We start from the raw sequence: 55761 nt of genomic DNA on the forward strand, positions 1-55761 counted from the left end.
CTGACCAGCTGCGGAGCTCACCCGCGCGCAGAGATCGAAGAGATAAAGCGCAAAGCCTTCCTCAGCTCTCCGAACGCGGGGCGCATTTGGGACGTCAGGCGATGTGCTGTCATTTCGTCAGGATCAACTTGCCCGCGCGGGTGATGCGCAGGGTGTAAAGCTGGCCGTCCAGATTGATCTGGCGCGTGCTGCCATCGGCAATCAGGCTACGGGCATCGACGGGGGGAAGTTGACCGGCATCTGCGGTCATCGAAGTTACATGTGCGTTCATATCGGAGGCCTTTAAGGTCTTGTCGTTTTCATCGGTCATATTGACCCGCCTGCCTTGCGGGTGGGCGGTGCGTTTATCGCGCGGTTAAAATCACCAAGACTGGCTGGACGTTTTTCGTCTCTGCTTGCCTAGGATGTCGCGCTGTCCACGCGACTCGCCGAAGTGCTTCGGTCCTGTTGACTGGATATTAAACCTTAGTTTTTCTGTCAACTTTATCTGGACATGAAATTTTAAAAGATGTCGTGGAACGTTGCGTTCACAATGGGACATGCGGCAAATTTTAATATTGACGAAGTTGTCATTTCTAATGTTTGAAGAAAGAGCGCCGAGGTGCATATGAGGGTGGCAGCCATGTTTTGTGCCGTAACGATTTCAGGAGAAGCACCGAAATGACACCGCGAAAAACAGTCGGAACACCGCTCGGATGGCTCGTCATGGCGTTGTTTCCCATGACACTTTGGGCAGAAACGCCCATGGCCGTCGAGGTGATCAAGGCCCAATCGCATCCCATCGAACAGGAATTGCGGCTGGTCGGGTCGGTCGAGGCCTCCGACAGTTTTCCAGCGTCATTTCGGCGCGGTGGGCAGATCGACGTGTTCAACGCCGAGATCGGCATGCATTTCAACGCGGGTGACGTGATCGCCCGAATTGATCCGACAAATATTGTCGCCGAACTCGATGCGGCCAGAGCCAACCTTGACGCGGCGGAGGCGGCCTTGGTTCAGGCGGATCAGGCCCGCACGCGCGCCCAGAACCTTTTGGATCGCGGCGTCGGCACGCAGGCGCAATATGACGAAGCGCAGCAAAGCTATCTGGCCGCCAAGGCCACGCGGGATCAGGCCGTAGCGCTTTTGGAAACTGCGGAACAGGCCAATGACGACACAGTCCTGCGCGCCGCGCGCGATGTCATCGTCACGGATCGTTTCGTCGATCTGGGGGAGGTGGTCTCCGCCGGCAAAGCCGTGGTGCAACTGGCCCCGGAAGGCGAATTGCAGGCCGTCTTTCTCGCCCCCGACGCGGCGGGCCTGTCGCGTATGCGTGGGCGCGAGGTCGAGTTGGACCCGAACGGCCCGCTGCCACCGTTCAAAGCCTCGGTCACCGAGGTTCTGCCTGTTTTAACCAACACCGGGACGGTTGAAATTCGCGCGGATATTCCTGTGGATCAGACAGGTGACATTCCTATCGGCACGTCGATCTCCGGTCGTGCCGCCGTTATGACTGACACCCGGATCGTTTTGCCCTGGACTGCACTCAGTGCCAATGCCGAGGGGCCTGCCGTCTGGCTGGTCGACCCCGAGAGTTTCACAGTCTCCCTGACGTCGGTGACGATTTCGGGTTACGACGACACACATGTCGAATTGTCCGAGGGTTTGAGCGATGGCGATCTCGTCGTCGGCGCGGGGTCGCATCTTTTGTTTGACGGGCGCAAAGTCCGAGGCGTGGAGGCGACAGAATGAAACGGATCGTTTTGGGCCTTTGCCTCTGTCTGACTTCCCCGATGTTTGCTGCGGGCTCCGGTCAGACCTCCGAGATCGTGGTCGAAGGCTTGCGGCCTGTGGTCTCCGAGTTTATCTCTTCGAATCCCTCCGTCGAGCGTCAGTTCTCCGGGGTGATCTGGGGCGAGGACGTGGCGGCCTTGGCGTTTCAGACCAGCGGACGCATGGCCGCGATGAATGTCGAAGCGGGCGACCGGATCAAGGCGGGGCAGGGTCTTGCAACCCTCGATCAGATCACGCTGGCGCAGGATGTTGCCATTGCGGAGGCAGCCGTGTCTTCCGCCGAGGCGCAGGCAGAATTTGCTCAAACGCAATATGACCGTGTGGCCGCTCTCGTGGCCCGCAATGTTGCCACCACGGCCCAGATCGAGGCGGCGCGCGCCGCCAGAGATGCCGCAGTGGCTCAGGCGGACAGCGCGCGTGCCGATCTGGTTCGCGCGCGTGAGGCGGCGGGCTACGGTCAGCTGATCGCACCCCGCGATGGCATCGTGTTGAACACCTATGTCGAGCCGGGCACGATGGTGAGTCCGGGTGTGAGCGTGATGGAGATCGCCGATCCGACGGGGCGTGAGGCGATCATCGATGTGGCGGAAAGCTTTGCCTCGATCATCCCGAAGAATGCGCGTTTCACGGTCTATCACCGCGCCGAAGGTGTGGCACCGGTCGAGGCGGAGTTGAGTGTGGTCGAACCTGTTGCTGAGACCAGCCTCGACACGCGGCGGCTGCGTCTGATCCTGACCGATCCGCCGGAGGACTACCGCATCGGCACTCTGATCACCGCGAGCTACAACAGCGACAGAGCACCCGTGATGACCCTGCCGCAAACGGCGATTGGCGGAACGGCTGAGGCACCGGGCGTTTGGCGCGTAACGACAGAGGGCGACACGCGGGTCGCACATTTCACGCCTGTCACGCTGGGCGCCGAGGTCGGGGATCGCATCGTGATCGTCGAAGGCCTCGCAGAAGGCAACGAGATCATCACCCACGGGGTTCACGGATTGGAAGACGGCCAAGAGGTCGGGGAGCGTTTGCAATGAAGGGGTTCAACCTGTCCGATTGGGCGCTGGGGCATCGCTCCTTTATCTGGTTCCTGATGATCGTTGCGGTGGTGGCCGGCGCTCTGAGTTATATGCGTTTGGGGCGTGAGGAAGACCCGTCCTTTACCGTCCGCACCATGATCGTATCCGCCAGTTTTCCGGGTGCCACCGCCGAGGAAACCGTGACGCAGGTCACTGACCGGATTGAGCGCAAGCTGCAGGAGTTGCCCACGCTTGATGGCACGCGCTCCGTGACCTATCCGGGCATCGCGATGGTCTATGTCGACCTGCGCGATGATGTGCCCAACAGCGAGATTACGCCCTCCTGGACCCGTGTGCGTCAGATGATGTCGGATATTCGCGCTGAGTTTCCATCGGAATTTCAGGGCTTTTCCTTCAATGATGATTTTGGCGATGTGTTCGGCACGATCTACGCCTTCACCTCAGACGGTTTCCGCCCGGAAGAGGTGAAAGACTATGTCGAGGACATTCGCGATGTGGTGCAAAGCCTCGATGATGCGGGCAAGGTTGAACTGTTCGGCACCCGTGATCAGGTCATTCACCTCGAATTCTCCGCGCGTCGTCTGGCGGCTTTTGGCCTCGACGCGGGGGCGGTTCTGTCGTCCCTCTCGGCGCAAAACGCGATTGTGCCCTCGGGGATGATTTCCACCGAAGATGAGAACATCTTGCTACGTGTCACTGGCCAGTTCGATACGGTCGAGGCTCTGGCCCAGGCGCCTTTGCGCTCGGGCGATATTTTCTTCACGCTTTCGGATGTCGGCGAGATTTCCGAGGGCTATGACGACCCGCCGAGCGAGCTGTTCCGCTTTAATGGCCAGCCCGCCATCGGGCTCAAGATCGGCATGTTGGACGGCGGCAATATCCTCGATTTCGGCGAGGAACTTGACCGCACGATGATGGAGCAGGCTGCGCTTTTGCCGATGGGGATCGAGATGCATCACGTCGCCGATCAGCCGAAGGTGGTGGACAACTCGGTGGGCCATTTCGTCAAGGCTTTGATCGAGGCGGTGGTGATCGTTTTGGCGGTGAGTTTTGTGTCGCTGGGCATGCGCGCGGGCTTTGTCGTCAGCCTGACGATCCCGCTCGTACTGGCGCTGACTTTCGTCTTCATGGAGATGTTGGGCATCACGTTGCAGCGGATTTCCTTGGGCGCCTTGATCATCGCGCTGGGCCTTTTGGTCGATGACGCGATGATCGCGATTGAGACGATGATTTCGCGGCTCGAGCTTGGCGAGGGGCGGCGCAAGGCGGCGTCTTATGCCTGGACCTCGATTGCCTGGCCGATGCTGACCGGCACGTTGATCACCACGGCGGGGTTCATTCCCATCGGGCTCAACAGCTCTCAGGCGGGCGAATACACCCGCACGCTGTTCTATGTGATCGCGATTTCTCTGGTGCTGAGCTGGATCGTTGCGGTGCTCTTTGCGCCCGTTTTGGGCGCCACTTTCCTACCGAAGAAATGGAAACATTACGATGGCGAGGCGGGGTGGCTGCGGCGTCGGTTCCACGTCATGTTGCGGCTGGCGATGCGCTATAAATTCCTCACCGTGCTTTTGACATTCGTCGTGTTCGGCCTCTCGGTTGTGGGGATGACCAAGGTCGAACAACAGTTCTTCCCAAGCTCGGATCGCCCCGAAGTCGTGGTCGATGTGACCCTGCGCCAGAACGCAAGCATCTACGCGACAGACAGCACCATCGCCAGCTTTGAGGCGTGGCTGAAGGATCAGGACGAGGTGAGCTTTTGGACCTCCTATGCCGGAACAGGCGCGCCGCGTGTTGTGTTGACGCTCGAATCTCTCACGCCCGGTCCCAACATCGGCCAGCTTTTGATCATGACCTCCGACTTGGAGGCGCGGGATCGGTTGATCGCGAAAATCCGTGCCTATTCCGAGGCACTGCCGTCGGCGGAATTCTATCCAAAGACCTTTGAAATGGGGCCACCCGTCGGCAAGCCCGTACAGTATCGCGTCTCCGGACCTGACTATGCCGATCTGCGTGATCATGCGCGGGAATTTGCGGCGGCGATTGCGGCGGATGATCGGCTGACGGCGATTGCCCTCGATTGGAATGAACCGACGCGTGTTGTGCGGGTCGATCTTGATCAGGCGCGTCTGCGGCAGTTGGGGCTTACACAATCCGATGTGGCGGGGGTTCTCTCGTCGCTGTTCGAGGGTTCGACGGTGACCCAGATCCGTCAAAACCGCGATTTGATCGACGTTCAAATTCGCGGCGCGGAAAGTGATCGCAAGACTCTGAGCGCGCTTGAAAACCTGCAATTCGCCAATACGCAAGGCGTGGCCATTCCATTGTCCTCCATCGCGACGCTGGATTGGGTCACCGAACAGCCACTGATCCGCCAAGAAGACCGTGCGCCGGTGATCACCGTCAAGGCGGCGATTGCCAATGACGACCTGCCGGCCACGATCGTCGATGATCTCGCGCCCATCGTGGCGGCGTTCGCCGAGACATTGCCGCGCGGTTATACGGTCGAGGTTGGCGGCACCGTGGAGAGCAGCGCCGACAGTCAGGCGCCGATCATGGCGGTGATGCCGATCATGCTGCTGATCATTCTGACGCTGACGATGATTCAGGTGCAGAGCTTCCGCCTGATGTTCGTCGTCATGGCTGTCGCCCCATTGGGGCTGATTGGTGTGGTTGCCTCACTGTTGACGGCTGGGGCACCAATGGGCTTTGTGGCGCTACTCGGGGTTTTGGCCCTCTTCGGCATCCTGATCCGCAATTCGATCATTCTCATTCAGGCGATCGAAGATTTGCGGCGCGAGGGTAAATCGCGCTGGGCGGCGGTGTTTGAGGCCTCCGACAGCCGCGCACGCCCGATCCTTTTGACGGCCGCCGCGGCTTCGCTGGCGCTGATCCCGATCTCGCGTCAGGTGTTCTGGGGGCCGATGGCCTATGCCATGATGGGCGGCATCATCGCGGGGACGTTGATAACATTGCTGTTCGCGCCCGCACTTTATTGCATCGTGTTCGGCGTCAAACCTGAAGCGGAGTCCGGAGTGGAGACATGAACGATATGCCCGAGCAACAGAAAGAAGATCACCGGACGCGGGTCGGTTACGCGCGGCGGCAGAAGACGCTGGAGCGGCTGATCGAGGCGGCTATTCTGGTCTTTGCCGAGCGCGGGCTGAATGGCACGGTGATCGACCATGTGGTGAGCCGCGCGGGCGTCTCACGCGGGACGTTTTACAACTATTTCGACACGATCGAGGACGTGCTTGAGGCAGCGCGGATCGCTTTGGGGCGTGAGGTGGTGCTTTTGGTCAAGGACACTGCCGATCTGAGCCAGCCACCCGCGGAGCGTATCGCGCATGGTATCCACGTCTTTATCGAGATCGCCCGACGCAACACGCTTTTCCTCGAATTCACCGCGCGTCTGGGGCGGCGCAGTTTCAGTTTTGCCTCTGTGCTCTGCGAAACCGGACCGCGATTTATCTCTGACGGGATTGAGTGCGGTGCCTTTCAGGACGTACCGGAGAGCCTGATTTTCGACATGCTCGAAGTCGGCACCATCGCGATCCTCCGGCGGATCATGGCTGGCGATGAGGTGGATGTGGAGGCCTTCGTGGCGGCGATGCTGCGTGTTTTGGGGCTCGACTTTGAGACCTCTCTGGCGGTGGCAAACACATCGGTGCCGGACAGCCTACCAGAGATTCCTGAGGACAGTCTTTTGGCGCGGGGCAATGCGGCTTGGCTCAGCTCGCACTAAACGCTTAGTGCGCGTGCTGCTGCATCAGCCCCATCGCCTGCGCCAGTGCGGTTGCGGCGCGCACCCCGTCGATCAGCACCAGCCCGGTTTGCGCGGAGAGCACCGCGTGATGCGCCGACATGCCCGCACAGCCGAGGATGATCGCGGACGCGCCCTCTTCGGCCATGCTTCGGATGTTTTCTGCCAACCGGTCCAGCACCTCGGGGCGGCCCTCTTCGACGTCGAGCACCGGAATGCCGCTGGCTTTGACGCCGAGGCACGGCTCGCTGAAGCCTTGTTGTTGGATGTTCCCCTCGATCACCGGAACGGAGACGTCGAGCGTGGTTACCACGCCAAAGTTTTGCCCCATCAAAAGCGCCATGTGATAGGCCGACTGGCCTATCCCGATCACCGGGCAATGCGCCTCGGCGCGCATCTCACTCAGGCCAGTGTCGTCGAAACAGGCGATGACGATGACATCGACGCGCTCGGCGCGCGCTTTCGGTAAAAGCGCCATTTGCCCGGCCAGAGCCGCCGCGCCATCTTCGGGACCCTGAATGGCGGGCGGACCGTCATGGTTGGTCCAGCCGAGGATGTCCGCCTCGGGCAGGGTCGCGCGGGCCGTTGCCACGACGCTCTCGGTCATGGCCTCGGTGGAATTGGGATTGAGAAAGAGAATTTTCACGGCTTGCCTCAGACACCTTTGCCCGCATCCGACCCGAACCGGGCGCGGCGTTTACCCAAAACCCAGACGGTCAACAAGAACGCCCCGATGATCAGCAGCGAGAACAGCGTTGTCATCGTGCCCAAAGCATAGATCACGGGCGTGGTCACATTGGTCGTCATGCCGAAAATCTCCAGAGGCAGCGTGTTGTAGGAGCCTGCGGTCAACAGGGTGCGCGCGAATTCGTCATAGGACAGCGTAAAGCCAAAGAGGCCTACCCCGATGAGCGAGGGCGCGATGATCGGCAAGACCACATAACGCACGGTTTGCCAAGGGGAGGCGCCTTGGTCGCGGGCGGCTTCTTCAAAGGATTTGTCGAAGCGGTTGAACACGGCGAACATGATTAGGAGACCAAAGGGCAGGGTCCAAGTGAGTTGGGAGCCAAAACCCGAGGTGGCCCAGTGAATTTTCAAGCCGAATTGGTTGAAGATCAGGCCGACGCCCAGAGAGATCAGGATGGAGGGGATCACCAGTGAGGCGATGATCAGGTAGAACAGAATGCCCGAGCCTGCGAAGCGTTTGCGGAAGGCAAAGCCACCCATGACAGACACCACAACGGTCGTCACCATCACCATAAGGCCAAGCGCGAAGGAGCGGCGGAAACTGCCCCAGATGTCGCCCACGGCTTGCTCTTGGAACAACTCACGGAACCAGTTGAGCGAGGTGCCCTGCATCGGGAAGGTCAGGCCCCCGCCGGGGCCTTGGAAAGACAGGATGCCGATGGTCAGCGTCGGGCCGTAGAGGAACAGGATGAACAGCCCGAAGAAGGCGGTGAGCACGTAGAAGGATTTGGATTTCTTTTCCATAGCTCAAAGCTCCTTTCGGATATCGACAAAGCGCAACAGGATGCCGATCACGATCAATACGGTGATCAAAAGGATCACGGCTGTGGCGGCGGCGGAGGGGTATTGCAGCAGGGAAATGTCGTTCGAGATTAACCGCCCGACATTGGCCTTTTGCGACCCGGACATAAACCGCACGGTGATGAAATCGCCCATCACTAGGGTCAGCACAAAGATCGTGCCGATCATGATGCCGGGCTTTGTGAGGGGCAAAATTACGTGGATTAGGGTCTGAAATCCGCTGGCGCCATTGTCGCGGGCGGCTTCGATCAGAGAGTGATCAATTCGCGTCATCGTGTTGAAAATCGGCACAACCATGAAAAGCGTGTAGAGGTGCACGAAGGCGAGGATCACGGAGAAATCGGAATAGAGCAACCATTCCAAAGGCTGGTCGATCACGCCCCAGCTTTGCAGCATGGAGTTCGCGATGCCGTTGCGCCCGAGGAAGGGGATCCAGGAAATCATCCGGATGATGTTCGAGGTCCAGAACGGGATGGTGCACAAGAGAAACAGCGCGATCTGCGTTGTCTGGTTCTGGATGTGAAAGGCCAGATAATAGGCGACCGTAAAGCCGATCAGGAGCGTCAGCGCCCATGTGATCGCGGCATATTTGAAGGTCGCGAAGAACACTTTGTAGGTTACTGGAGAGCCGAAGAGGAATTCGTAATTCTCAAGCGTAAACGCCGGGATGATCGAAAACTCGGTGGCCTGCCAGAAACTCACCACGACAATGGTGATGATCGGCAGGATCAGGAACCCGATCAGGATCAGGGTCAAAGGCGAGGCCTGAAGCCAGCCCTGGATGTGACGGTTCTTGAGCATCGCTTGCTTTCTTTCGTCTTGAAATATCCCGGGGAGGAGACGTGCAGGCGTTACGCCTGCACGGTGGAGGGGGCAGCGCCCCCTCTTTGTATTAGGACGCGATGAACTCGTTCCATTTGCGAACCATGTATTGGTTCTCGTCCATGACGGCGTTCCAGCACGCCACGGAGCCCATGCGGTCGTAGAAGGAGCCGCCATCTCGGGTCTCGCCGGCTTGGGCCAGCACGTCGCCGGTCGGCGAGGTGATGACGTCGGTCGCGGGCTTGCCTTCGAACCAGTAACCCCACTCGTTCTCGGTCATGAAGTTCTTCGAGGTTTCCGGAACTGCGGAGTAGTAGCCTTGACGCATCAGGTAGCCGCCGACCCAACCGGAGAGATACCAGTTGATGTATTCGTAGGCCGCATCGAGCTCCATGCCGGAGAGCGAAGAGGACAGGCCGATGCCGCCGCCCCAGGAGCGATAGCCCTCTTTCAACGGCTGGTAGACGCACTCGATGCCGCGCGATTTCACCGCGGTGATCGCCGGCGACCACATGGATTGGATTACGACTTCGCCCGAAGCCATCAGGTTCACGGATTCATCAAAGGTCTTCCAGAAGGCGCGGAACTGGCCGTTCTTCTTGGCCTCGGTAAAGATCGCCATGGTTTTGTCGATCTCTTCGCGGGTCATGTTGCCCTTGTCGCCATATTGGATTTCGCCCATGGCTTCGCAGACCATCGCCATGTCCATGATGCCGATCGAGGAAATGTCGAGGATCGAGGCTTTGCCTTTGAACTCCGGGTTCAGAAGCTCGGCCCAGGTCTCGATCGGACGGCCGATCAGGTCGGGGCGAATGCCCAGCGTGTCGGCGTTGTAGATCGTCGGGATGAGGGTCATCCAGCCGGTTTCTTCGGTGGCGAAGGAGGTGCCGCCCGGGCCGTCGACGAAGCCCACGGAATGCGGGGCGGTGCCCTGTGCGATGGTGCTCTCGGGGGTCAGTTTGCCGTCGCGGAAAATGCCGACAATCTTGTCGTAGTTGGCGATTTTCGAGGTGTCCATGGCCTGAAGGTTGCCGGTCGGCCAGACTTTCTTACAGATCCAGTATTCGATGTCGGCGATGTCAAAGCTGTCGGGCTGGGTCGCGGCGCGCTGGGTCACGGAGTCGGAATCCAGTGCGGTCATCTCGAGCGTGAAGCCCAGATCTTCTTTTACCTTGTTGGCCACATCGTTGAGGTTCGACACGCCGGTGCCGAACTGGCGCAGTGTGATGTCCTTGATTTCCTGAGCCCAGACCATCGGCGCGGGGAGCGCAGAGGCGGCAACGGCAGCGGCACCGCCTTTGAGCACGGCACGCCGAGAGTAACGCATTTTAGACATGTAAGTTCATCCCTTGTTGGAGTGGTTTTTATCAGGCTTGGAGGCGGTGCAGCCGCCCCTCGTCCCAAGCGAGGCTCACGGCGTCGCCCGGATTCTTTGGATTGGAAAAGAAGGTGCTCTCGGGCACGAGGGCCAGAACCTCTTCGCCTGCTTCCGTCATCGAGGTCATCGCCACATGAGCGCCCTGATATTCGACGGAGGTGACGGTGGCGGGCAGACCTGTGTCGCCCAGAAGCACCTCATCGGCGCGCAGCGCGACTTTGGCGCCATCCAGAGAGATCACATTGTGACCGCCCATGAACCGCGCGACGAATTCGGTTTTCGGCGTGTTCCACACATCGCGTGCGGGACCGGCCTGTTCGATGACGGAGTTGTTCATCACCACGATCTCATCGGCGAGCGCGAGGGCTTCGTCCTGACCGTGGGTCACATGTAGGAAGGTGATGCCCAACTCGCGCTGAATGCGCTTCAGCTCCGCGCGCACTTTGATGCGCAGAAACGGATCGAGCGCCGAGAGCGGTTCATCAAGCAACAAGACGCGGGGCTTCGTCACCAGAGCGCGGGCCAGGGCCACACGCTGTTGCTGGCCGCCGGAGAGTTGCGCCGGAAGACGGTCCGCGAAATCGGTCATATGCACCAGCTCAAGCATCTCGCCCGCGGCTTTGTGGCGCTCCGTCTTGTCGACACCTTTCATGCGCAAGGAAAACGCCACGTTGTCGCGCACGTTCAGGTGCGGGAAGAGCGCATAGCTCTGAAACATCATTGCCGTGCCGCGTTTTGCGGGCGGCAGGTGCGAAATGTCGAACCCGTCTAACAGGATCGAGCCATCGGTGACGCTCTCGTGTCCTGCAATCATTCTGAGCGTCGTGGACTTGCCACAGCCCGACGGGCCCAAGAGGCACACATAGGTGCCATTCTTAAAGACGTAATTGATCGCGTCCACGGCGGTGGTGTCGCCATAGCGCTTGGTCAGTGTCACGAGTTCCAAGTCTTTGCCAGAGCGCATATCTCACCTGTTCTTGCGTTTCGATGAATTCACGCTTGTCTGGTTTTTGCCTAAGTCGAAGAGTTTTTCGCATTCGCGGCGGGTCGGGGCATAAAATGCCTGCTGTTTGTGCGCTTCGTACATAAGAGTGCATTAATTATGCGCTAAAATCGTATACAAAGTCGTGAACAATATTATTTCCGCTCCGGACTTGAGAATCGGAAGAGGGGGCGGAAACTAGGACAATATTGAGTATGAAGGATAATACGACATGCAGGGTCAGGGTCATGATCTCGGGGAGCAGCGGGAAAGCGGAAGCGCACGGGTCGCACAGAGCCTTGCCATAGCCATCCATGAACATCGCCTATCGCCGGGTATGAAGCTGAGCGAGGACGAGGTGGGCGAGATTTACGGCGTAAGTCGTACTGTCGTTCGCGCCGCGCTTCAGGAACTGGCCCACGACCGTTTGGTCGAGTTGAAACGCAATCGCGGGGCCTTCGTCGCGCAACCCTCCGTCAAAGAAGCGCGCGAAGTCTTTGAGGCGCGGTCTTTGCTGGAGCCGCGCACCGCCAAATCCGCCGCAGAACGCGCCACGCCTGAAGATATCAAGATCCTGCAAAAACATATCGACGCCGAACATGCCGCGCTGCACGCCGGCGACACGGGCCGCGCGTTGCACCTCTCAGGCAAGTTCCACGTCGAAATCGCCCGCATCGCGGATCAGTTCACGGTGGCCGAATTCATCGCCCAATTGGTGTCTCGGTCCTCTCTGATCATCGCGCTCTATTGGCAGCGGCGCACGGCGCTTTGTGAAAGCCACGCCCATGATGCGTTAATCAAGGCGCTGGCCCGTCACGATGGCGCAGCGGCTGAGGAATTGATGCAGCATCACCTCTTGGACCTTCTGACCTCGCTCGATCTGCGAGATCAGCCGTCTGTGCCGAAATCCCTGAAAGAGGCGCTCAATTGATCCTGCGCAGCGCCAGTCCCGCAGAGGTGGCCACCATGCTCGACTGGGCGGCAGAAGAGGGCTGGAACCCGGGGCTGGAGGATGCCGAAGCCTTCGCGCGCGCCGATCAGGGCGGGTTCTTCGTGGCGGAAAAGAAAAGCGGCCTGGCCGCCGCGATTTCGGTTGTGAACCATTCGCCGGGTTTTGCCTTTTTGGGGCTTTATATCTGCAAGCCGAAATATCGCGGGCGCGGCATCGGGATTAAACTCTGGAGCCACGCGCTTGAGCATGCAGGCGCGCGCACCGTGGGTCTTGATGGCGTGGCAGAGCAACAGGCGAATTATGCCAAATCCGGTTTCGAGAAGACCGGTGCCACGCTTCGCTTCGAAGGCCCTGTGCCGGATGTGACCTGCGAGGGTCTTCGCGTGCTTGGCCCGCGAGAGGCGGCCGATCTCGGTCAGCTCGATCTCTTGGCCAATGGCTTCCTGCGTCCTCGGTTCCTGTCCTCGTGGCTCTTCGACACGGAGACCCGCCGCACCGTGGTGCTGGACGGGCCCGAAGGACCGGTCGGCTTTGCCACCGCGCGACTTTGTCGTGAAGGGTGCAAGATCGGACCTTTGATTGCGCCGAATGCGGAAACGGCTCTGGCGCTCATGTCCAAAGTGGCGAGTGCTCTGGGTCAGACCCGCGCAATTCTGGATGTGCCGGGCGTTCAGGACGCATTTTGCAATCGCCTCGTGGCGCTCGGCTGGCAGACCACCTTCGAGACTGCCCGCATGTATCGCGGCGCGCCGCCGCAGCCCGGCCACCCCGAAATGCTGTTCGGCGTGGCGACGCTGGAGCTTGGCTGACGGTTTTCGCTCTGTCATAAGGCGCGGGTGAACCAGCGTCAGGGAGGGGCGATGTTCGATCTTGTCATCTTCGATTGCGACGGCGTTTTGATCGACAGCGAGGTGATTTCCGCGCGCATGCTGATCGACGAATTGGCAGGCTTTGGCGTCGATATCGACACCGCCTATGTTGCGCGACATTTTCTTGGGCGCAGCTATCCCATTGTCTTACAGCAAATTCGCGATGAATTCGGCATCACCTTGCCGGACGGATTCGAGGCCGCCTACCGAGCGCGCCTGATTGCGGCATTCCAGCAAGAGTTGCGCCCCATCGAGGGCGTGCGCGACGTCATTTCCCGGCTCTCCGTGCCCTATGCTCTGGCGACCAGCTCAAGCCCGCCGAGACTGGCGGACTCGCTGCAAATCGTGGGCTTCAGCGATCTGTTCGAGGGGCGATGCACCACAGCGTCCGAGGTCTCTCGTGGCAAACCCGCGCCCGATCTTTTCCTTTTGGCCGCTGAGAAAAACCAAGTCGCCCCAAGCCGTTGCCTTGTCGTCGAGGACTCGCTTGCGGGGGTGCAGGCGGGGCTGGCGGCGGGCATGACCGTCTGGCGGTTCACCGGAGGAAACCACCTTCGCGGGCTCGATTTGACGGGGGAAAACGGCGCTGAACCGCATCGCGTGTTTGCATCGTTCGCGGATTTCTTCCATTCTGGGACGCATCTTTGCGGGGGAGCGTCGGGGTTATGACAAAGGGAAATGTGCAAGGCTTTGTCGAGGACGGCGATGTTTCGCCGCGCGATCTGGCGGCCCGTGCGGCGTGGTTGTCTTTCGTCGGCGGCATGACGCAAGACCAGATCGCGCAGGAGTTGGGGATTTCGCGTCAGCGCGCCCAGCGGCTCGTGGCGCGCGCCTCTGCCGAGGGCCTGATCCGGGTGCGGATCGACCATCCGATTGCGCGGTGTTTGGAACTTGAACGTGATCTCAAGGAACGGTTCGGTTTGGAGGCGGCCTGGGTCTCGCCGGGCATCGGGTCAGGCGCAGATCCTTTGATCGGGCTCGCGCCTTTCGTTGCACCTGTGTTGGAGCGGTTCTTTGAAGAGAGCCAACCCAAGACCTTCGCATTGGGCACCGGGCGGACGCTCAAGACTGTGGTCGAGCATCTGCGCACGGTAGATGGCGCGCATCACAAGCTGGTGTCGCTCATCGGCAATGTCGCGCCGGACGGCTCGGCGTCGTTTTATGAAGTCATCATGCGCTTTGCAGAAAAGACTCGCGCCAAACACTATCCAATGTCGGCTCCGGTTTCGGCCCGAGACGATGCGGAGTTGGCGCTGTATCAATCTCTGCCGCATGTGAAGGCCTCGCGTGCCTTGGCGAACTCTGCCGATCTGGCGATCGTTGGCATCGGTCAGATGGGCGATGATGCGCCGCTTTATGTGGACGGGTTTTTGACCGCCGACGAACTCAACGATTTGCGCGCGGCCGGCGGTGTCGGTGAGATTTGCGGTCATATCTATGATGGCGAAGGTCGCTATCTGGACCACCCGGTGAATCACCGTATGGTCGGGGTGCAGGTGCCGGTGAATGACATGCCGGTGTATTGCGTGGCGGCTGGGGAAACCAAGCTTCCGGCACTGCGCGCGGCGCTCTCAGGCGGGCTTTTGACCGGTGTTTTCACCGATGAGCGCACCGCCAGAGATCTGATTTCTCATTAAAAATTCCGATTTGGATTTCCCGCGCACTTTGTCAGTTGAAGGTGTTTCGCAAAGCATCTTGACAGATTTGCGCGCATAGGTGAGCATTAGTTCATGATATGGGCAAATGCTCAAATCTAATGGGAGGATATCATGAACACGACTTTCCGCGCCCTCATGGGGGCGTGCGCTCTTGCTGCATTGGCGACAGGGGCCACTTCCGAGACCATCACGGTTGCCACAGTGAACAACGGCGACATGATCCGCATGCAGGGTCTGATGGATGATTTTTACGCCAAACATCCCGACATCGAGGTTGAGTGGGTCACGTTGGAGGAGAACGTGCTGCGTCAACGGGTGACACAGGACGTGGCCACAAAGGGCGGCCAGTTCGACGTCATGACCATCGGGACCTACGAGGTGCCGATTTGGGGCGAGCGTGGCTGGCTTGTGTCGTTGAACGACCTGCCGGAGAGCTATGACATCGACGATCTCTTGCCCGCGATCCGCGACGGCCTGACCGTCGAGGGCGAACTTTACGCGGCACCGTTCTATGGCGAAAGCTCGATGGTGATGTATCGCACCGACCTGATGGAAAAAGCCGGTCTCGAGATGCCGGGCGCACCGACTTGGGACTTTATCAAAGAAGCCGCTGCCGCGATGACCGATAAGGACAATGAAGTCTACGGTATCTGCCTGCGCGGCAAGGCGGGCTGGGGTGAGAACATGGCGTTCCTCACCGCAATGTCGAACTCCTTTGGCGCCAAATGGTTCGACATGGACTGGAAGCCCCAGTTCGACAGCGAGGAATGGGCGACCACGCTCAACACTTATCTCGATTTGATGAACAACTTCGGTCCTCCGGGCGCATCGGGCAACGGGTTCAACGAGAACCTCGCGCTGTTCCAGACCGGCAAATGCGGCATGTGGATCGACGCCACCGTTGCGGCCTCTTTCGTGACCAACCCGAATGACAGCCAAGTGGCCGACAGCGTCGGTTTCGCGCAGGCGCCGGACAACGGCCTTGGCCCGCGCGGCAACTGGCTTTGGGCGTGGAACCTCGGCATTCCTGCCGGCACCCAGAAAGTCGATGCGGCGAAAGCCTTTGTCGAATGGGCCACCTCGAAAGACTACACCGCGCTCGTCGCTTCGAAAGAGGGTTGGGCCAATGTACCGCCGGGCACGCGTCAGTCGCTTTATGAGAACCCGGAGTATCAGAGCGTGCCTTTCGCGAAGATGACGCTGGAGTCCATCCTGTCCGCGGACCCGAAGAATCCGACCGTGGATGAGGTGCCTTACGTTGGCGTGCAATTCGTCGCGATCCCTGAATTCCAGGGCATTGGCACCGCCGTGGGCCAGCAATTCTCTGCGGCTCTGGCCGGTCAGATGAGCGCCGAACAGGCCTTGGACAACGCCCAGAAACTCACCGAGCGTGAGATGATGAAGGCCGGATACATTAAGTAAACCGTCCTCCTCGCGGGCCGGCTCCCCCAGTTCCGGCCCGCATTTTTTCCTCAGACCGTCGAGGCACCTGTCATGGCCACGAAACATTCTCGCATGAGCGCGCGGCTCATGATCTCGCCCGCTGTTCTTTTGCTTTTGGGCTGGATGCTGATCCCGCTGTCGATGACGCTCTATTTCTCCTTCCTGCGCTACAACCTGTTGATGCCGGGGATGGAGGAATTCACCGGGCTCACCAACTACCGCTTTTTCCTCACCGACCCTGCCTTCTTTGCGGCGCTTTGGAACACGATCGCGCTGGTGGTCGGTGTCTTGGTGGTCACTGTGATCGGCGGCATCCTTTTGGCGCTTTTGCTCGATCAGCCGTTTTTCGGTCAGGGCATTGTGCGCATTCTGGTCATTGCGCCTTTCTTCGTCATGCCGACCGTGTCGGCGCTGGTGTGGAAGAACATGTTCATGAACCCGGTGAACGGTCTCTTCGCCCATGCCGCCAAGGCGCTTGGGTTGCAGCCCTTTGACTTCCTGTCCTCGGCCCCTCTGGCCTCGATCATCGGCATCGTGAGCTGGCAATGGTTGCCCTTCGCGACCCTGATCCTGTTGACCGCTTTGCAGTCGCTCGATCAGGAACAACTCGAGGCGGCCGAGATGGACGGCGCGCCGTGGATCAAACGGTTCTGGTATATCATGCTGCCGCATCTGGCCCGCGCGATCACCGTGGTGATCCTGATCCAGACGATTTTCCTCTTGTCTGTTTTCGCTGAAATCCTCGTGACCACCAATGGCGGTCCGGGCACGGCGTCCACGAACCTCACCTACCTCATCTACATGCAGTCTCTGCTGCAGTTCGATGTGGGCGGTGGCTCCGCCGGTGGCGTCGTCGCCATCATCCTCGCCAATATCGTTGCGATCTTCCTCATGCGGATGATCGGCAAGAACCTCGACGCGTAAGGAGACGAATTCATGGCACGTTCTGTTTCGACCCAACGCAAACTGATCACCACGGTCTTCGCCTGGGCCATCGGCATCGCGATCTTTTTCCCGATCCTCTGGACCATCCTGACCTCGTTCAAGACCGAGGCCGCGGCCATTGCTGATCCGCCTGTATGGTTCAATTTCGATTGGACGGTGGAGAACTACGCCACGGTGCAGGAGCGCTCGAACTATTTCCGGCACTTCATGAATTCGATGATCATCTCCGGGGGCTCGACGCTTCTGGGTCTGATCATCGCGGTGCCCGCCGCGTGGTCGATGGCCTTTGTCCCCGCCAAGCGCACCAAGGACGTTTTGATGTGGATGCTCTCGACCAAGATGCTGCCACCCGTTGGCGTGTTGGTCCCGATATACCTCTTGTTCCGCGACCTTGGTCTTTTGGACACGCGCATCGGTCTGGTGATCGTTCTGACGCTCATCAACCTGCCGATCATCGTCTGGATGCTCTACACCTATTTCAAAGAAATTCCTGGAGAAATCCTGGAGGCCGCGCGGATGGATGGCGCCAGTTTGCGCTCTGAAATCATCCATGTGCTGACGCCGATGGCGATCCCGGGCATGGCTTCGACGGTGTTGTTGAACATCATTCTCGCGTGGAACGAGGCGTTCTGGACCCTCAACCTGACCGCCGCGAAAGCAGCGCCGCTGACAGCCTTCATCGCCAGCTATTCAAGCCCCGAAGGCCTGTTCTACGCGAAGCTGTCCGCCGCCTCCACCATGGCCATCGCGCCGATCCTGATCATGGGCTGGTTCAGCCAGAAACAACTCGTCCGGGGCCTGACCTTCGGCGCTGTGAAATAAGAAAAGGACCTTCGACATGGGACGCATCACACTTGATAAAGTGCGCAAGGCCTTCGGAGATATCGAAGTCATTCCGCCGCTGGATCTGACCATTGAGGATGGCGAATTCGTTGTCTTCGTTGGCCCGTCGGGCTGTGGGAAATCCACATTGTTGCGGCTGATCGCAGGGCTCGAAGATGTCTCCGGCGGCCAGATCCGTATCGACCGCGAAGACGCCACCAACCTGCCGCCCGCGAAACGCGGTCTGGCGATGGTGTTCCAATCTTACGCGCTCTATCCCCATATGTCCGTGCGCAAGAATATCGCTTTTCCGATGAAAATGGCGGGTCTGCCGCAGGACGAACAGGAGCGCCGGATTGAGGCAGCGGCCAAGGCGCTCAATCTCACCGACTACCTCGACCGCAAGCCGGGGCAACTTTCGGGCGGTCAGCGTCAGCGGGTCGCCATCGGGCGCGCGATCGTGCGCGAACCGGCGGCGTTTCTCTTCGATGAACCGCTCTCGAACCTCGACGCGGCACTGCGTGTCGGCATGCGGTTGGAAATCTCCGAGCTGCACAAACGCCTCGCCACGACGATGATCTACGTGACCCACGATCAGGTCGAGGCCATGACCATGGCCGACAAAATCGTCGTTCTGCGTGCGGGCAATATCGAACAGGTCGGCTCGCCGCTCGAACTCTATAATCGCCCCCGCAATGTCTTCGTTGCGGGCTTCATAGGCTCGCCGAAAATGAACCTGATCACAGGTGCTGAGGCGGCCAAACATAATGCGACCACCATCGGCATCCGCCCCGAACACCTTGCGATTTCGACAGAAGGCGGCGCGTGGAAGGGCGAGATTGGCGTGTCTGAACATTTGGGCTCCGACACCTTCTTTCACGTCACGGTCGAGGGTCAGGTTGAGCCTCTGACCGTGCGGGCCTCTGGTGAAGTGTCTCTGTCCTACGGCGACACCGTTTGGTTGACGCCGAATGAGGCCAATCTGCATCGCTTTGACGCAGAGGGGCTCAGGATCGCATGACGCGGCTTGCCGGGAAACTGTCGGGGAAAACTGCCCTGATCACGGGGGCGGCGCGCGGCATTGGGCTGGCCTTTGCAAAGGCCTATGTCGCCGAAGGGGCGCGCGTGGCCATCGCCGACATCGATATCGAGCGTGCGCGTCTGGCCGCGACCGAGATCGGCGAGGCGGCCATCGCCGTGGCATTGGATGTGACGGACCAAGCCAGCATTGATCGCGCAGTGCCAGAGACGGCGGAGCGTCTCGGCGGCATCGACATCCTGATCAACAACGCCGCGATCTTTACCGCAGCACCCATCGTCGAGATCACCCGCGATGACTTTGACCGTGCCTTCGCGATCAACGTCTCCGGTTCGCTCTTCATGATGCAGGCGGTGGCGAAACACATGATCGCGCGCGGGCAGGGCGGCAAGATCATCAACATGGCGTCTCAGGCCGGGCGGCGCGGCGAGCCTCTGGTGGCGGTCTATTGCGCGACGAAAGCGGCGGTCATCAGCCTCACGCAATCGGCGGGGCTGAACCTCATCTCTCACGGCATCAACGTGAACGCCATCGCGCCCGGTGTGGTGGAGGGCGAGCATTGGGATGGGGTAGATGCGTTCTTCGCCAAATATGAACACAAGCCCTTGGGTCAAAAGAAAAAAGAAGTGGGTGAGGCCGTGCCTTTCGGGCGCATGGGCCGGGCGGAGGACCTGACCGGCATGGCCGTGTTCCTCGCTTCGCCCGAGGCCGATTACATCGTGGCGCAGACGTATAACGTCGATGGCGGCCAGTGGATGAGTTGAGCGGATGAGATGAGAAGGACAAGAAGATGAAACTCTCGAATGCCACTTTGAAAACCCTGCCTGATGCGATCAAACGCCCGGAGTATGACCGAAGCGCGCTCACTCCGGGCATCATTCATATCGGTCTCGGCAATTTCCATCGCGCGCATCAATCCTGGTATCTGCACCGTCTGATGCAGATGGGGTTGGCTCACGATTGGGCCATCGTCGGCGCCGGTGTGCGTCCCTATGACGAGGAGATGCGCCAGAAATTTGAGGCGCAGGATTACCTGACCACACTCATCGAGCTGGACCCGGCGGGGTCTTCGGCGGAGGTCGTTGGCGCGATGATCGACTATGTGCCGGTCGAAGACGGCAACGGCGCGCTGATCGAACGCATGGCGCAGCCCGACATTCGCATCGTCGCGCTCACCGTCACCGAGGGCGGGTATTATATCGATCCGGCGACCAAAGGGTTTGACGCAAGGCACCCGGATATTGTCCATGACGCCGAAAACCCGTGGCGCCCGCGCACGGCCTTTGGTGCGATTGTGGCGGCGCTAAAGCTGCGCCGGGATCGCGGGGTCGGGCCTTTCACGGGGCAGTCCTGTGACAACCTTCAGGGCAATGGCGAGGTGCTCCGTCAAACGGTGGTGTCGCTCGCCAAGCTTTCCGATCCCGAACTGGCGGAGTGGATCGAGGCCGAGTGCAGCTTCCCCAACGCAATGGTCGATTGCATTGTGCCGGCGACAGGCCCGCAGGAGTTGGAGTTGGTGCAAGGCTTCGGCATCGAGGACGCCGTGCCCGTCACGCATGAGAATTTTCGGCAATGGGTGATCGAGGATAATTTCTGCGCGGGCCGTCCCGATTGGGATAAGGCGGGCGCGGTGTTTTCCGAGGATGTGCACTCTTACGAGACGATGAAAATCCGTATTCTCAACGGCGGACATCAGGTGATTGCGGCCGTCGGCGAATTGCTATCCGTTGCGACGATTTCCGGCTGTATGACGCATCCTCTGATCGGCGCTTTGTTCGAAAAAGTCGAGCGCGAGGAAATCATGCCCCATATCGCGCCGGTGCCGGAGTTCACGCCAGAGACCTATGTCACGCTGATCAAAGAACGGTTCTCCAATCCGAAGATCATCGACACGACGCGTCGCGTCGCCTTTGACGGCTCGTCGCGGCAACCGGGCTTTCTTGTGCCGTCGATCCACGCCTGTCTCGCAGGTGGGATTGCGCCGGAGGGGCTTGCGCTCAGCTCGGCGCTTTGGGCGCGCTATTGTTTGGGGTCACGCGAAGATGGGACCGAGATTGCGCCCAATGATCCGTTCTGGTCGGATCTGACGGCGCTGGCGGCAAAGGCCAAAATCGACCCGAAAGCTTGGCTTTCCATGCGTCAAATCTATGGCGACCTGGCGGAGGAGCCGCAGTTTGCAGAGGCTTTTGAGCGCTGGCTTTTGATGATCTATCGCGAGGGGGTGGAGGCCACGCTCAACTCTTATTTGACCTGAGCGCGCAGAAGCCGCACCAAGTTGGCCGCCACGAACAACAGTGCAGCAACGCAAACGATGGTCGGGCCTGTCGGCGTGTCAAAGGTAAAGGCGCTCTGGATGCCGCCCAGGACGGAGAGCACGCCGATCACCATCGCGATGGCGGCCATGCGCTCGGGCGTGCGCGAAAAGGTGCGCGCACTTGCGGCCGGGATCAACAGCATCGCGGCAATCAACAGCGTGCCGACCACTTTGATGGCGACCGCGACGACCAGAGCGAGCGCGAGCGACAGGATCATCTGTTCGCGCTTGGGCGAGATGCCGGAGGCATAGGCCAAATCGGGGTTCAGCGTCGCGGTCAAAAGCGCCGACCAGCGCCAATACAACAGTCCGACGACCAAAGCCGCACCGAGCCAAATCACCAAAAGATCGCTGCGCCCGACGGCGAGGATGTCGCCAAAGAGATAGGCCATGAGATCGACCCGAACGCCCGGCACGAAGGACACGGCGACGAGGCCGAAGGCCAGCGAACTGTGCGCCATGACGCCAAGGATCGTGTCCATCGCAAAGCCCCGGCCCGAGAGCGCAGAGACGGTGACGGCCATGATCAGAGCAACGCTCAGGACACCGGCGAAAATCGAGATGTTGAAGGCCAGCGCCAGAGCCACACCCAACAAGGCCGCATGCGCCGTGGCGTCGCCGAAATAGGCCATGCGCCGCCAGACGACGAAACAGCCCAGAGGGGCGGCGGCCAGAACGAGGCCCAGCCCGGCCAAGACCGCGCGGACGATGAAATCATCCAAAAGGCTCATGCGCTTTCCTTATGTGCTGTGTCGTGGTGCTTATGATCAGAGGTGTGATCATGCGTGTGGTCATGATCGCAAGCATCATGATCATGGTCGTGGCGATAAAGCGCCAGCGCGCCATGGGTGCCGGTGCCAAAGAGCGCGCGGTATTCCGGCGCGGAGGCCACATGTTCCGGCGCGCCGTGGCAACAGACATGACCATTGAGACAGATCACGCGATCCGAGGCCGCCATCACGACATGCAGCTCATGCGACACCATGAGCACCGCGCAGCCCTTTTCACGGCGTAGCCGTTCAATCTGACTGTAGAAATCGGCGGAGCCGGGTTGGTCGAGGCCTTGGGTGGCTTCGTCTAGGATCAACAGATCGGGATTGGTCAAAAGCGCGCGCGCCAGAAGCACGCGTTGAAATTGCCCACCCGAGAGAGAGGTCATCTGATGATGGCAAAGATGCCCTGCGCCCGCGTCATGAAGCGCGGCATGGGCGTCATCATCGCTGACACGTTTGGGCAGCGATAGGAACCGGCGCACGGTCAGCGGCAGGGTGGGATCGATATGCAGCTTTTGCGGGACATAGCCGATTTTGAGGCTCTTTTTGCGGGTGATCTTGCCGATCTTGGGCGAAAGCGCCCCGATGATCACACGCAAGAGTGTCGATTTGCCTGAGCCGTTAGGCCCGACAATGGTGACGATCTCTCCCGGCTCAATGTCGAGAGAGACCTGATCCAAAACCTGGCGCCCACCAAGGTGCAAGCTGATCGTGTCTACGGAAACGAGGCTCATTTTTTGTCCGCTGCCCCGTCATTCGCGAGGCAATTCGGACAGGTTCCCTCTGCCTCCAACACCGCGCGACTGATGCGAAAGCCCGTGGTGTCGGCGATCTGGTTCAACAGGCTGTGCGACGGGTCAGTTTCCGCCTCGGCCACCGCATCGCAGGTGGTGCAGATCAGAAACGCCGGCGTGTGAATGTCGCCCGGATGCGCGCAGGCGATAAAGGCGTTCAGCCGTTCGATCTTATGGGCAAAGCCGTTTTTCGTCAGAAAGTCGAGGGCGCGGTAGGCCACGGGCGGTTGGCTGCCAAACCCGTCTTCCGACAGGCGAGCCAGCACGTCATAGGCGCCCAAAGCGCGGTGTTCTTCGAGCAAAATCTCCAAGGCGCGTTTGCGCACAGGCGTCAGTTGCAGCCCGGCCTTCTGACACGTCCGATCCGCCTCGGCGACGGCATCGGCGACGCAATGGCTGTGATCGTGCTTTTGAAATCCGATCGGGTTCGGGTCCATGAGGGTGTGCTCCGTGAGGGCGCGAGGCGCGGGGGGAAGGTCTTTTGGAAGACTCGTAACAGGAGGGCTTGATATGTTATTACCTGTCATATATCAAGCCCGTCACGTAATAACATAACACACCAAATCCTGAGGCCAGAATGTCCCTACGCTCCTCCCTTTTCTTTGTTCCTGTTCTCGCGGGCGCACATTTCGCACAAGTCACCGCCGCGCAGGCCGAGGTCCCCAATGTGGTGGCCGACATGGCACCGATTCACTCTCTGGTCGTGCAGGTGATGGGCGATCTCGCTGAGCCCGCTGTGCTGATGCCGCAGGGTACTTCGCCGCACGGTTATGCGCTGCGTCCCTCCGATGCGCGCGCAGTACAGCAGGCGGACATCGTGTTCTGGACCGGGCCGAAGATCGAACCCTGGCTTGATGAGGTGATCGACGAGATCGGCGATCAGACGGTCTCTGTGCCGCTCGCAACGGTTGAGGGAGTGACCGTCTTGGACGTGCGCGAAGGCGCGACCTTTGAACGTCATATGCATGACGAAGACGAGCATTCGGAGGATGCGCATGATCATGACGATGAGGAGCATGCGGAAGACGATCATGACGAACACGCACATGAGGCGGAGGATCACGAAGATCATGAGGAACACGATCACGATGCGCACGCCGAGGACGCCCATGAGGATCATGACGATCACGACCATGCGGGCGTCGACGACCACGCCTGGCTCGACCCGATGAACGGTCGCGTCTGGCTTGGTGTCATTGCGGAAGAACTGGCAAAGCTCGACGCGGTGAACGCCGAGACCTACCGCGCCAATGCCAAAGCTGCCCAAGAGGCTCTGGATGTGAAAATCGCAGAGATTCAGGCCGAACTGGCGCCGCTCTTAGACATGAACTTCATTGTCTTCCATGACGCTTATAACTATTTCGAAAACCGTTTCGGCCTGTCGGCGGCGGGCTCAATCTCGATCAGCGACGCCACCACGCCGAGCCCGGCGCGCATTCGTGAAATTCAGAACAGGGTGAAAGAGATCGGCGTTACCTGTGTGTTCTCCGAGCCTCAGTTCAATGCGGGCCTTGTTAATACTGTGCTTGACGGCACCGAGGCAAAGTCCTCCGTCATCGATCCGCTGGGTGTCGATCTGACTCCGGGGGCGGGTTTCTACGGCGAGTTGATGGACTCTCTGGCGGGGGCTTTCACTGCCTGCGCCGAAGATTGAGCAGAATTGAGTATCGAGTAAAAAAGGGCGCGGGGCGAGGTCTCGCGCCCTTGTTTGTCGGGGGGGCGCACTTTACATCCAAGGCATGACACTTCGCATCCCCTTTCGCAACGCCCCGCCGCGGGTCAATGTTGTGCGTCTGAACGGCGCGATCATGACACGTCAGGGCGGTCTGAATGACCAAAGCCTTGCGCCCGCCATCGAACGCGCCTTTCGCAAAGGTAAACCTTCTGCCGTGGCGCTGTCGATCAATTCGCCGGGTGGCTCGCCGGTACAGTCGTCCTTGATTGCGGCTCGGATTTCGCGTCTGGCGGCGGAAAAAGAACTGCCTGTCTATGCCTTTGTCGAAGATGTCGCGGCTTCGGGCGGCTATTGGCTGGCCTGTGCCGCCGACAAGATTTTCGTCGATACAAGCTCCATCGTCGGCTCCATCGGGGTGATCTCTGCGGGCTTTGGCTTTGATCAATTGATCGCCAAACATGGGATCGAACGTCGGGTCTATACCTCTGGCAAATCGAAAAGCCAGATGGACCCGTTTCGCCCGGAAAACCCCGAAGATGTGGCGCGGATCAAAGGCCTTCAGGAAGAGATCCACGAGGCCTTCATCCAGCATGTTACCTCTTCACGCGCGGAACGGCTCTCGAAAGAGGTCGAGCTTTTCGATGGCGCATTCTGGACCGGGGCGAAGGGGGTCGAACTGGGCCTTGCGGATGGTCTCGGCCATCTCGTGCCGAAGATGAAAGAGATTTACGGTGACAAGGTGCGTTTGACCGTGTTTGGGCCGAAACGCCCCCTGCTGCGCCGCTTCAGCACCGAGCTGGCCTCCGGGCTGACCGCTCAGGTCGAAGAACAGGCGCTTTGGGCCAGGTTCGGGCTTTGACGTCATGATGTTCAAGGTCATCAGCGTTTTTCTGATCTTCATGATGGTCTTGGCCATCTTCGGGCGCCTGCGCTTTCCCGGTCAGCAAAAACTCAAAGACATGAAATGCCCCCGCTGCGGGCGTTACAAAATTGGCAAGGGCGCATGCGCCTGTGAAAAAGGCAAACCCTGATGGATTTCATTTACGCGATCGCTGGTTTGGTGCTTTTGCTCGTTGCGGGCGACATGTTGGTGCGCGGTGCGGTGAACCTGTCTCTGCGTCTCGGCATCCCTGCGCTGATCGTCTCGTTGACCGTTGTGGCCTTTGGCACCTCCGCGCCAGAACTTTTGGTCTCCGTGTCGGCAATTTTGGATGGCGTGCCAGGGCTGGCGCTGGGCAATGTGATCGGCTCGAACACCGCCAATGTGTTGCTGGTGCTGGGCATCCCTGCGCTGATTTCAACGCTACATGTGATCGACAATTCCACCCGTGCCTCCTACCTCCAGATGATCGGCGCAACGGTGGTGTTCATCTTGTTGGCGATGCGCGGGCAATTCGACTGGATTGCCGGGATCGTGCTTTTGGCCGCGCTGTTCTCGATGATCGGTCATGCGATCTATCAGGCGCGCTGTCACCGCGTGGCGCAGCGCGATGTTGAGGAAGAAGAGGTCGAAGGCGCCGATCCCGATATGCCTTGGCCCAAGATCATCGGCTTTCTCATTGCGGGTCTCATCGGCCTGCCTTTGGGCGCGGATATTCTGGTCGATGCCTCGACCAACATCGCGCGGGATTTTGGAGTGTCTGAGACCGTCATCGGCTTGACGCTTGTGGCACTTGGTACCTCGCTGCCCGAACTGGCGACCACCGTGATGGCGGCGCTCCGCAAACAAGCCGATGTGGCCTTTGGCAACGTCATCGGATCGAACATGTTCAACCTTCTGGGCATCATCGGTGTGTCGAGCTTTGTCGGCACGCTTCCGGTCGATGCTGAGTTGATGGGATTCGACATCTGGGTGATGTTGGCAGCCTCGGTTTTGCTTGGCCTTTTCGTCCTCAAACGCATCGACATCACCCGTGTTTGGGGTGTCGTCCTTTCCGCCCTATATGTCCTCTACGTTTTGGCTGTGCTGAACTGAGGAGAGGATTTTGAAGGACAAAAGAGCGCTTGTGACAGGGGCGGCGCATCGGCTTGGTCGGGCTATGGTTTTGGCCTTGGCGGAGGACGGGTTCGATGTCGCGGTGCATTGCAATCGTTCGACCGAGGCGGCGGGGGATCTCGTCTCTGAACTGCGCGCGATGGGGCGCAAGGCCTCCGTGCTGAAAGCCGATCTTTTGGACGAAGCACAGGTTGAGACACTTGTGCCGCGCGCGGTTGAGGCCTTGGGTGGGCCATTGACGCTATTGGTGAACAACGCCTCGATTTTCGAGCAAGACAGCCTGTCGGATGTGACCCGCACAAGCTGGGACCGGCATATGGAAAGCAATCTGCGCGCGCCTTTCGTGTTGCTACAGGCCTTCGCGTCGCAGGCGCTCGAACCGGTTGTCGACGCGCGAGGGCGCCCTTCGGCGCAGGCCCTTGTGATCAACATGATCGACCAGCGTGTGCGCAAACTGACGCCACAGTTCATGAGTTACACTTTGGCCAAATCCGCGCTCTGGACCCTGACCCAAACGGCGGCGCAGGCACTGGCCCCGAGGGTGCGGGTCAATGGCATCGGGCCGGGGCCGACACTCAAGGGGGCACGGCAGTCGGATGAGGAGTTTGCGGCGCAGCAAAATGCGACGCTTTTGCGGCGTGGGGCCGAGCCGGAAGACGTCTGTGAAGCACTGCGCTATCTGTTGGGTGCAAGCGCTGTGACCGGGCAATTGATCTGTCCTGATAGCGGGCAACACCTCGCTTGGGAAACGCCTGATGTGGATGTCGCAGAGTGACCCTACGGCAGGGTGCTGCGAAAAGTTTTGCACTGCGGGATCATTTGTTTCAATTCCGTTACTAAAATGTAAATCATTTCAATGATTTGCGCGTGCAGCAAAAAAATTTCATTTGAAATCAAAATCTTATAAAAGTGACTGTTTTTTGGGCAAACTCACGAAAGCGCATGGAAACAAGGGAAAATCATAGTTCGCCAAAACTTATAGGCAGGTTTATCCACAGGAATCGTGGATGAGTTTCCTCTTGCCCCCAGTGCGATAAGATTGCAGCCAGAGACGGGAATCAGAGACAGGCAGATGAGCGAAGAGACGACCCCAAAAGAAAGCGCTTTGGAGAGCAAGGACATCCCGCGCGGTCACAAGGTGATCGAGGCCTATGTCAAACAGCTCGACGGCTCGCCGGGCGTGTATCGCATGCTCGATTCCGAGCATAACGTGCTCTATGTCGGCAAGGCGAAGAACCTGAAAAAACGGGTCTCGAACTATGCCCGTCCGCATGGCCATTCGGCGCGGATCGCAAAGATGATTTCCGAGACCTCGCAAATGATGTTCCTGACCACGCGGACGGAAACAGAGGCGCTTCTCTTAGAGCAAAACCTGATCAAACAGCTCAAGCCGCGCTACAACGTGCTCCTGCGCGACGACAAGTCGTTTCCGAACATCCTCGTCACTCATGATCACGAATTTCCGCAGATCACCAAACACCGCGGCGCGCGCAAGCGCAAAGGGTCCTATTACGGTCCTTTCGCCTCCGCTTCTTCGGTCAATCGCACGCTCAATCAGCTGCAAAAGGTGTTTCTTTTGCGGAACTGTTCGGATGTGGATTTCGAGAGCCGCACGCGGCCCTGTTTGCAATATCAGATCAAACGCTGCACCGGGCCCTGCGTCGGAAAAATCTCGAAAGAGGATTACGCCGAACTGGTGAATGAGGCGGAGCGGTTTTTGCAAGGGCGGCACTCTGGGCTTCAGGAAAAGCTGGCCCACGACATGCAGGAGGCCTCCGACGCCATGGAGTTCGAAAAGGCGGCGGGGCTGCGCGACCGCATCCGGGCGCTGACCAATGTGCAGACCGCCCAAGGCATCAACCCGCGCACCGTGGGAGAGGGCGATGTGATCGGGCTCCATATGGAGGGCGGGCAGGCCTGTGTTCAGGTCTTCTTCATCCGCGCGCATCAGAACTGGGGCAACAAAGATTTCTACCCGAAGACCAACGGGGCGGAGGCCGAAGAGGTCTTGGCCGGCTTTATCGGTCAGTTCTACGAAAAACGCGATCCGCCGCGTCAGTTGATCCTGTCGCATGACATCGAAGAGCGTGATCTGATGGCTGAGGCGCTGTCGGAAAAGGCAGGCAAGAAGATCGAAATCCTCGTCCCTCAGCGTGGCGAAAAACAGGAGCTTGTCGCCTCGGCGCTGCGAAATGCGCGCGAAAGTCTGGGGCGCAAAATGTCCGAAGGTGCGACGCAGGAGAAACTGCTCGAAGGTCTCAAAGAGGCTTTCGACCTGCCGCGTATGCCTGCGCGGGTCGAGGTCTACGACAACTCCCACATTCAGGGCGCGCACGCGGTCGGCGCGATGATCGTCGCGGGGCCCGAAGGCTTCATGAAGAACCAATACCGCAAATACGACATTCGCGGTGACGACATCACGCCGGGCGATGACTTTGGCATGATGAAAGAGGTGCTGACGCGCCGATTCAAACGTCTTTTGAAAGATGACCCGGATCGCTCCAGAGGCCTCTGGCCCGATCTCTTGTTGATCGACGGGGGCGCGGGGCAGGTCTCGGCCGTGCATGAGATCATGGTCGAACAGGGCGTCACAGATGTGCCGATGATCGGCGTGGCCAAGGGCATCGACCGCGATCAGGGCAAGGAAGAATTCCACCGCATCGGCCACCGCGTCATGGCGCTTCGGCGCAACGATCCGGTGCTCTATTTCATCCAGCGCATGCGTGACGAAGCGCACCGTTTTGCCATCGGCACCCATCGGGCGAAGCGTTCGAAAGCCATGGGGCTCACGCGGCTCGACGAGGTGCCGGGTGTTGGCGCGACCCGCAAACGGGCGCTTTTGGCGCATTTCGGCTCGGCCAAGGCGGTGTCGGGCGCGAACCTTGCCGATCTCAAGGCGGTGGACGGAATTTCAGAGAAAGTTGCCCAGACCATCTACGACTTCTTCCATGAGAACGGGTGACGGGGTAAGGAGAGAGCCATGACATGGAACCTGCCCAATATCCTCACCGTCTTCCGGCTGCTTTGCGCGCCGGGGGTGGCGCTCGTTTTTCTGATCTTGCCGCGCCCAGTCGCCGATTGGGCTGCGCTGATCCTGTTTGCCTCTGCCTCGATCACCGATTTTCTCGACGGCTATCTGGCGCGCAAATGGGACCAGATGTCGAAATTCGGCGCCATGTTGGACCCGATTGCAGATAAGGCGATGGTGGTCACGGCCATCGCCGTTCTAACCATGTTGCATGGCGCGAATGCGCTGATCGTCATTCCTGCCGCTTTCATCTTGCTGCGCGAAACCTTTGTCTCCGGCCTGCGGGAATTCTTGGGCGACACTGCCGGGACTTTGAAGGTCACGAAACTCGCCAAATGGAAAACCACGGCGCAGATGGTCGCCATCGCGGTGCTTTTTGCTTATGGCGCGACGTCGATGGCGCTGCTCTTTACGCTGGGTTTGCTAATCTTCTGGATCGCCGGGATTTTGACCGTGATCACCGGCTGGGACTATCTGACCAAAGCCATGCCATATCTGAGAGATCACCATGAAGATTGAGGTGCTCTATTTCGCATGGGTGCGCGAGCGCATCGGGGAGCCGCGCGAGACGGTAGAGACCGAGGCAGCGACGGTGATGGATCTGATCAAAGAATTGCGTGCCCGTGAGCCGCGCTATGATCTGGCGTTTTCCGATCTTAAATCCCTGCGCGTGGCGCTGGATCAGGAATTGACCGAGTTCGACGCGTCCTTGGAAGGCGTGCGCGAGGTGGCGTTTTTTCCGCCCATGACAGGTGGCTAAGATGCAGATTTCCGTTCAGTCCGAAGATTTTGATCTCGCCCAAGTGCTAAAAGGCTTTGGCAAAGCGCCCAACACCGGCGCGACGGTCAGCTTCACGGGTCTGGTGCGCGACGACATGGGCACGCTGGAGCATATGGAAATCGAGCACTATCCCGGCATGTGCGAGGCGGCGATCACCAAAATCGCCGAGGAGGCCGCCACGCGGTGGTCACTCACAGATTGCCTTGTGATCCATCGCTATGGCCAACTCCGCCCCGGCGATCAGATCATGATGGTTGCCACTGCCGCCCGCCACCGGGTCGAGGCGTTTGAGGCGGCCGAATATCTGATGGATTACCTGAAATCCCGCGCGCCCTTTTGGAAAAAAGAAGTGACGCGCGACGGCGCCGATTGGGTCGCCGCGAAAGATGCCGATGAAGAGGCTTTGAACCGCTGGTGAGCCAGTAGATTTTGACCAAGACGAGAACATGACCATGACCAAACGTATCGCGCTTTCAAGCGACCACGCCGCCATCGAGCTGCGCCAAGCGATTGCCAAACATATCACCGAACTGGGCTATGAGGCCGTCGACATTGGCCCGACCACGCCGGAGAGCACGCATTACCCGAAACACGGCCAGGCGGCGGCGGAGCTTGTCGCCTCTGGCGACTGTGATCTGGGGATTATCCTGTGCGGCACCGGCCAAGGCATCATGATGGCCGCCAATAAGGTCAAAGGCATCCGTTGCGGTGTCTGTTCCGACAGCTTCTCCGCCCGCATGATTCGTCAGCACAACGATGCCAACATGCTGTCCATCGGCGCGCGTGTGGTGGGCGAGGGCCTCGCGCTCGACATCGTGGACGCCTATCTCTCTGCCGAGTTCGAAGGCGGTCGTCACGCCACGCGCGTGGACATGATCGAAGCGGAATAAGACACGCCCAAAAGAGAAAACGCGGGGGAATTACCCCGCGTTTTGCCGTTCAATAAAGGCGCGCAGCTCTTCGGCTTCTTGACGCGCCTCCCGCAGACCTTCCATCGCGGCCCGCAGCTCTGCGTCGGTTTGATTGGCTTGGTTGGTCAGCTCGGATTCGCGCTGCTGGTAATAGGAAATCGCCTGATCGCGCTGTTCCTCGGCCTCATGCAATTGCTGCGCCATATTGTCGAGATCGTTCATCTCGCCCTGACCCACCCGCACAAAGCGATGGATCAGCCAATGCGAAAACCAGCCCAGCAAAAAGGCGATAAAGAGCACGACCGCAGTCGCGATGATCAATTCGGTTCTGTTCATTCTTCGGTTTCCCCGTCGTCCTCAGGCGCGGCATCCGCACCCTCTGTCGTCGCAGCGTCTGCCTCAGGCGCCGCATTTTCCCCCTGCGGCTCCTCAGACGTTTCTTGTTGCGCCTCGTCTTGCGGTGTTGCCGTTTCAGGCTCTTCCGCGTTCAGCAATTTAAATTCGATCCGACGGTTCGCCTCGCGCCCCTCTTCGGTGTCATTGTCGGCGATCGGCTGGCTTTCGCCGTAGCCTTGAGCGGTAAAGCTCACGCCCGCCACACGGCGCATCAACAGGCCATCCAGAACTGAATTGGCGCGTTGGGTCGAGAGGTTAAGGTTCATCACCTCGCCACCTTGGCTGTCGCTGTGCGCACCGATTTCCATCTCGATATCTTCGCAATCTTCGAGCGCTGCGGCGATCTGGTCGAGAGTTTCATTGGCGGCGGCGTTCAACTCAATCGAGCCGGGGTCAAAGACGATCTTATTTGCAGCGATGCGCTGGTTGGCGCGGTCCACGCATTCTTGCGGGGTCGGCAGGTTGAGCACCGGATCAAGTTTGCGGACATAGGAGACGTCGATGGTGAATTGTTCGCCATCACCCAGCTTCGCGGACAAAAGGCTCGCGATCTCGGCGCGGGCGTTCTCGTTGCCCGTCTCGCCGCGCACGGTCACGAGGTCTTCGGTCATGGTCGCAGAGCCACGGTTCAGCTGGGCCAGCGCCTCGATGGAGGCCATGGCGCGCAGGGACCAGCCCTCGGGCAGGCTGTCGTCCACGCGCATTGCGGAATAGACCGATTGGCTGCCGAAGGCGGCTTTGGCCAAGGCTTCGGTTGCGGCTTGGCTCCGCTCGTCGGCGATGCGGCCGCGCAACTGGGTCTGGCCCTCGGGCGAGCGAATGACGATGAACTCCGGGCGGGTTTCTTCTTCGGTCTCGGTTTCCGTCTGCGGCAGGCTGCTGTGCAGGGTGAAGGTCGCGGGAAGATCGGCCTCCAGTTCGCCCACAACCCTGTCGAACAATGACGCTGAGGTGCCTTCGGCGGCGATCAGGCTGACGTCGCCGTCGGAATAGGTGATGCTGCCTTGGCCCAATTCCTGAAGCGCGCGCATGCCGGTTTCGACGGCCGAGGCCCATTGCGACGTCGGCGACCCGAGGCCGATGGTGCAGGTTGGGTTTTCGATGCCTGCGGCTTTCGCGGCGGCGAGAATTCGGGCATGACCCGACGGCGTTTCAGCGACACAGGCGTCAAAGCGGGGACCGGTCTCGTCGATGATGAAGCGCACGGTAAAGGGTGTAATCACGGGCCGGGGCGCCGCCACGTCGATCGCCACGGGAAGCGTGTCAGGTAGCGCGCGGATCAGGGCGCGCTCGAACGTGACCTTTTGGTCTTTACTGTCGGCCAGAGCCGTAAGCGTGATGCCGTCGGCTGCGATGGAGATTTTTGCACGCGGCAAAAGACCAATCGCGGTGCGGCCGAATTCCGTGGCATCGCCCCAGTTCTCAGGCACAGGATAATCCGCCTGTTCCAGTAGATCGGCGACGGAGCCGGTGCCGCTCGCGCGCTTTAGCGCCTCGATAAAACCTTCGCGATCCCAACCGCTGGGCACCAAGCCGATCAGGGAGATGCCGCTGTCGTTGCGCAACATTTCAATCGAGAAACGCGGCGCGGGGATGTCCTCTTGTTGCACAACGTTCATCACGTTGATCACACGGGACGGATCGACCACATGGCCCGCCGCACGTTGGGCGGCCAGTTGCGTCTGTTCGTCCGGTGCAGTGCCGGTGAGCACGATCTGCAACCCGTCGCCTTGCACATCCACCCAATCATAGCCGCGCATCACCAATTGGTTTTCCACGGCTTTGGTCGATGTGCCCTCGATCACGCGGGCCCCGATGGCGGCGCCTGCGAGGCTGAGGATGAGGCCCGCGATGAGGGCGGCGAAGACGGGTAGAAAATCTGAAATTCGCATCAGGGAACAAGACGCCTGTTTGTGACTTTGGCCTTTGTCTTAGGGGGTTCGGCGGATTGCTGCAATCAAAGGAAGATCGCGATGGCAAGAAACAGCGCAGCCAAAAGGCCCGTGTCGCGGTTCGCGCGGAACAGATAGAGGCAGCGATCCGGGTCCTCGGTGTCGAGCCGCGCCATCTGCCATGTCATGTGCAGACCCATCGCCCAAGGTGCGCCAAGCGCCACGACGAGCGCCAAAACCGAACGGTCGGCCAGCGCCTCGATGATGCCGGCGGCCATGAGCACCACAGTGATCACCAGAAAGCGTTTGAGCCAGCGCGGCGTCTCTTCGCCAAAGCGGCGCGCGGTGGATTTCACCCCGATGAGTGCATCGTCTTCCTTGTCCTGGTGCGCATAAATGGTGTCGTAAAAGATCGTCCAGGCAATGCCCGCGAGATAGAGAAACACGGGCGCGGTGGTGATTTCGCCTGCGACCGCAGCATAGGCCAACAGCGCGCCCCAGTTGAAGGCGATGCCCAAGAACACCTGCGGCCACCACGTGAATCTCTTTGCGAAAGGATAGATTGCGACGGGCAAGAGAGAGGCAATGCCGAGCATGATGGCGAGCTTGCCGAAGGTCAGAAGGATCACAAAAGCGATGAGGCTCTGCGCGATCATCCAAGTTGCGGCCTGTTTTACCGTGACCTGACCGGAGGGAATCGGACGGCTTTTGGTGCGCTCTACCTTGTCGTCGAAATCCCGGTCGGTGATGTCATTCCATGTGCAGCCCGCACCGCGCATGAGCCACGCGCCCAGAGCGCAGCCGACAATGATCCAGACCGTGCGCAGGCTCAGCGTGCCGACCTGAGCCGAGGCCAAAAGCGCCCCCCACCAGCATGGGATAAGCAACAACCACGTGCCCACGGGCCGATCCGCCCGCGACAGCCGCAGGTAGGGGCGTGTGGCAGGGGGCGCAATGCGGTCCACCCAATTGCCCTTCACCGCATCGGCCACTTGTCCGTTCATCTCTGGTGTTGGCTGCTCATCGGTCATATGTAATGTCCATGGTTGAAGCGAAAATCAGGCTCTATGTAGATCACCCGCTGGCTGTGGGGCAATCCATTCCTCTGGAACGGGATCAGGCGCATTATCTTTTTGGTGTGATGCGGCAAGGAGAGGGCGCATATGTCGCGCTCTTCAATTCCCGTGATGGCGAATTTCTGGCGGAAGTGACGCAGGCGGGTAAGCGTGGCGGTGAATTGACCTGTCGCGAGAAAACGCGCGAGTTGCAAATTCCGCCGGATCTTTGGCTTTTGTTTGCGCCGATCAAAAAGGCGCGCACCGATTTCATTGTCGAAAAAGCTGCCGAGATGGGGGCGAAACGCATCGTGCCCGTGGCGACGGATTTCACCAATTCCGAACGCATCCGGCAGGACCGGTTGCAGGCCCACGCCGTTGAGGCCGCCGAGCAATGCGGCGGGACTTACGTGCCGGAGGTGGCTGATCTGGTGAAACTTGATCGGCTCTTGTCCGATTGGGACGCGGAGCGACAGATTATGTTCTGTGACGAGACGCTTGTGGGTGCAGAGGAAGCGCTTGGCGATGTGAAAGGTGGTAAATGGGCCATCCTGATCGGGCCAGAGGGCGGGTTCTCGGAGGCCGAGCGCAAGCGCCTGCATACGCTGCCCTATGCCCATGCCGTCTCGCTTGGTCCCCGCATCTTGCGCGCGGACACGGCGGCGGTCGCGGCGCTGACCATCTGGCAGCAACAGCTCGGAGACTGGTGATGCGCCCCGAGGTGAAAGCCCTGCTCTGGCGCTGGCGCGAGGTTGTCGTTGCACTGGTGGTCGTGGCGCTCATGGGGCTTTGGGCCGCGTCCTCTTTCGGCGTCATGCGCTGGATCGCATTTGCGTTCACCGCGCTCTCCGTGATCTTCGGCATTGCGGCCATTCAGCGCGCCCGTTTCGACCGGGGAGGCGGCGGCTTTGGCGCTGTCGAAGTGGACGAAGGCGTCGTTTCATTCTTTTCACCCCTGACGGGCGGCCAAGTTGAGATTGAGGCGCTGACTGCCGTCACCTTGATCCCCACGGGCGAGGGCCATGCGCATTGGCAATTGGACGCCCCCGGGCAGCCGTCTCTGACCATCCCCGTCAACGCCCACGGGGCCGAGGCGCTCTTTGATGTCTTCGTCACGCTCGAGGGCCTTGAGACCGAAAAAATGCTGCGCCAGATCAAACAGACCCCGGATCACCCCGTCGTGATCTGGCGGAAACGCACAGCGGTTCTTCACTGAGCGCAAATCACAGAAGGCGCAGGCCGCATTGACTTCGCCGCCCGCATCGCACAACTGTACCCGAACGACTTTCAACTCTTTCGGAGCACCTTCCCCCATGTCTATTCCTCAATCCGGCGGCGGGCCGATCGAAAGCTATGACGATCTCGTGGGCTATTTTGCTGAGGGCTGTAAGCCCAAAGAACAGTGGAAAATCGGCACTGAGCACGAGAAATTCGGCTATTGCGAAGATGCTCTGAAACCGCTGCCCTACAAGGGCGAGCGTTCGATCAAAGCCATCCTCGAAGGCTTGCAGGACCGCTATGGCTGGAACCCGATTTTCGAGGGCGAGCACCTCATCGGGCTTGAGCTGAACGGGGCGAATATTTCTCTGGAGCCGGGTGGTCAGCTGGAATTGTCCGGCGCGCCGTTGGACAACATCCACCAGACCTGTGACGAGGTGAATGAACACCTCAAAGAAGTGCACACCATCGCCGACGAAGTGGGCGCGCGCTTCATCGGTCTCGGCATGGCGCCGACCTGGACCCATGACGAGATGCCCTTGATGCCCAAAGGCCGTTACAAGCTGATGGATTCCTACATGGAGACTGTGGGCGAGACCGGCAAAGACATGATGCGCCGCACCTGTACCGTGCAGGTGAACCTCGATTTCGCTTCCGAGGCCGACATGGTGCAGAAATTCCGCACCGCTCTGGCGTTGCAACCCGTCGCGACCGCTTTGTTCGCCAATTCGCCCTTCAAAGAGGGCAAGCTCAACGGTCACAAATCCTGGCGGTCGCGCATCTGGCGCCACCTCGACGCCTCGCGCACCGGCATGCTGCCGTTTGTGTTTGAGGACGGCATGAGCTTTGAGCGCTATGTCGAATATGCTCTCGATGTGCCGATGTATTTCGTCTACCGCGATGGCAAATATATCAACGCGCTGGGCCAGTCCTTCCGCGATTTTCTCAAAGGCGAACTGCCCGCGATGCCCGGCGAAAAGCCGACGATGTCGGATTGGGCGGATCACCTCACCACGTTGTTCCCCGAGGCGCGGATCAAGAAATACATGGAGATGCGCGGCGCCGATGGTGGCCCGTGGCGTCGTCTCTGTGCGCTTCCGGCCTTCTGGGTCGGCCTGATGTATGACCAGACCGCGCTCGATGCGACCTCCGATCTGATCAAAGGCTGGACGCCCGAGTTCCGCGAAGAGCTGCGCGTGGCGGCCTCCGTCGATGCGCTGAACGCCGAAGTCGGCGGTGTGAAAATGCTCGATCTCGCGCGCGAATGTGTGTCGATTGCCGAGGCCGGCCTCAAAGCCCGTGGTCGTGCGGGCGCGGGCGGCATGGTGCCCGACGAAACCCACTTCCTGAGTGCGCTCAAGGACAGCATCGAAACCGGCCAAGCGCCTGCGGACGAGTTGATCGCGCATTTCAACGGCGATTGGAACGGCGACGTCACACGCGTTTTCGGCGAATACAGCTACTGAGCGCTGCACCGCCCTTTTTGGCTTTGACGTAAGCCTTGCTCATTGTGCGTGCGATCCCTCAGGGATCGCACTTTCCAATTCTGGGTGCTTTATTCGGTGATCGGGTCCGGCCCAAACCGGTTTGCGCCCTCGGTGCCTTTGGTCAGGGCCCAGACCAACATGATCACCCAGCCGATGATCGGGATGAGGATCAGGAACGCCCACCAGCCGGAGCGGTTGATGTCGTGCAAGCGCCGCACCCAAACCGAGAGACCCGGCAGGAAGACGGCGAGCGAGAACAGGCCTGCCAACACGCCGACTGAGCTTGTGTCCGGGTCCGGCACGCCGAAAAAGATCGTGTCCGCGCCACCGAAAATGGCGTTGCCGATCAGCACGAACAGCGTCCACCACCAATACTCTGCGCGTCGCGCGCGCCCTTGAAAGGTGACATATTTCGAAAAACAGGTTTTGACGGCAGTTATGAAATTCATGATCTTTCCCCTAATAATTGAGGGGAAGTGTCCTCGACCCACGCGGCTTCCATCAAGGGGAAATTGGCGCATTTACCCCTTTTGACCGATTTTCGTCTCCGTGCCTGCCTTAAGGCGCGCAATGTTGTCACGGTGTTTGTAGAAAATCAGGCCGGTCAGGACGAGCACCAAGATTGCGCCGTGCAAGTGGTAGAAAAACGCTGCGTAGAGCGGCGCCAGAAGGGCGGCGATCAGGGCCGAGAGGCTTGAGTAGCGCGTGATCACCGCCACCAAAAGCCATGTGCCGCAGGCCAAAAGCCCGACCGGCCAAGACAGTGCCAACAGCGTGCCGAGGAAGGTTGCGACACCCTTGCCACCCTTGAAACGCAAAAATACCGGATAAAGATGCCCGAGCATTGCGAAAAGCCCGGCGATCCCGGCCAGTTGTTCGCCCAAGATGGCCCGAGCCAAGATCACAGCCAACGCGCCTTTGCCGCTGTCGCCCAAAAGCGTAAGGAAGGCCGCCAACTTGTTGCCGGTGCGCAAAACATTCGTCGCGCCGATGTTGCCCGACCCGATCTGGCGCAGATCGCCAAGTCCAAAAAGCCGTGCCATGACGATGCCAAATGGGATCGAGCCCAGAAGATAGGCCAGAAGCGCGGTGATGATCATCAAGAACAGCGTCATTGGCTTTTCCTTGGTTTAAATACTCAAAATCGGATGCTGCGGCGGGGGTCAGCCGTCGAAAACCCGCATCCCGTCGACCCAGGTGCCTTTGACAATGCCCTGCATCCGGGCGCCGTCAAAGGGGGTATTCTTGGATTTCGAACGGAGCTTGAAACGATCCAGCACAAAGGGCGCATCCGGGTCAAAGAGCACGAGATCCGCAGGCGCGCCCTCGGTCAAGCGACCGCTCGCAAGCCCAAGCCGTTTCGCAGGGTTCAACGCCATCGCGCGGAACAGTTCCGGCAGGGTCAATTGGCCAGCGTGGTAGAGGCGAAGCGCGGCGGGCAGCAACGTCTCAAGCCCCACGGCCCCGGAGGCGGCTTCTTCAAACGGCAGACGCTTGCTCTCTTCGTCCTGCGGTGTGTGCATCGAAGAGATCACGTCGATCAGACCGGAGGCCACGGCCTCGACCATCGCCAACCGGTCGTCTTCGGAGCGCAGCGGCGGTTTGACTTTGAAGAACGTCCTGTAGTCGCCCACGTCCAACTCGTTGAGCGTCAGGTGGTGGATCGACACACCCGCGGTGACGTCGAACCCGTTCTGCTTCGCCCGTTCTAGCGCCGGAAGCGCGCGGGCGGTGGTGATCTGGTCGAAGTGATAGCTGACGCCGGTCATCTCAATCAGCGTCAGATCGCGGTCGAGGCCCATGCGTTCCGCCATCGGCGACACGGCGGGCAGGCCACGAAGGGCTGCGAATTTTCCGGAGGTGGCGGCGGCACCTTTTGAAAGACCCGGCTCCTGCGGGTGGCCGATCACCAGCGCGCCACAGGATTTCGCGTAGGTCAGCGCGCGCTGCAACACTTTGGTGTTCTCGATGACATGATCGCAATCGGTAAAGGCCACGGCGCCCGCATCCCGCATAAACCCGATCTCGACCATCTCGCGGCCCTCGCGGCCTTTGGTGAGAGCGGAGAGGTGTTTGACTTTGATGATGGCGTCAGAGGCGGCGCGGCGCTGGACGAACTCCAACACTTCGGGCGTGTCAATTGCGCTCAGCGTATCGGGACGGGTGACGATTGTCGTGACCCCGCCCGCGGCGGCGGCGCGACCGGCGGAGGCAAAGCTTTCCTTGTGGCGTTCGCCGGGTTCGGAGACTTTGACGCCCAGATCGACGATCCCGGGCGCGAGACATTTGCCGCCGCAGTCCACAGTTTCGCCCATCGGCGGCGTACCTGCTCCGCTCTCCGCGATGACATCGCCCTCGACGCGCAGCCACCCCAAAGTGTCGGTCTGGGTTTCCGGGTCGATCAGGCGGGCATTGGTGAAAATGGTCATACAGAGCCTTTCTGAATATCGCGGATCAGCCCGTAGACGGTGCGGGCATCGGGGATGAGGGCAAACGCGGGCGCGCTGTCGAATTGTTCGCCGACAATCGGTTCTGCGCGGGTGTTGAAACTGATGGTGCCGGGCTCTTGGCCGTCAAATTCCACGCCCACAGAGGGGCGCAGATCGAGGGCCAAAAGGGTCTTGCCGGAGAACGGCATGTCGCTGGCGAAGAACGCGCGCCGGGAGCTGAGCGAATACCATGTGCGCCGTGCAATGAAGGGGCCGAGAAGCAAGGGGGCGAAGGCGACGGAGAGGCCGGTGATGAATTGGAAAAGGCCAAAGACCCAGAACCCGCCCGCGAGGAAAGCGTTCACCATCCAGAACAGGGCAAATCCCGCAAAGACCACGCCGAAAAACGCAAACGGCAGACCGGGGCCGCGCCATTGGATCTTTTGATCCGGCTGCCCTTGCCACAACACCCGTTCATTGGGGTGGAGAATGTCCGCCCAGCCTTCGGTCATCCGCCGATCCAGACGAAGATGGCGACGAAGATCGCAAGGAAGATGAGAACAAAGGTCGCGACCATGCCGGAGATGCGGGCCGAGGATTTAGGCGACTTGCCTTGGGGCAATTGGCCTTTGGCGCTGTCGCTCTCAATCCCGACGATGGGCGGCAGGTCGATGGGCATGCCATAGCGCCCGATGAGTTGAAACGGGGCCTCAGGGGAGAACCCGGTGTCTTCGGGTGCAATGCCGTCAGAGAAGATGAGCACCACACCACTGGAGAGAGCATCGAGTTTTTCAGCGTCGGCGCCGACGTCGAAACCGTTTGCTTCCGAGAGATAGCGAGACAGCCCGTAGGTCTCCAAGGTGTCAACGTCGAACCACTCGACGGATTCTTCGATGGGAGGGGTGGAGAGGCCCAAGGCTTCCGCAAAGGCCTGTGGCGCAACCTTGTCCAAAGTGTCTGCATGGCCGTCATAGTCAAAGACCCAAACAAGCCGCGCGCCGGAGTGAGGGATGTTGTAGGCGCCGTTCATACCATCACCCCATTCGCTTCTTCGCGCGATGCCTTCAGGTTGCGCGCGAGCAAATCCATTGCCGCCATCCGCACGGCGACGCCCATTTCGACCTGTTCTTGGATCACTGAGCGGTTGATGTCGTCTGCGATGGTGCCATCGATCTCGACACCGCGGTTCATGGGGCCGGGATGCATGACGATGGCATCGGGCTTGGCATGCGCCAGTTTGTCTGCATCCAACCCGTAGCGATAGAAATATTCCCGCTCGGAGGGGATGAAGCCGCCATCCATACGTTCTTTTTGCAGGCGGAGCATCATTACCACATCGACGTCTTTCAGGCCCTCGGCCATGTCGTCGTAAATCTCGCAGCCAAATTCGCGGAACTGCTGCGGCACCAAAGTGGGTGGCCCGACGAGGCGCACGCGGTTCTCCATTTTGCCCAAGAGCATGAGGTTCGAGCGCGCCACGCGAGAGTGCGCAATATCACCGCAAATCGCGATGTTGAGGCGGTGCAGCCGGCCTTTCGCGCGGCGGATCGTCAACGCATCGAGCAAAGCCTGCGTCGGGTGTTCATGCTTGCCGTCGCCTGCGTTCAGCACCGCGCAGTTAACCTTTTGCGCTAAAAGATCGACCGCGCCTGAATGCGGGTGGCGCACGACCAAAAGGTCGGGATGCATCGCGTTCAAGGTCAGCGCCGTATCAATCAGCGTTTCGCCCTTTTTGATCGAGCTGGCCTGCATCGCCATGTTCATCACATCGGCGCCCAAGCGCTTGCCCGCAAGTTCGAAAGACGACTGCGTACGCGTCGAGTTCTCGAAGAACATGTTGATCTGGGTGAGGCCTTTGAGGGCATCGGAATGTTTGTCGGCCTGACGGTTCAGGTCGACATAGCGTTCCGCCACATCAAGCACAGTGGTGATCTCATCGGGATGAAGCGGCTCGATCCCCAGAAGGTGTTTTTGCCGGAATGCCATGAGATATCCCCCTATGTGCTTTCCCCCGCTTATAGAAAAGCACGCGCTGGCGGGCAATGCGCCATTCTCGACTTTTACGCGATTTACCTCCTCGTCCGGGCCTTGTAGCTTGGCCGCCATGGAGACTCAGATCGACTATTGGGAGGCGCACGCTCTTTTGGAGTGGCAGATCGAACTTGGCGCGGCCGAGGCGATCTCCGAGACGCCTGTCAATCGCTACGAAATCCCGGAGAAAGCTCCCAAACCTGCGGCTGCGGCCCCGGGCGCCCCGCAGCCCTTCGTGCCGGAGAAAAAGGAAGATGCGTCTGAGATCGCGTTGAAACTGGCGCAATCGGCAGGCAGCCTGGAGGCGCTGCGCGAGGCGATTGAGGCGTTTGAACTTTGCGATCTCAAACATGGTGCGCGCAATCTGGTGTTCTCTGACGGCAATCCCAAAGCCCGCGTGATGATTGTCGGCGAGGCGCCGGGGCGGGACGAGGACATCGAGGGCAAGCCCTTTGTGGGGCGCGAGGGCCAGCTCTTGGACAAGATGTTCGCGGCCATTGGTCTGGACCGGACCTCGCCCGACGCGGAGCACGCGCTTTACATCACCAACCCGATCCCGTGGCGTCCTCCGGAAAACCGCGATCCTTCTCCCGCTGAGATCGCGATGCTGAAACCGTTTTTGATCCGCCATATCGAGCTCGCCGATCCGGATGTGATCGTGCTCATGGGCAACTGGGCCTGCACCGCGCTTCTGGGCCGTGCCGGGATCACGCGACTTCGGGGCAAGTGGCAAAAAGTGCTGGGCAAGCCTGCCATGCCGATGATGCATCCGACCTATCTTTTGCGCACGCCCTTGGCGAAACGCGAGGCTTGGGCCGATCTCCTGGACATTCAGGCCAAGCTGAAATCATAGGGCACTGCCCTTTATCGGAGGCATCATGAGCCATATCGACGACACTCTCGAATTCATCCCCGTGCGCATCGCAGTTCTGACCGTCTCGGATTCGCGCACGTTTGAGGATGACAAATCGGGCGATACGCTGGTCAAGATGATCGAAAAGGCCGGGCATGTGGTGGCGGATCGCAAGATTGTCACCGATGATCGTCCGCTCATTCGTGACACGCTTCAGGCGTGGATCGACGACAAGGGCGTCGATGTTGTGATCTCGACCGGTGGCACGGGGCTTACGGGGCGCGATGTGACTGTTGAGGCGCATCGCGATGTCTATGAAAAGGAAATCGACGCTTTCGGCACCGTCTTTACGATCGTCTCGATGCAAAAGATCGGCACCTCCGCTGTGCAATCGCGTGCCACGGGCGGCGTGGCGGGGGGGACTTATCTGTTCGCGCTGCCCGGTTCGACCGGTGCCTGCAAGGATGCGTGGAACGAGATACTGAAATTCCAACTCGATTACCGCCACAAGCCCTGCAATTTCGTCCAGATTTTCCCCCGGCTCGAAGAGCACAAACGTCGCAAGTGACAAACAATTCCGTGAGTTGACAAAAAACCGCGCCGGAAATCGGCGCGTGCATCGTATGCTTCTCAACCATGAGCGAGGTGTTGACGCCTCCAAGTAATTGTCGCCAGCACAAAAGGCCCGCCTCTATGCGATTTCTCCGCCGTTCCCTGATTGGGTTGTTCCTTACCTGCGCCACGCTCGCCCTTTTGGTGGGCGCTGGATATCGGGTCTACTCCGCCTATCAGGCCCGTCTGGCCGCCGAGAGCATGCCTCCGCAGGCGCGTGAGCGTCAATTCGCGGTCAATGTCACGGAGGTTGTGCCGCAGACATTGACTCCGATGCTGACCAGCTACGGTCAGATCGCCGCGCGCCAAAGCCTTGAACTGCGCGCGCCAGATGCCGGGCGGATTGTCGAACTGTCCGAGGCCTTTGAAGAGGGCGGGGCGGTCAAGGCGGGCGAAGTGATCCTGAAAATCGACACCGAAGACGCCGATGCCGCGCTGCGGGTGGCGCGGGCCGATCTGTTGGAGGCCGAGGCCGATCTGCGTGACGCCGAACGTGCACGAACGATTGCCGCCGACGATCTGGAGGCCGCCCGCGCGCAGCTCGATCTGCGCAAGGCCGCGCTTGATCGTCAGCAAAGCCTGTTCGACCGGGGCGTTGGCAGCGCCAGCTCCGTCGAGGAGGCCGCATTGTCCCATGCCGCCGCCGGTCAGTCCGTTTTGTCGAAACGTCAGGCGCTGGCCGATGCGGAGGCCGCCGTCGACAGTGCGAAAACCTCCGTGCTGCGGGCCGAGATCGACCGCGACAACATGCAACGCACGCTCGACGACATGACGGTCACGGCCGCTTTCGACGGGGTGCTGAGTGATGTGTCCGGCGCGCTGGGCACGCTTTTGAGCACCAACGAGCAATTTGCCACGCTGATCAATCCCGACGAGTTGGAGGTGGCGTTTCGCATTTCCACCGAACAATACGCCCGGCTGGTCACCGACCGCGCGCGCTTGCCACAGATGGATGTCACTGTGACGCTGGATGTGGCGGGGCTGGATCTTAAAGCCCAAGGCCGCGTCTTGCGCGAAAGTGCCGCCGTCGCGACGGGGCAAAGTGGGCGGACGCTTTATGCGCGGCTTGACGATGTGCTGGGCTTTCGGCCCGGTGATTTCGTGACCGTGGAGCTGGAAGAACCTGTGCTTGAACGCGTGGCCTTGGTGCCCGCATCGGCTGTGGGCGGCAACAACGCAGTGCTCGCGGTGACCGAACAAAGCCGTCTCGAAGAGGTGCCCGTCTCCGTGCTGCGCCGTCAGGGTGACGATGTGATCATCGGCACCGAGGGCTTGGTCGGACGTCAGGTCGTCGCCGAGCGCTCTCCCTTGTTGGGCGCGGGCATTCGGGTGCGCGTGAACGGTGGGCAGGGTGTGGCTCAGGGAGCCGCTGGCGCTGATATGATCGCGCTATCTGAGGACCGCCGCGCCGCACTTTTGGCCTTTGTCGCCAGCAATGACGACATGCCCGAAGAGATGCGTGTCCGTGTTCAGGAACAGCTTGCCGCAGACCAAGTGCCCGCCGATCTGGTCGAGCGTCTCGAACAGCGGATGGGGAGCTAAGCCATGTCTGTGCAGGAAGCGGGGTTGGGGAAGGCAAAAGGCATTCTCTCCTATTTCACGCGCCACCGGACGGCGGCGAACCTTGTGCTGGTGCTTTTGATCTGTGCCGGTCTGGCCGCGATCCCGCAGATGCGGTCGCAGTTTTTCCCGGATGTCGTGGTCGACAGCGTGCGCGTCTCTGTCGCTTGGGACGGTGCTGGGCCGGAGGATGTCGACAATGGCATCGTGCAGGTGCTCGAGCCCACGCTTTTGGCCGTCGAAGGCGTGTTGGAATCGAGCGCCACCTCGATTGAAGGGCGGGGCAATATCACGCTGGACTTCGAGCCGGGCTGGGATATGCAGCGCGCCGCCGACGATGTGAATGCGGCCATCGATACGGTGACCGAACTTCCCGATGGCGCCGATGAGGCCCAAGTGAGCTGGGGCGGTTGGACGGATCGCGTGACCGATGTGGCGATCACCGGCCCTGTGGGGCTGGATCAGCTGGCGCGGTTCTCTGATGAATTGGTGGCGCGGCTCTTTGCGCAGGGCGTGACGCGGACGACGATCTCCGGCGTCGCAGCCTCTGAAACCATCGTGCGCGTGCCGACGCTGAGCCTGATCGAACATGACGTCTCGATGGAAGAGATCGCCAATGCCATTGCTTCGGCCGCCGACACAAGCCCGGCGGGCAATGTCGGCAACGGCGGCGCGCGAGTGCGCACGGGCGTTGAGAAACGCGGGGCAGCAGATATTGCCAGTATCGTATTGCGCAGCAATGACGACGGCTCGCAACTGACCATCGGAGATGTGGCCACCATCGAAGTCAACGGCGTGGATCGCAACGAGGCGTTTTTCGTGGGCGACAATCCGGCGGTGTCGGTGCAGGTCGCGCGCTCCGACATGGGTGACGCGATTGGCATTCAGAGCATCGTCGAAGAGGTCGCCGCCGAGATGGAACTGACCTTGCCCGAAGGGGTGACGCTCGATCTTTACCGCACGCGGGCGGAGTCCATTCAAGGTCGGCTCGATCTGTTGCTGTCGAATGGTGCGATGGGTCTCGGGCTGGTTCTGATCCTGCTGTTTCTGTTCCTCAATGCACGCACGGCGATTTGGGTGGCGGCGGGGATTCCGGTCGCGATGCTCTCAGCCATTGCGATGATGTACGCCGCGGGTCTGACGATCAACATGATCTCGCTTTTCGCGCTGATCATTACCCTTGGCATCGTCGTGGATGACGCCATCGTGGTGGGGGAACATGCGGATTTCCGGGTGCGGCGTTTGGGCGAAGGTCCCGTCGAGGCCGCCGAGAATGCCGCGAAACGGATGTTTGCGCCGGTGTTTTCCTCGACCGTGACCACCGTGATTGCTTTCTTTGGCCTGACCGCCATTTCGGGGCGTTTCGGGGATATGATCTCCGACATTCCCTTTACCGTCATCGTGGTGCTGATCGCCTCACTGATCGAATGTTTCATCATTCTACCCAATCACCTGAGCCACTCCCTGACTGCGCAATCGCGGTCGCATTGGTACGACTGGCCGTCGCGTCAGGTGGACAAAGGCTTTCGGGTATTCCGCGAACGCGTGTTCCGTCCGCTGGTCACATGGTCCGTCAAGCTGCGCTATCCGGTGGTGGCGGGGGCTGTGTTGCTCTTGGCCTTCCAAATCTCCTTGCTGATCTCAGGCCAGGTGCAATGGCGGTTCTTCAACTCGCCCGAACAGCCCGTGATTACCGGCAACTTCGCCATGGCGCCCGCCGGTCTCAGGAGCGATTCCATCGCCATGGCGCAGGAGTTGCAGCGCGCGGCCGAGGCCGTGGGCCAGCGCTACGAAGACGAATATGGAACCAATCCTCTGGTCTATGTCATCACTCAGATCGGCTCGAATGCCGGGCGTGGCCTGTCGGGAACCAATGGCAAAGAGGATTACCAACTGGGCGGCATCACGGTCGAATTGATCGACGCCGACCTGCGCCCCTATTCCTCCGCCGCCTTTGTCAGCGATCTGCAAGAGGAAGTGGTGAACCATCCTATGGCGGAAACCGTGTCCTTCCGGCGCGGGCGGTTTGGCCCCGGCGGCGATGCGATTGACGTCGATCTCTATGGCGCCGATTCCGAAACGCTGAAGGCCGCCGCAGAAGAGCTTAAATCCCGCCTGTCGCAATTCCCCGAAGTCTCGGCGCTTGAAGACAATCTGTCTTACGACAAGGAAGAGCTAATCCTTGAACTGACGCCACAGGGTGAGGCGTTGGGCTTTACCATCGACGCGTTGGGCTCGGTTCTGGCGCATCGTCTGGGCGGTATCGAGGCGGCGACCTATCCCGAAGGCGTGCGCACCGCGAGCATTCAGGTCGAAGTGCCCGAAGACGAGCTGACCGCCGATTTCCTGAACCGCACCCAGATGCGCGCGGCCTCGGGTGCCTATGTGCCGCTCTCCGATATTGTGACCGTCGAGCGCAAGACCGGCTTTTCCACCGTGCGGCGCGAAAACGGGCTTCGGATTCTCACCGTCTCCGGCGATATGGACGAAGGCAATGCGGCGCGTTCGGCGGAACTTCAGGACGAAATTCGCAATGAAATTCTGCCCGATCTCGACGCGCAATTCGGCATCACGCACCGGATTTCCGGCCTCGCGGAGCAGGAGAACCGCTTTATCTCTGATGCTTTCCTTGGGCTGTCCGGCGTGCTTATTGGGATTTATCTGACGCTGGCGTGGATTTTCTCAAGCTGGACGCGGCCCGTCGTGGTGATGTCCGTAATCCCCTTTGGTCTCATCGGCGCGATCCATGGCCATGCGATCTGGGGCGTGCCTTTGTCGATGTTCTCCATTGTGGGGCTCATTGGGATGACCGGGATCATCATCAACGATTCCATCGTCTTGGTTTCGACCGTCGATGAATATGGCCGTGACCGAGGGCTAATTCCCTCGGTGATCGACGCCGCCGTCGACCGTTTGCGTCCGGTGATGCTGACCACGATGACTACGGTTTTGGGTCTGGCGCCGCTGCTCTATGAAAGCTCGGCAGATGCGCAATTCCTCAAGCCGACGGTGATCACGCTGGCTTATGGTTTGGGCTTCGGCATGGTGATCGTTCTAACGCTGGTGCCGGCGATCCTTGCGATGCAGCTTGATGTGGCGCGTCAGGTGGCGGCGCTCCGACGCGGTTTGTTCAATCCAAAGCGCACCGGCACGGTGGGCAAGGTGCTGATCGGGGCTGTCGCTTTTGCCGTTCTGTGGTTCGTGATGACCATCGGGCCGGTTGTGCTTCCCGGCGTGCTGCCGATGCTCTTTGGCTCCGGCAGTTTCATGTCCGCTTTGGGGCTGTTTTTGATCGGACTGATCGCCGCCTTTGCCTCGATCTACATGTTCGTGGCGGGCATGCGGGTGCGGAACGGGCAGAAAATCTGACCTGTCTCGTGTCTTTCATATTGTCTGGAGCTTAGCTTCCGGTGCAGCCCTGCGCCTCATAGGCGCGCCCGCCGCCAATGACGGAAATGGTCAGCGCGGAGCGGTCGATGAAGAACGGCTGGGCGTCTGTGGGCACGAGATCGCTTTGCACCTCAAGCGTGCTGCCTTTGCGCTGCATCTGGGCCTCGGACACCCAGACGGAGCGGTCCGGATGTTCGATCACGGCCACCACATCGGAGGGCAGAGACGGAAGATTCAAATGGGCCGTCAGTCGCATCCCGTCACTCAAAGGCGCGGCATCGCATTTGGCATTGGCCACGCGTGTCGGGCGATCCGCGAGTGCGGCCTTGATCTGATGGGTCATGCCACCCTTGCCCTCGGGCGTCAGGGTGGCGTTCAGCTGCGCCTGCATCGGCATGCAGATGTCGTTGCAGACACCGAGGTCCATCGTGCCCTTCAGACGAATGTCTCCATTGGCTTCGGGCACCAACTCGATCGGCAGGATCAATTCGTGCTCGTAGCCGAGATACCACATGCCATTGTCGGAGAAGAGTTCAGGTACCGGCCAGTGCAGTTCCATGTGGGACAGGTTGTCGGACCCCGCGAGATTGAAACTCGGGGGAATGCCACTTTCGCCGGGGCTACGCCAATAGGTGTGCCAACCGGGAGCAAGTTGGATGCGGATCGCGGCCATGCGGTGCCCGTTTTCCATCTGCCACCCCGGCAGGATGTCGATCCGCGCCATATCGGACGCCTCCTGCGCGGCGGCAGGGCCCGCCAAGGGGGCGGACAGAGCAAGGCAAAGAGCGGTGGCAAGGGGTGCAACTGGAGTTTTCATGCTTCCGATATAAGGACGGAGCACATCGTTACAAACTCACATTTGGACGATCTGACCGTGAAGAGGGGCATTCTGTTGCTCAAATGTCCTTCCTGCGCGGCAGTCTCTGTGCTGTTTCGCGTCATTTTGCGCAAACATCTGCGTGACGAAGTCTTGCACCTCCGGGCGCATTGCGGTGAGGTGGGGATATGGAACCCGTTTCTTCTGACCTGACAGGTAAACTCCTGATCGCGATGCCGGGCATCGGAGATCCGCGCTTTGAAAACGCGGTGGTTTTTATGTGCGCGCATTCCGATGAGGGCGCGATGGGGTTGATGATCAACAAGCGCTCCGAGGACATCGCCGTCGCTGATGTTCTGGATCAGTTGGAGATCCGACCCAGCCCCGATATGCGGCCCTTGCCGGTGCATTTCGGCGGACCGGTCGAAGTCGGGCGCGGGTTCGTGTTGCATTCGACGGATTATGACGCCGATCATGCCTCAATGGCCGTGAGTGGCGATTATGCCATGACCGCCTCGCGCGAAATTCTGCGCGATATGGCGCGCGGCGCGGGGCCTTTGGAACGGCTTTTGTGCCTTGGATACGCGGGTTGGGGGCCGGGCCAGCTTGAGGGCGAGATTGCCCAGAACGGCTGGCTGAGCTGTGACGCGGATCACGACATCATCTTTTCCACGCCCGATGCGCAGAAATGGGAAGCGGCGCTTTTGTCTTTGGGGGTCAGCCCCGCGCTTTTGTCCGGTGACGCCGGACGCGCTTGACGCCCCGTCCTCTTGCCAGGCCGTGACGCAGCGTTCGGGTTGGGACGCGCAGTGGGGTTCGTTAGTCTCATAGACAAAATTGCGGTGACTCATAGGTTTGCTAAACTGTCCCGCTCAGGAGGAGACCCACATGACTTATCGCGCGCCGGTTTCGGATTATCAGTTCATTCTCGATCACATCGTCGATTTCGCGTCCGTCTTGGAGAGCGAGAGTTTTGATGAATTGGATGCGGAGACCATCGCGGCCATTCTCTCCGAGGCCGGGAAACTCGCCAGCGATGTGGTCGCGCCGTTGGACCGTGGTGGTGATCTGACGCCTGCCGCGCTCTCCGAAGGGGTGGTGAGAACCTCGCCGGGCTTTGCCGAGGCCCATGGTCAGATTGCCGAGGGCGGTTGGGTCGGGATGTTGGCGGACCCTGAGAATGGCGGCATGGGCTTGCCCCTGACGGTGGCGACCGCCGTCAATGAGATGATGTCGGGCGGATGTTTGTCGCTGTCGCTTCAGCCCTTGATGACCCAAGGCCAGATCGAAGCGCTGGAACACCACGCCTCTGACGCGATCAAAGCGCTCTATATTCCGAAGCTCATCTCTGGCGAATGGACCGGAACGATGAACCTGACGGAATCGGGCGCCGGCTCGGATGTAGGCGCGTTGCGCACCAAGGCGGAGCGCAATGACGATGGCTCCTATTCTATCACCGGCCAGAAGATTTTCATCACCTGGGGCGACAATGATTTCTCCGAGAACGTCTGCCACCTCGTGCTGGCGCGGTTGCCCGATGGGGCGCCGGGCACGAAAGGAATTTCGCTTTTCATGGTGCCGAAAATCCTGCCGAACGATGATGGCTCTTTGGGCGAGGCGAACAGCCTGCATGTGGTGAGTCTCGAACATAAACTCGGCATCCACGGCTCGCCGACCTGCGTCTTGGCCTATGAGGGCGCCAAAGGCTGGCTCGTGGGCGAAGAACATCAAGGCATGAAATGCATGTTCACCATGATGAACAACGCGCGTCTGGGCGTCGGTGTTCAAGGCGTCGGCATCGCCGAGGCCGCGACGCAAAAGGCGTTGGCCTATTCGCAAGATCGTGTTCAGGGCAAATCGCCCTTGGGCAATGAGGGTGCGGGGATCATCGACCACGCCGATGTGCGCCGGATGCTGGCCACCATGCGGGCGGACACCTTTGTCGCGCGCTCGATTTCGCTGGCCTGCGGTGTGGCGCTCGATCTGGGGCGCTCTGACCCGGACCAGCAGGCGCGCGGCGCGTTCCTTATTCCGATCGCCAAGGCGTTTTCCACCGACATCGGGCACGAGGTCGCCCAGATCGGCGTGCAAGTGCATGGCGGCATGGGCTACATCGAAGAAGCCGGTGCGGCGCAATATGCCCGCGACGCGCGGATCACGTCTATCTACGAGGGCACGAATGGCATTCAGGCGATGGACCTTGTCGGCCGCAAGCTGATGGACGGCGGTGACGCGGCCTTTGGGATTTTGGACGAGATCGAGGTCTTTGCCGAAGCCGCGCGTGCGACGCTACCGAACCGCGCGAAAGCCGTCTGGAACGCCGCAGAGACCCTTCGTGAAGGTGTCGAGGCAATGCTTGCGCTGCCGATGAGCGACCGATTTGCGGGCGCCGTGCCCTTCCTTCGCGCCTTTGCCCGCGTGCTGGGCGGGTATTATCACCTCAAGGCCGCGATTGCCGAGGGCGGCGATGGCCCGCGCTCTCGCCTTGCAGCTTTCTACATCAACCGTATGCTGCCCGAGCATACCGCTCTTCTGGCGCAGGCGCGTTTGGGGGCGGAGGATATTTATGCCCTAAGCCCTGAGGACCTGACCGCCTAATGACTGCCCCGATCCGAACGCCCTTCGAGCCACCTGAATTCGGGGGCGTTGTCGAGATCGAAGCCGGCGTGCTCTGGACCCGGATGCCTCTTCCGGTGCCCTTGATACATGTGAATGTTTTTGCCTTCGATGAGGGGGAGGGCTGGACCGTGGTGGACACCGGCGTCGATACGCCGGAAAGCCGTGCGCTCTGGGCGGAGTTCATGGCGGGGCCTCTGGGCGGGCGGCCGATCAAGCGGGTGATCGTGACCCATCACCACCTTGATCACGTCGGTCTCGCGGGGTGGTTGATGTCCGAACACGGCGCGGAACTTCTGACCAGCCGGACCTCCTATCTCATGGCGCGTATGTTGCTCCTTGATATTCAGGATGCTCCGACGCCGGAAATGTGTGCTTTTTGGCGTTCATGCGGGATGTCGGAGGACGTCTACGCCAAACGTCTTTCCGAGCGTCCGTTCAACACCGCCGATGCCGTCAGCCCGCTGCCCTTGGGCTACACGCGGTTGCAGGACGGGGAAGAGATCGAGATCGGTGGCCAGCTCTGGGACATCCGCACCGGCGACGGTCACGCGCCGGAACATCTGACATTCTGGCGTCGCGACGGGGGCTTGGTCATCGGCGGCGATCAGCTTTTGGGTGGGATTTCTCCGAACCTCGGCGTCTCCGCGACCGAACCGATGGCCGATCCGGTGGGCGATTGGATTGCCTCTTGTGAGCGCTTTGTGCCCCATGCCCGCGACAGCCAGTTGGTGCTCACCGGGCACAAGTTGCCTTACACCGGTTTGCCCGCGCGGCTCACGCATCTGATCGAAAACCACCGCCATGCTTTGACGCGATTGACCGAAGTTTTGTCAGAGCCGCGCACGGCCTGTGACTGCTTCGATGTTCTGTTCAAGCGCCCGATCAAAGAGGGTGAATATGGGCTCGCGATGGTGGAGGCGATGGCGCATTGTCGGCATCTCGAACGTCTCGGTGTCGTGACTGGACGCACCCGCGCCGATGGTGCCATCCTGTGGCAAACAGGAGCGTAAATATGTCCGACCAGCAAATCCGCACCACCGCCGAAGCCCATGAAGAGGCCGCGTTGCCACAGGCCCGTGTGGTCCATGCCGATCCGGACACCTGTTCGGCAGAGCAGAAACCCCTGCCCAATGCCATGGTGCGCAAACCGGTCGAGGAGAAAAGCGCCGCCGAATGGGCCTATGAACGTCTGATCCTCTATATCCAGAATTTCGAGGAACAGCTCGACAGCGAACATGAGATCGCGATGGGGTTCGCGGGGTCCGACACGGGGGTGATGCGTATCGAGGGTATCGGTTTTTTCGATCCTGATATCGTGACCTTTTATGGCTCCGATGAAGAAGGGACCAAGACCCAGCTCATCCAGCATGTGACCCAACTGAACGTCATGTTGCGCGCGCTTCCGAAACAGGCGCCGATGGCGCCGCCCGCGCGGATTGGCTTCCGACTTGTGGCCGATCTGGAACAGGAGCGGGGTGTTGAAGGGGCGGAAGGTGTCGTGAGCGGGTGACAGGTGTTCGTGAATCGTCTAATCCATAAGAAAAGACCAAAAAATCGGAGGAGAAACGCACTATGTCGGACCACAAACACGGCGAAATGGATATTTCCGTTCAGGAAAAGACCTTTGATGGTTTTATCAAATGGTCGATTGGGGTTGCAGCCGCATCCATTATCGTTTTGATCATCATGGCCGTATTTAACGGCTAAGTTACTCGTTCTAAAGGCCAGGAGCCGAAACTTTGCACATTTTGCATCGAGCCTTTTGGCTCCTGTCGCTTGTCGTTCTCACCGCATGTGGGGCCGCGGAACCCAAATGGGCGCCTGACGCCGAAGTTGCTCGGTCTCATTACGTCCACGGCGCCCCTTATCAACTGACGCTGTTCACGGTGATCAACAACCGCTCCGGCAATGGCGGTCATAGTTCTCTGATGGTCAACGCGCCGTCCGAGCGTTTGATTTTCGATCCCGCCGGGACGTTTTACCACCCGCATCTGCCGGAACGGAATGACGTGCATTTCGGCATGAGCGACCGGGCCGTCGATTTCTACATCGACTATCACGCGCGTGTGACCTGGCATGTGGTTGAGCAAACAATCGAGGTTAGCCCCGAGGTCGCCACGCTGGCACTCGCAAAAGTGCAGGCCTACGGCGCTGTGCCCAAGGCGATGTGCGCCACCAGTGTTTCCGAAATTCTCTCTGGCCTGCCGGGGTTCGAGGATGCGCCGCGTACCATGTCGCCGAAAAAGCTGATGCAATGGTTCGCAGAACAGCCGGGCGTGACGGAGCAGAAACACTACGATGACAGCCCGGACGACAACGGCCAACTGGTGCAGGCGCCGCCGCTGTTGCTCAATCGCGGCGGAGCTTAACCGAGCACCGCACCCAGCCCGAAGAACAGGCCAAGCCCCGCAAGGATCGCCCAGAGCACGTTCCGGGTCCAAACCCCGATGATGATTGTCACTGCTGCGCAGAATAGGCGCAGCGGATCGGTGTCGGCCTTGGCTCCGATCAGCATGGGGGCGACCACGGCGGGCAGCACCGCGACAGGCGTATAGCGCAAGAGGCGCAACAGCCACGCTGGCAGGGGGCGATCCCCCACAAGACCCAGAAAAGAAAAGCGGATCAGGAATGTGCCGATGGCCATTCCGATGATGATGATCCAGATTTGCGTCGGGCTTGCCTCGATCATGCCGCAGCCTTTCTCTTTTCCATCCAGCTTTCCACCTGTGCGCCCACCAAGAGGGCGGCGACGGCGGCGACCAAAAGCCCGGTGCCATAGGGCATAAAGCTCAACACCAGTACGAGCACGACGGAGGTCAGTGCTGAGGCGACATGCGCCAGCGTCTTGAGCATCGGGGCGACGACGGCCAGAAACGTGATCGGCACGGCGAAATCGACGCCGACGTCCGTGGGGATCATCTCGCCCAAAAGAGCGCCCGCCAGCGTCAAAAGATACCAGGCAATGCCAATCGGAATCGCCACACCAAAGAAATATCCAAGCTTCTCTGACAGGCTCAGATCGGGCTCTTTCTCGAACTTGATACTCGCCAGCGCGTAGGGCTGATCATAGAGCATATAGGCTGCGAAAGCGCGGGTCGCGAGCGAGGCCTTGCCGATATGCGGCGTGATCGCGGCGGAATACATGCCCATGCGCAGGTTCACGGCCAAGGCGGTGGCCAACACGATCACGGTGGGCGCGTTTTCTGTCATGAGTTGAAGCGCGGCCAATTGTGCGGAGCCAGCAATCACGAGGATAGAGAACCCCATGACCTCGGCGACATTGAGCCCGGCCTGCGTGGCAATCGCGCCGAAAATTGCGGCGAAGGGCCAGATCACGATGTGAAAGGGCAGGCCGTCCTTGGCCCCTTTGAGAAATTGCTGTGTGGCGGGTGAGTAAGACATGAGATCAACGTGTTGGGAACTGCTGCACCCTAGGTGAAGGGCGCAGCATAGGCCAATGGCGAAATGTGAAGACGGGCTTTGCGAATGCTGATGGTCGCGGCTTAGTCGAAGGTGCCGGTCACGCGACCCAAAAGCATAAATGCGCGCGCGGTGCGGCAATCGGACAGGGCAGCGATTTCTTCATCCGTGGCGGTCTGTTCGAACTCGGCAAAGGTCTTGTCGAATTTGCGCAGGAAGTGGTGCACGGCATCGCGGAAAATCGCGTCCTGCTTCATCCGCGCAGAGGCCAACGCCAAAGACGACCGGTCGCGCACGCCGCCCAGAGAGGCGACGGCATGACCACGTTCTCCCTTGGCGAAGCGGCGCCAGATCTCGGGCTTGGCGCGGTCGGGGCGCAGATCGTCCATGTAGATGCCGTCTTGCGACAAAAGCGTCAGAACGTCTTGTGCGGCATGGATCAACTGGCTGACCTTGCGATCCGACAGAGCGCGACGGAGCGCCCGAAAGCCCTCTTTGTCGTCGGCGGTTTCCGGAAAATTCATCGCCTTGATGAAATCCGCAACCGACAGAGGGGGCGCGAGGCTTTCCGAGGGGGTGCCAAGTGCCAAAGAGGCCTGTTCTTCGATCAACGCAGGTGCCGGGATCGCGAGTTTGTCCTCGGCGGGCGTCTGGCCCGGACGGATTGAGGTAAAGGTCGCCA

General features: G+C 60.1%; 59 protein-coding genes (2 of these 59 running past the window's edge). 37 read left to right on the forward strand and 22 right to left on the reverse strand.

Going from position 1 to position 55761, the window contains the following annotated elements:
- Positions 1-4 carry the 3' end of a LysR family transcriptional regulator gene (locus J5Y17_RS08935; RefSeq protein ID WP_219784905.1) on the forward strand. 953 nt of this gene lie to the left of the window's left edge, so only the last 4 of its 957 coding nucleotides appear in the window; its start codon lies off the left edge, out of view; it ends in the stop codon at positions 2-4.
- Between the two features lie 105 nt (positions 5-109).
- Here J5Y17_RS08935 and hemP read toward each other — a convergent pair whose 3' ends face one another.
- Entirely contained in the window at positions 110-271 is a 162-nt protein-coding gene (gene hemP, locus J5Y17_RS08940; protein WP_219785121.1) for a hemin uptake protein HemP, read from the reverse strand.
- A 449-nt stretch (positions 272-720) separates the two neighbouring features.
- On the opposite strand from hemP, the gene J5Y17_RS08945 reads away from it, so the two are divergent.
- Genes J5Y17_RS08945 through J5Y17_RS08960 form a run of 4 tightly spaced genes read left to right on the forward strand, consistent with a single transcriptional unit; the run spans position 721 to position 6552 of the window.
- Complete coding sequence (locus J5Y17_RS08945; protein ID WP_219784906.1) at positions 721-1728, forward strand: efflux RND transporter periplasmic adaptor subunit; 1008 nt, start codon at positions 721-723, stop codon at positions 1726-1728.
- Positions 1725-2804 (forward strand): efflux RND transporter periplasmic adaptor subunit, encoded by a 1080-nt coding sequence (locus J5Y17_RS08950; protein WP_219784907.1) that lies wholly within the window; start codon positions 1725-1727, stop codon positions 2802-2804. The genes J5Y17_RS08945 and J5Y17_RS08950 overlap by 4 nt, the downstream gene beginning before the upstream one ends.
- The gene (locus tag J5Y17_RS08955) at positions 2801-5854 is read left to right on the forward strand and encodes an efflux RND transporter permease subunit (protein WP_219784908.1); all 3054 of its coding nucleotides are present in this window, start codon (positions 2801-2803) and stop codon (positions 5852-5854) included. The genes J5Y17_RS08950 and J5Y17_RS08955 overlap by 4 nt, the downstream gene beginning before the upstream one ends.
- Complete coding sequence (locus J5Y17_RS08960; RefSeq protein ID WP_219784909.1) at positions 5851-6552, forward strand: TetR/AcrR family transcriptional regulator; 702 nt, start codon at positions 5851-5853, stop codon at positions 6550-6552. Before J5Y17_RS08955 ends, J5Y17_RS08960 begins: the two co-directional genes overlap by 4 nt.
- A 4-nt stretch (positions 6553-6556) precedes the next feature.
- Here the strand turns inward: J5Y17_RS08960 and J5Y17_RS08965 are convergent, their stop codons facing one another.
- From J5Y17_RS08965 to J5Y17_RS08985, 5 genes are all read right to left on the reverse strand, one after another.
- Positions 6557-7216 carry an aspartate/glutamate racemase family protein gene (locus J5Y17_RS08965; RefSeq protein ID WP_219784910.1) on the reverse strand — a complete coding sequence of 220 codons (660 nt, stop codon included), beginning with the start codon at positions 7214-7216 and terminating at the stop codon, positions 6557-6559.
- Between the two features lie 8 nt (positions 7217-7224).
- Positions 7225-8061, reverse strand: coding sequence for an ABC transporter permease (locus J5Y17_RS08970; RefSeq protein WP_219784911.1), 837 nt, complete (start codon positions 8059-8061; stop codon positions 7225-7227).
- Between the two features lie 3 nt (positions 8062-8064).
- Entirely contained in the window at positions 8065-8919 is an 855-nt protein-coding gene (locus J5Y17_RS08975) for an ABC transporter permease (RefSeq protein ID WP_219784912.1), read from the reverse strand.
- Positions 8920-9010: 91 nt separating this feature from the next.
- Positions 9011-10276, reverse strand: coding sequence for a PotD/PotF family extracellular solute-binding protein (locus J5Y17_RS08980; protein ID WP_219784913.1), 1266 nt, complete (start codon positions 10274-10276; stop codon positions 9011-9013).
- 31 nt (positions 10277-10307) lie between these two features.
- Positions 10308-11282, reverse strand: a complete 975-nt coding sequence (locus J5Y17_RS08985; protein WP_219784914.1) for an ABC transporter ATP-binding protein — start codon at positions 11280-11282, stop codon at positions 10308-10310.
- 250 nt (positions 11283-11532) lie between these two features.
- Between J5Y17_RS08985 and J5Y17_RS08990 the strand changes: the two genes are divergently transcribed.
- The 10 genes from J5Y17_RS08990 to J5Y17_RS09035 all read left to right on the forward strand — a co-directional run bounded on the left by J5Y17_RS08990 (position 11533) and on the right by J5Y17_RS09035 (position 21282).
- Positions 11533-12231: a GntR family transcriptional regulator gene (locus J5Y17_RS08990; protein WP_219784915.1), complete on the forward strand. Its 699-nt coding sequence runs from the start codon at positions 11533-11535 to the stop codon at positions 12229-12231.
- Positions 12228-13061, forward strand: a complete 834-nt coding sequence (locus J5Y17_RS08995) for a GNAT family N-acetyltransferase (RefSeq protein ID WP_255571989.1) — start codon at positions 12228-12230, stop codon at positions 13059-13061. The genes J5Y17_RS08990 and J5Y17_RS08995 overlap by 4 nt, the downstream gene beginning before the upstream one ends.
- A gap of 51 nt (positions 13062-13112) precedes the next feature.
- Positions 13113-13790 (forward strand): HAD family phosphatase, encoded by a 678-nt coding sequence (locus tag J5Y17_RS09000; RefSeq protein WP_219784916.1) that lies wholly within the window; start codon positions 13113-13115, stop codon positions 13788-13790.
- Positions 13787-14758: a sugar-binding transcriptional regulator gene (locus J5Y17_RS09005; RefSeq protein ID WP_219784917.1), complete on the forward strand. Its 972-nt coding sequence runs from the start codon at positions 13787-13789 to the stop codon at positions 14756-14758. The genes J5Y17_RS09000 and J5Y17_RS09005 overlap by 4 nt, the downstream gene beginning before the upstream one ends.
- 132 nt (positions 14759-14890) lie before the next feature.
- Positions 14891-16201: a sugar ABC transporter substrate-binding protein gene (locus J5Y17_RS09010; protein ID WP_219784918.1), complete on the forward strand. Its 1311-nt coding sequence runs from the start codon at positions 14891-14893 to the stop codon at positions 16199-16201.
- Positions 16202-16273: 72 nt separating this feature from the next.
- Positions 16274-17146 (forward strand): carbohydrate ABC transporter permease, encoded by an 873-nt coding sequence (locus J5Y17_RS09015; protein WP_066702406.1) that lies wholly within the window; start codon positions 16274-16276, stop codon positions 17144-17146.
- A gap of 12 nt (positions 17147-17158) precedes the next feature.
- The gene (locus J5Y17_RS09020) at positions 17159-17989 is read left to right on the forward strand and encodes a carbohydrate ABC transporter permease (RefSeq protein WP_219784919.1); all 831 of its coding nucleotides are present in this window, start codon (positions 17159-17161) and stop codon (positions 17987-17989) included.
- Positions 17990-18005: 16 nt separating this feature from the next.
- Positions 18006-19010 carry an ABC transporter ATP-binding protein gene (locus tag J5Y17_RS09025; RefSeq protein WP_219784920.1) on the forward strand — a complete coding sequence of 335 codons (1005 nt, stop codon included), beginning with the start codon at positions 18006-18008 and terminating at the stop codon, positions 19008-19010.
- A complete protein-coding gene (locus J5Y17_RS09030; RefSeq protein WP_219784921.1) occupies positions 19007-19792 on the forward strand; it encodes an L-iditol 2-dehydrogenase in 786 nt (261 codons plus the stop codon). Before J5Y17_RS09025 ends, J5Y17_RS09030 begins: the two co-directional genes overlap by 4 nt.
- A 26-nt stretch (positions 19793-19818) precedes the next feature.
- Complete coding sequence (locus tag J5Y17_RS09035) at positions 19819-21282, forward strand: mannitol dehydrogenase family protein (RefSeq protein WP_219784922.1); 1464 nt, start codon at positions 19819-19821, stop codon at positions 21280-21282.
- On the opposite strand, the gene J5Y17_RS09040 is transcribed toward J5Y17_RS09035, so the two are convergent.
- From J5Y17_RS09040 to J5Y17_RS09050, 3 genes are read right to left on the reverse strand one after another with little or no spacing between them, the layout of a single operon-like run.
- A complete protein-coding gene (locus tag J5Y17_RS09040) occupies positions 21270-22073 on the reverse strand; it encodes a metal ABC transporter permease (RefSeq protein WP_219784923.1) in 804 nt (267 codons plus the stop codon). The genes J5Y17_RS09035 and J5Y17_RS09040 overlap by 13 nt on opposite strands.
- The gene (locus tag J5Y17_RS09045; protein ID WP_219784924.1) at positions 22070-22849 is read right to left on the reverse strand and encodes a metal ABC transporter ATP-binding protein; all 780 of its coding nucleotides are present in this window, start codon (positions 22847-22849) and stop codon (positions 22070-22072) included. The genes J5Y17_RS09040 and J5Y17_RS09045 overlap by 4 nt, the downstream gene beginning before the upstream one ends.
- On the reverse strand, positions 22846-23346 hold the full coding sequence (locus J5Y17_RS09050) for a Fur family transcriptional regulator (protein ID WP_219784925.1): 501 nt from the start codon (positions 23344-23346) through the stop codon (positions 22846-22848). Before J5Y17_RS09050 ends, J5Y17_RS09045 begins: the two co-directional genes overlap by 4 nt.
- 140 nt (positions 23347-23486) lie before the next feature.
- On the opposite strand from J5Y17_RS09050, the gene J5Y17_RS09055 reads away from it, so the two are divergent.
- From J5Y17_RS09055 to rpiB, 9 genes are all read left to right on the forward strand, one after another.
- A complete protein-coding gene (locus J5Y17_RS09055) occupies positions 23487-24563 on the forward strand; it encodes a zinc ABC transporter substrate-binding protein (protein ID WP_219784926.1) in 1077 nt (358 codons plus the stop codon).
- Positions 24564-24648: 85 nt separating this feature from the next.
- Positions 24649-25443 (forward strand): S49 family peptidase, encoded by a 795-nt coding sequence (locus J5Y17_RS09060; protein WP_219784927.1) that lies wholly within the window; start codon positions 24649-24651, stop codon positions 25441-25443.
- A 171-nt stretch (positions 25444-25614) separates the two neighbouring features.
- A complete protein-coding gene (locus J5Y17_RS09065) occupies positions 25615-26559 on the forward strand; it encodes a calcium/sodium antiporter (RefSeq protein WP_219784928.1) in 945 nt (314 codons plus the stop codon).
- Positions 26560-26566: 7 nt separating this feature from the next.
- The gene (locus tag J5Y17_RS09070; RefSeq protein ID WP_370628914.1) at positions 26567-27355 is read left to right on the forward strand and encodes an SDR family oxidoreductase; all 789 of its coding nucleotides are present in this window, start codon (positions 26567-26569) and stop codon (positions 27353-27355) included.
- 297 nt (positions 27356-27652) lie between these two features.
- Entirely contained in the window at positions 27653-29542 is a 1890-nt protein-coding gene (gene uvrC, locus J5Y17_RS09075; RefSeq protein ID WP_219784930.1) for an excinuclease ABC subunit UvrC, read from the forward strand.
- An 18-nt stretch (positions 29543-29560) separates the two neighbouring features.
- Entirely contained in the window at positions 29561-30127 is a 567-nt protein-coding gene (pgsA, locus tag J5Y17_RS09080; protein WP_219784931.1) for a CDP-diacylglycerol--glycerol-3-phosphate 3-phosphatidyltransferase, read from the forward strand.
- Positions 30117-30368: a molybdopterin converting factor subunit 1 gene (moaD, locus tag J5Y17_RS09085; RefSeq protein WP_219784932.1), complete on the forward strand. Its 252-nt coding sequence runs from the start codon at positions 30117-30119 to the stop codon at positions 30366-30368. The genes pgsA and moaD overlap by 11 nt, the downstream gene beginning before the upstream one ends.
- 1 nt (position 30369) lies before the next feature.
- A complete protein-coding gene (locus J5Y17_RS09090; RefSeq protein ID WP_219784933.1) occupies positions 30370-30807 on the forward strand; it encodes a molybdenum cofactor biosynthesis protein MoaE in 438 nt (145 codons plus the stop codon).
- 28 nt (positions 30808-30835) lie between these two features.
- Positions 30836-31279 (forward strand): ribose 5-phosphate isomerase B, encoded by a 444-nt coding sequence (gene rpiB, locus J5Y17_RS09095; RefSeq protein WP_219784934.1) that lies wholly within the window; start codon positions 30836-30838, stop codon positions 31277-31279.
- Between the two features lie 30 nt (positions 31280-31309).
- Here the strand turns inward: rpiB and J5Y17_RS09100 are convergent, their stop codons facing one another.
- From J5Y17_RS09100 to ubiA, 3 genes are all read right to left on the reverse strand, one after another.
- A complete protein-coding gene (locus J5Y17_RS09100) occupies positions 31310-31636 on the reverse strand; it encodes a hypothetical protein (RefSeq protein ID WP_219784935.1) in 327 nt (108 codons plus the stop codon).
- The gene (locus tag J5Y17_RS09105; RefSeq protein WP_219784936.1) at positions 31633-33588 is read right to left on the reverse strand and encodes an OmpA family protein; all 1956 of its coding nucleotides are present in this window, start codon (positions 33586-33588) and stop codon (positions 31633-31635) included. The genes J5Y17_RS09100 and J5Y17_RS09105 overlap by 4 nt, the downstream gene beginning before the upstream one ends.
- A 65-nt stretch (positions 33589-33653) precedes the next feature.
- Positions 33654-34619 (reverse strand): 4-hydroxybenzoate octaprenyltransferase, encoded by a 966-nt coding sequence (gene ubiA, locus J5Y17_RS09110; RefSeq protein WP_219784937.1) that lies wholly within the window; start codon positions 34617-34619, stop codon positions 33654-33656.
- A gap of 11 nt (positions 34620-34630) precedes the next feature.
- Here ubiA and J5Y17_RS09115 point away from each other — a divergent pair, with 11 nt between their 5' ends.
- The 3 genes from J5Y17_RS09115 to J5Y17_RS09125 all read left to right on the forward strand — a co-directional run bounded on the left by J5Y17_RS09115 (position 34631) and on the right by J5Y17_RS09125 (position 37327).
- Positions 34631-35353: a 16S rRNA (uracil(1498)-N(3))-methyltransferase gene (locus tag J5Y17_RS09115; protein ID WP_219785123.1), complete on the forward strand. Its 723-nt coding sequence runs from the start codon at positions 34631-34633 to the stop codon at positions 35351-35353.
- Entirely contained in the window at positions 35353-35859 is a 507-nt protein-coding gene (locus J5Y17_RS09120) for a hypothetical protein (RefSeq protein ID WP_219784938.1), read from the forward strand. Before J5Y17_RS09115 ends, J5Y17_RS09120 begins: the two co-directional genes overlap by 1 nt.
- Positions 35860-35956: 97 nt before the next feature.
- Positions 35957-37327, forward strand: a complete 1371-nt coding sequence (locus tag J5Y17_RS09125; protein ID WP_219784939.1) for a glutamate--cysteine ligase — start codon at positions 35957-35959, stop codon at positions 37325-37327.
- 89 nt (positions 37328-37416) lie between these two features.
- On the opposite strand, the gene J5Y17_RS09130 is transcribed toward J5Y17_RS09125, so the two are convergent.
- The 6 genes from J5Y17_RS09130 to J5Y17_RS09155 form a co-directional block, all read right to left on the reverse strand.
- On the reverse strand, positions 37417-37797 hold the full coding sequence (locus J5Y17_RS09130) for a DUF805 domain-containing protein (RefSeq protein ID WP_219784940.1): 381 nt from the start codon (positions 37795-37797) through the stop codon (positions 37417-37419).
- A gap of 72 nt (positions 37798-37869) precedes the next feature.
- Entirely contained in the window at positions 37870-38463 is a 594-nt protein-coding gene (gene plsY, locus J5Y17_RS09135) for a glycerol-3-phosphate 1-O-acyltransferase PlsY (RefSeq protein ID WP_219784941.1), read from the reverse strand.
- Positions 38464-38511: 48 nt separating this feature from the next.
- Positions 38512-39777 carry a dihydroorotase gene (gene pyrC, locus J5Y17_RS09140; RefSeq protein ID WP_219784942.1) on the reverse strand — a complete coding sequence of 422 codons (1266 nt, stop codon included), beginning with the start codon at positions 39775-39777 and terminating at the stop codon, positions 38512-38514.
- Positions 39774-40289, reverse strand: a complete 516-nt coding sequence (locus J5Y17_RS09145; protein WP_219784943.1) for an aspartate carbamoyltransferase catalytic subunit — start codon at positions 40287-40289, stop codon at positions 39774-39776. Before J5Y17_RS09145 ends, pyrC begins: the two co-directional genes overlap by 4 nt.
- The gene (locus J5Y17_RS09150; protein ID WP_219784944.1) at positions 40286-40807 is read right to left on the reverse strand and encodes a hypothetical protein; all 522 of its coding nucleotides are present in this window, start codon (positions 40805-40807) and stop codon (positions 40286-40288) included. Before J5Y17_RS09150 ends, J5Y17_RS09145 begins: the two co-directional genes overlap by 4 nt.
- Positions 40804-41763, reverse strand: a complete 960-nt coding sequence (locus J5Y17_RS09155) for an aspartate carbamoyltransferase catalytic subunit (protein ID WP_219784945.1) — start codon at positions 41761-41763, stop codon at positions 40804-40806. The genes J5Y17_RS09150 and J5Y17_RS09155 overlap by 4 nt, the downstream gene beginning before the upstream one ends.
- A gap of 118 nt (positions 41764-41881) precedes the next feature.
- On the opposite strand from J5Y17_RS09155, the gene J5Y17_RS09160 reads away from it, so the two are divergent.
- The 4 genes from J5Y17_RS09160 to J5Y17_RS09175 all read left to right on the forward strand — a co-directional run bounded on the left by J5Y17_RS09160 (position 41882) and on the right by J5Y17_RS09175 (position 48202).
- Positions 41882-42661 carry a uracil-DNA glycosylase family protein gene (locus tag J5Y17_RS09160; RefSeq protein ID WP_219784946.1) on the forward strand — a complete coding sequence of 260 codons (780 nt, stop codon included), beginning with the start codon at positions 41882-41884 and terminating at the stop codon, positions 42659-42661.
- Between the two features lie 25 nt (positions 42662-42686).
- Positions 42687-43229 carry a molybdenum cofactor biosynthesis protein B gene (moaB, locus tag J5Y17_RS09165; RefSeq protein ID WP_219784947.1) on the forward strand — a complete coding sequence of 181 codons (543 nt, stop codon included), beginning with the start codon at positions 42687-42689 and terminating at the stop codon, positions 43227-43229.
- A gap of 125 nt (positions 43230-43354) precedes the next feature.
- Positions 43355-44815: an efflux RND transporter periplasmic adaptor subunit gene (locus J5Y17_RS09170; RefSeq protein WP_219784948.1), complete on the forward strand. Its 1461-nt coding sequence runs from the start codon at positions 43355-43357 to the stop codon at positions 44813-44815.
- Positions 44816-44818: 3 nt separating this feature from the next.
- Complete coding sequence (locus J5Y17_RS09175) at positions 44819-48202, forward strand: efflux RND transporter permease subunit (RefSeq protein ID WP_219784949.1); 3384 nt, start codon at positions 44819-44821, stop codon at positions 48200-48202.
- 31 nt (positions 48203-48233) lie between these two features.
- Here the strand turns inward: J5Y17_RS09175 and J5Y17_RS09180 are convergent, their stop codons facing one another.
- Positions 48234-49040, reverse strand: coding sequence for a protein-disulfide reductase DsbD domain-containing protein (locus J5Y17_RS09180; RefSeq protein ID WP_219784950.1), 807 nt, complete (start codon positions 49038-49040; stop codon positions 48234-48236).
- A gap of 188 nt (positions 49041-49228) precedes the next feature.
- Between J5Y17_RS09180 and J5Y17_RS09185 the strand changes: the two genes are divergently transcribed.
- From J5Y17_RS09185 to J5Y17_RS09210, 6 genes are all read left to right on the forward strand, one after another.
- Positions 49229-49798 carry a YqgE/AlgH family protein gene (locus J5Y17_RS09185; RefSeq protein ID WP_219784951.1) on the forward strand — a complete coding sequence of 190 codons (570 nt, stop codon included), beginning with the start codon at positions 49229-49231 and terminating at the stop codon, positions 49796-49798.
- 130 nt (positions 49799-49928) lie between these two features.
- Positions 49929-51638 carry an acyl-CoA dehydrogenase gene (locus tag J5Y17_RS09190; RefSeq protein WP_219784952.1) on the forward strand — a complete coding sequence of 570 codons (1710 nt, stop codon included), beginning with the start codon at positions 49929-49931 and terminating at the stop codon, positions 51636-51638.
- Positions 51638-52669: an MBL fold metallo-hydrolase gene (locus tag J5Y17_RS09195; protein ID WP_219784953.1), complete on the forward strand. Its 1032-nt coding sequence runs from the start codon at positions 51638-51640 to the stop codon at positions 52667-52669. Before J5Y17_RS09190 ends, J5Y17_RS09195 begins: the two co-directional genes overlap by 1 nt.
- Before the next feature lie 2 nt (positions 52670-52671).
- Complete coding sequence (locus tag J5Y17_RS09200; RefSeq protein ID WP_219784954.1) at positions 52672-53169, forward strand: DUF6173 family protein; 498 nt, start codon at positions 52672-52674, stop codon at positions 53167-53169.
- A 62-nt stretch (positions 53170-53231) separates the two neighbouring features.
- A complete protein-coding gene (locus J5Y17_RS09205) occupies positions 53232-53366 on the forward strand; it encodes an aa3-type cytochrome c oxidase subunit IV (protein WP_219784955.1) in 135 nt (44 codons plus the stop codon).
- A 32-nt stretch (positions 53367-53398) separates the two neighbouring features.
- Complete coding sequence (locus J5Y17_RS09210) at positions 53399-54028, forward strand: hypothetical protein (RefSeq protein WP_255571991.1); 630 nt, start codon at positions 53399-53401, stop codon at positions 54026-54028.
- Here J5Y17_RS09210 and J5Y17_RS09215 read toward each other — a convergent pair.
- The 3 genes from J5Y17_RS09215 to J5Y17_RS09225 form a co-directional block, all read right to left on the reverse strand.
- The gene (locus J5Y17_RS09215) at positions 54025-54348 is read right to left on the reverse strand and encodes an AzlD domain-containing protein (RefSeq protein WP_219784956.1); all 324 of its coding nucleotides are present in this window, start codon (positions 54346-54348) and stop codon (positions 54025-54027) included. The genes J5Y17_RS09210 and J5Y17_RS09215 overlap by 4 nt on opposite strands.
- Positions 54345-55061 carry an AzlC family ABC transporter permease gene (locus tag J5Y17_RS09220; protein ID WP_219784957.1) on the reverse strand — a complete coding sequence of 239 codons (717 nt, stop codon included), beginning with the start codon at positions 55059-55061 and terminating at the stop codon, positions 54345-54347. Before J5Y17_RS09220 ends, J5Y17_RS09215 begins: the two co-directional genes overlap by 4 nt.
- A 101-nt stretch (positions 55062-55162) precedes the next feature.
- Positions 55163-55761, reverse strand: the 3' portion of a protein-coding gene (locus J5Y17_RS09225) for a hypothetical protein (protein ID WP_219784958.1). 421 nt of this gene lie beyond the right edge of the window; only the last 599 of its 1020 coding nucleotides appear in the window; the start codon falls outside the window, past its right edge; the stop codon is at positions 55163-55165.

Source organism: Celeribacter sp. PS-C1, from assembly GCF_019429625.1.
Lineage (GTDB): Bacteria > Pseudomonadota > Alphaproteobacteria > Rhodobacterales > Rhodobacteraceae > Celeribacter.

Coding starts and splice junctions, on each gene's coding strand:
- J5Y17_RS09145 (WP_219784943.1), bottom strand. CDS start 40,289: ATGACCGAAGGCTGGGCGGACATTCTCCACCCCAATGAACGGGTGTTG.
- uvrC (WP_219784930.1), top strand. CDS start 27,653: ATGAGCGAAGAGACGACCCCAAAAGAAAGCGCTTTGGAGAGCAAGGAC.
- J5Y17_RS09195 (WP_219784953.1), top strand. CDS start 51,638: ATGACTGCCCCGATCCGAACGCCCTTCGAGCCACCTGAATTCGGGGGC.
- pgsA (WP_219784931.1), top strand. CDS start 29,561: ATGACATGGAACCTGCCCAATATCCTCACCGTCTTCCGGCTGCTTTGC.
- moaB (WP_219784947.1), top strand. CDS start 42,687: ATGAGCCATATCGACGACACTCTCGAATTCATCCCCGTGCGCATCGCA.
- J5Y17_RS09180 (WP_219784950.1), bottom strand. CDS start 49,040: ATGAAAACTCCAGTTGCACCCCTTGCCACCGCTCTTTGCCTTGCTCTG.
- J5Y17_RS09000 (WP_219784916.1), top strand. CDS start 13,113: ATGTTCGATCTTGTCATCTTCGATTGCGACGGCGTTTTGATCGACAGC.
- J5Y17_RS09055 (WP_219784926.1), top strand. CDS start 23,487: ATGTCCCTACGCTCCTCCCTTTTCTTTGTTCCTGTTCTCGCGGGCGCA.
- J5Y17_RS09025 (WP_219784920.1), top strand. CDS start 18,006: ATGGGACGCATCACACTTGATAAAGTGCGCAAGGCCTTCGGAGATATC.
- J5Y17_RS09100 (WP_219784935.1), bottom strand. CDS start 31,636: ATGAACAGAACCGAATTGATCATCGCGACTGCGGTCGTGCTCTTTATC.
- J5Y17_RS08990 (WP_219784915.1), top strand. CDS start 11,533: ATGCAGGGTCAGGGTCATGATCTCGGGGAGCAGCGGGAAAGCGGAAGC.
- J5Y17_RS08945 (WP_219784906.1), top strand. CDS start 721: ATGACACTTTGGGCAGAAACGCCCATGGCCGTCGAGGTGATCAAGGCC.
- J5Y17_RS09020 (WP_219784919.1), top strand. CDS start 17,159: ATGGCACGTTCTGTTTCGACCCAACGCAAACTGATCACCACGGTCTTC.
- J5Y17_RS09040 (WP_219784923.1), bottom strand. CDS start 22,073: ATGAGCCTTTTGGATGATTTCATCGTCCGCGCGGTCTTGGCCGGGCTG.
- hemP (WP_219785121.1), bottom strand. CDS start 271: ATGAACGCACATGTAACTTCGATGACCGCAGATGCCGGTCAACTTCCC.
- J5Y17_RS08970 (WP_219784911.1), bottom strand. CDS start 8,061: ATGGAAAAGAAATCCAAATCCTTCTACGTGCTCACCGCCTTCTTCGGG.
- rpiB (WP_219784934.1), top strand. CDS start 30,836: ATGACCATGACCAAACGTATCGCGCTTTCAAGCGACCACGCCGCCATC.
- J5Y17_RS09185 (WP_219784951.1), top strand. CDS start 49,229: ATGGAACCCGTTTCTTCTGACCTGACAGGTAAACTCCTGATCGCGATG.
- J5Y17_RS09150 (WP_219784944.1), bottom strand. CDS start 40,807: ATGAACGGCGCCTACAACATCCCTCACTCCGGCGCGCGGCTTGTTTGG.
- J5Y17_RS09205 (WP_219784955.1), top strand. CDS start 53,232: ATGTCGGACCACAAACACGGCGAAATGGATATTTCCGTTCAGGAAAAG.
- J5Y17_RS09010 (WP_219784918.1), top strand. CDS start 14,891: ATGAACACGACTTTCCGCGCCCTCATGGGGGCGTGCGCTCTTGCTGCA.
- J5Y17_RS09120 (WP_219784938.1), top strand. CDS start 35,353: ATGCGCCCCGAGGTGAAAGCCCTGCTCTGGCGCTGGCGCGAGGTTGTC.
- J5Y17_RS09045 (WP_219784924.1), bottom strand. CDS start 22,849: ATGAGCCTCGTTTCCGTAGACACGATCAGCTTGCACCTTGGTGGGCGC.
- J5Y17_RS09175 (WP_219784949.1), top strand. CDS start 44,819: ATGTCTGTGCAGGAAGCGGGGTTGGGGAAGGCAAAAGGCATTCTCTCC.
- J5Y17_RS09050 (WP_219784925.1), bottom strand. CDS start 23,346: ATGGACCCGAACCCGATCGGATTTCAAAAGCACGATCACAGCCATTGC.
- J5Y17_RS09200 (WP_219784954.1), top strand. CDS start 52,672: ATGTCCGACCAGCAAATCCGCACCACCGCCGAAGCCCATGAAGAGGCC.
- J5Y17_RS08985 (WP_219784914.1), bottom strand. CDS start 11,282: ATGCGCTCTGGCAAAGACTTGGAACTCGTGACACTGACCAAGCGCTAT.
- J5Y17_RS09060 (WP_219784927.1), top strand. CDS start 24,649: ATGACACTTCGCATCCCCTTTCGCAACGCCCCGCCGCGGGTCAATGTT.
- pyrC (WP_219784942.1), bottom strand. CDS start 39,777: ATGACCATTTTCACCAATGCCCGCCTGATCGACCCGGAAACCCAGACC.
- J5Y17_RS09105 (WP_219784936.1), bottom strand. CDS start 33,588: ATGCGAATTTCAGATTTTCTACCCGTCTTCGCCGCCCTCATCGCGGGC.
- moaD (WP_219784932.1), top strand. CDS start 30,117: ATGAAGATTGAGGTGCTCTATTTCGCATGGGTGCGCGAGCGCATCGGG.
- plsY (WP_219784941.1), bottom strand. CDS start 38,463: ATGACGCTGTTCTTGATGATCATCACCGCGCTTCTGGCCTATCTTCTG.
- J5Y17_RS08980 (WP_219784913.1), bottom strand. CDS start 10,276: ATGTCTAAAATGCGTTACTCTCGGCGTGCCGTGCTCAAAGGCGGTGCC.
- J5Y17_RS08950 (WP_219784907.1), top strand. CDS start 1,725: ATGAAACGGATCGTTTTGGGCCTTTGCCTCTGTCTGACTTCCCCGATG.
- J5Y17_RS09155 (WP_219784945.1), bottom strand. CDS start 41,763: ATGGCATTCCGGCAAAAACACCTTCTGGGGATCGAGCCGCTTCATCCC.
- J5Y17_RS09220 (WP_219784957.1), bottom strand. CDS start 55,061: ATGTCTTACTCACCCGCCACACAGCAATTTCTCAAAGGGGCCAAGGAC.
- J5Y17_RS09005 (WP_219784917.1), top strand. CDS start 13,787: ATGACAAAGGGAAATGTGCAAGGCTTTGTCGAGGACGGCGATGTTTCG.
- J5Y17_RS09170 (WP_219784948.1), top strand. CDS start 43,355: ATGCGATTTCTCCGCCGTTCCCTGATTGGGTTGTTCCTTACCTGCGCC.
- J5Y17_RS09035 (WP_219784922.1), top strand. CDS start 19,819: ATGAAACTCTCGAATGCCACTTTGAAAACCCTGCCTGATGCGATCAAA.
- J5Y17_RS09065 (WP_219784928.1), top strand. CDS start 25,615: ATGGATTTCATTTACGCGATCGCTGGTTTGGTGCTTTTGCTCGTTGCG.
- J5Y17_RS09190 (WP_219784952.1), top strand. CDS start 49,929: ATGACTTATCGCGCGCCGGTTTCGGATTATCAGTTCATTCTCGATCAC.
- J5Y17_RS08975 (WP_219784912.1), bottom strand. CDS start 8,919: ATGCTCAAGAACCGTCACATCCAGGGCTGGCTTCAGGCCTCGCCTTTG.
- J5Y17_RS08955 (WP_219784908.1), top strand. CDS start 2,801: ATGAAGGGGTTCAACCTGTCCGATTGGGCGCTGGGGCATCGCTCCTTT.
- J5Y17_RS08960 (WP_219784909.1), top strand. CDS start 5,851: ATGAACGATATGCCCGAGCAACAGAAAGAAGATCACCGGACGCGGGTC.
- J5Y17_RS09015 (WP_066702406.1), top strand. CDS start 16,274: ATGGCCACGAAACATTCTCGCATGAGCGCGCGGCTCATGATCTCGCCC.
- ubiA (WP_219784937.1), bottom strand. CDS start 34,619: ATGACCGATGAGCAGCCAACACCAGAGATGAACGGACAAGTGGCCGAT.
- J5Y17_RS09090 (WP_219784933.1), top strand. CDS start 30,370: ATGCAGATTTCCGTTCAGTCCGAAGATTTTGATCTCGCCCAAGTGCTA.
- J5Y17_RS09130 (WP_219784940.1), bottom strand. CDS start 37,797: ATGAATTTCATAACTGCCGTCAAAACCTGTTTTTCGAAATATGTCACC.
- J5Y17_RS09160 (WP_219784946.1), top strand. CDS start 41,882: ATGGAGACTCAGATCGACTATTGGGAGGCGCACGCTCTTTTGGAGTGG.
- J5Y17_RS09215 (WP_219784956.1), bottom strand. CDS start 54,348: ATGATCGAGGCAAGCCCGACGCAAATCTGGATCATCATCATCGGAATG.
- J5Y17_RS09125 (WP_219784939.1), top strand. CDS start 35,957: ATGTCTATTCCTCAATCCGGCGGCGGGCCGATCGAAAGCTATGACGAT.
- J5Y17_RS09030 (WP_219784921.1), top strand. CDS start 19,007: ATGACGCGGCTTGCCGGGAAACTGTCGGGGAAAACTGCCCTGATCACG.
- J5Y17_RS09115 (WP_219785123.1), top strand. CDS start 34,631: ATGGTTGAAGCGAAAATCAGGCTCTATGTAGATCACCCGCTGGCTGTG.